General features: G+C 71.8%; 44 protein-coding genes. 21 read left to right on the top strand and 23 right to left on the bottom strand.

The annotated features are described in order from the left end of the window. Window positions 1–92: 92 nt before the first annotated feature. Window positions 93–1,220: a ferritin-like domain-containing protein gene (locus IG54_RS0128465; RefSeq protein WP_030790647.1), complete on the bottom strand. Its 1,128-nt coding sequence runs from the start codon at window positions 1,218–1,220 to the stop codon at window positions 93–95. 169 nt (window positions 1,221–1,389) lie between these two features. On the opposite strand from IG54_RS0128465, the gene IG54_RS0128460 reads away from it, so the two are divergent. From IG54_RS0128460 to IG54_RS0128445, 4 genes are all read left to right on the top strand, one after another. Continuing rightward, the gene (locus tag IG54_RS0128460; RefSeq protein WP_030790644.1) at window positions 1,390–2,328 is read left to right on the top strand and encodes an AurF N-oxygenase family protein; all 939 of its coding nucleotides are present in this window, start codon (window positions 1,390–1,392) and stop codon (window positions 2,326–2,328) included. A gap of 64 nt (window positions 2,329–2,392) precedes the next feature. Further along, window positions 2,393–3,118, top strand: coding sequence for a TetR/AcrR family transcriptional regulator (locus tag IG54_RS0128455; RefSeq protein WP_030790642.1), 726 nt, complete (start codon window positions 2,393–2,395; stop codon window positions 3,116–3,118). A gap of 25 nt (window positions 3,119–3,143) precedes the next feature. Then, complete coding sequence (locus IG54_RS0128450) at window positions 3,144–3,416, top strand: hypothetical protein (RefSeq protein ID WP_030790640.1); 273 nt, start codon at window positions 3,144–3,146, stop codon at window positions 3,414–3,416. A gap of 236 nt (window positions 3,417–3,652) precedes the next feature. Further along, window positions 3,653–4,810, top strand: a complete 1,158-nt coding sequence (locus IG54_RS0128445) for a C40 family peptidase (protein WP_030790637.1) — start codon at window positions 3,653–3,655, stop codon at window positions 4,808–4,810. Here the strand turns inward: IG54_RS0128445 and IG54_RS0128440 are convergent. The 5 genes from IG54_RS0128440 to IG54_RS0128420 are packed head-to-tail and all read right to left on the bottom strand — an operon-like array spanning window position 4,780 to window position 10,522. Continuing rightward, entirely contained in the window at window positions 4,780–6,018 is a 1,239-nt protein-coding gene (locus tag IG54_RS0128440; RefSeq protein ID WP_030790634.1) for a styrene monooxygenase/indole monooxygenase family protein, read from the bottom strand. The two genes, IG54_RS0128445 and IG54_RS0128440, sit on opposite strands and share 31 nt — an antisense overlap. Window positions 6,019–6,041: 23 nt before the next feature. Beyond that, window positions 6,042–6,659 carry a GTP-binding protein gene (locus IG54_RS0128435; RefSeq protein WP_030790631.1) on the bottom strand — a complete coding sequence of 206 codons (618 nt, stop codon included), beginning with the start codon at window positions 6,657–6,659 and terminating at the stop codon, window positions 6,042–6,044. Then, entirely contained in the window at window positions 6,640–7,059 is a 420-nt protein-coding gene (locus tag IG54_RS0128430) for a DUF742 domain-containing protein (protein ID WP_030790628.1), read from the bottom strand. The genes IG54_RS0128435 and IG54_RS0128430 overlap by 20 nt, the downstream gene beginning before the upstream one ends. Beyond that, window positions 7,056–7,553 (bottom strand): roadblock/LC7 domain-containing protein, encoded by a 498-nt coding sequence (locus IG54_RS0128425; protein WP_030790625.1) that lies wholly within the window; start codon window positions 7,551–7,553, stop codon window positions 7,056–7,058. The genes IG54_RS0128430 and IG54_RS0128425 overlap by 4 nt, the downstream gene beginning before the upstream one ends. Window positions 7,554–7,561: 8 nt before the next feature. Continuing rightward, complete coding sequence (locus IG54_RS0128420) at window positions 7,562–10,522, bottom strand: nitrate- and nitrite sensing domain-containing protein (RefSeq protein WP_106977112.1); 2,961 nt, start codon at window positions 10,520–10,522, stop codon at window positions 7,562–7,564. Between the two features lie 380 nt (window positions 10,523–10,902). Between IG54_RS0128420 and IG54_RS0128415 the strand changes: the two genes are divergently transcribed. Then, a complete protein-coding gene (locus IG54_RS0128415; RefSeq protein ID WP_030790619.1) occupies window positions 10,903–11,748 on the top strand; it encodes a protein phosphatase 2C domain-containing protein in 846 nt (281 codons plus the stop codon). A 51-nt stretch (window positions 11,749–11,799) separates the two neighbouring features. Here IG54_RS0128415 and IG54_RS0128410 read toward each other — a convergent pair whose 3' ends face one another. Further along, a complete protein-coding gene (locus IG54_RS0128410) occupies window positions 11,800–12,288 on the bottom strand; it encodes a MarR family winged helix-turn-helix transcriptional regulator (RefSeq protein ID WP_030790616.1) in 489 nt (162 codons plus the stop codon). Between the two features lie 256 nt (window positions 12,289–12,544). Between IG54_RS0128410 and IG54_RS0128405 the strand changes: the two genes are divergently transcribed. After that, complete coding sequence (locus IG54_RS0128405) at window positions 12,545–13,378, top strand: lysozyme (protein WP_030790613.1); 834 nt, start codon at window positions 12,545–12,547, stop codon at window positions 13,376–13,378. 51 nt (window positions 13,379–13,429) lie between these two features. Here IG54_RS0128405 and lon read toward each other — a convergent pair whose 3' ends face one another. Next, entirely contained in the window at window positions 13,430–15,853 is a 2,424-nt protein-coding gene (gene lon / locus IG54_RS0128400; protein WP_030790610.1) for an endopeptidase La, read from the bottom strand. 241 nt (window positions 15,854–16,094) lie between these two features. Between lon and IG54_RS0128395 the strand changes: the two genes are divergently transcribed. Further along, on the top strand, window positions 16,095–17,108 hold the full coding sequence (locus IG54_RS0128395; RefSeq protein WP_030790607.1) for a methyltransferase: 1,014 nt from the start codon (window positions 16,095–16,097) through the stop codon (window positions 17,106–17,108). Between the two features lie 45 nt (window positions 17,109–17,153). On the opposite strand, the gene IG54_RS0128390 is transcribed toward IG54_RS0128395, so the two are convergent. Continuing rightward, a complete protein-coding gene (locus tag IG54_RS0128390) occupies window positions 17,154–17,981 on the bottom strand; it encodes a rhomboid-like protein (RefSeq protein WP_078594601.1) in 828 nt (275 codons plus the stop codon). A gap of 153 nt (window positions 17,982–18,134) precedes the next feature. Here IG54_RS0128390 and IG54_RS0128385 point away from each other — a divergent pair, with 153 nt between their 5' ends. From IG54_RS0128385 to IG54_RS0128365, 5 genes are all read left to right on the top strand, one after another. Continuing rightward, complete coding sequence (locus tag IG54_RS0128385) at window positions 18,135–18,812, top strand: spermidine synthase (RefSeq protein ID WP_030790601.1); 678 nt, start codon at window positions 18,135–18,137, stop codon at window positions 18,810–18,812. A gap of 65 nt (window positions 18,813–18,877) precedes the next feature. Next, window positions 18,878–19,618 carry a response regulator transcription factor gene (locus tag IG54_RS0128380; RefSeq protein WP_030790599.1) on the top strand — a complete coding sequence of 247 codons (741 nt, stop codon included), beginning with the start codon at window positions 18,878–18,880 and terminating at the stop codon, window positions 19,616–19,618. Window positions 19,619–19,631: 13 nt separating this feature from the next. Then, on the top strand, window positions 19,632–20,711 hold the full coding sequence (locus IG54_RS0128375) for a sensor histidine kinase (protein WP_030790597.1): 1,080 nt from the start codon (window positions 19,632–19,634) through the stop codon (window positions 20,709–20,711). A 276-nt stretch (window positions 20,712–20,987) separates the two neighbouring features. Next, a complete protein-coding gene (locus IG54_RS0128370) occupies window positions 20,988–24,776 on the top strand; it encodes a multifunctional oxoglutarate decarboxylase/oxoglutarate dehydrogenase thiamine pyrophosphate-binding subunit/dihydrolipoyllysine-residue succinyltransferase subunit (protein ID WP_030790593.1) in 3,789 nt (1,262 codons plus the stop codon). A 132-nt stretch (window positions 24,777–24,908) separates the two neighbouring features. Then, window positions 24,909–25,091, top strand: a complete 183-nt coding sequence (locus IG54_RS0128365; RefSeq protein ID WP_030790590.1) for a DUF6104 family protein — start codon at window positions 24,909–24,911, stop codon at window positions 25,089–25,091. A 78-nt stretch (window positions 25,092–25,169) separates the two neighbouring features. Here IG54_RS0128365 and IG54_RS0128360 read toward each other — a convergent pair whose 3' ends face one another. After that, a complete protein-coding gene (locus IG54_RS0128360; RefSeq protein ID WP_037897889.1) occupies window positions 25,170–26,009 on the bottom strand; it encodes a hypothetical protein in 840 nt (279 codons plus the stop codon). Between the two features lie 151 nt (window positions 26,010–26,160). On the opposite strand from IG54_RS0128360, the gene IG54_RS0128355 reads away from it, so the two are divergent. Both IG54_RS0128355 and IG54_RS0128350 read left to right on the top strand, forming a co-directional pair. Then, complete coding sequence (locus IG54_RS0128355) at window positions 26,161–27,105, top strand: DUF4097 family beta strand repeat-containing protein (RefSeq protein WP_030790583.1); 945 nt, start codon at window positions 26,161–26,163, stop codon at window positions 27,103–27,105. Between the two features lies 1 nt (window position 27,106). Continuing rightward, the gene (locus IG54_RS0128350) at window positions 27,107–28,156 is read left to right on the top strand and encodes a PadR family transcriptional regulator (protein ID WP_030790579.1); all 1,050 of its coding nucleotides are present in this window, start codon (window positions 27,107–27,109) and stop codon (window positions 28,154–28,156) included. 292 nt (window positions 28,157–28,448) lie between these two features. On the opposite strand, the gene IG54_RS0128345 is transcribed toward IG54_RS0128350, so the two are convergent. The 4 genes from IG54_RS0128345 to IG54_RS0128330 form a co-directional block, all read right to left on the bottom strand. Next, window positions 28,449–29,027, bottom strand: coding sequence for a Clp protease N-terminal domain-containing protein (locus tag IG54_RS0128345; RefSeq protein ID WP_030790576.1), 579 nt, complete (start codon window positions 29,025–29,027; stop codon window positions 28,449–28,451). Continuing rightward, a complete protein-coding gene (locus IG54_RS0128340; protein WP_030790573.1) occupies window positions 29,027–29,236 on the bottom strand; it encodes a helix-turn-helix domain-containing protein in 210 nt (69 codons plus the stop codon). The genes IG54_RS0128345 and IG54_RS0128340 overlap by 1 nt, the downstream gene beginning before the upstream one ends. A 58-nt stretch (window positions 29,237–29,294) precedes the next feature. After that, window positions 29,295–30,257 carry a zinc-binding dehydrogenase gene (locus IG54_RS0128335; RefSeq protein ID WP_030790570.1) on the bottom strand — a complete coding sequence of 321 codons (963 nt, stop codon included), beginning with the start codon at window positions 30,255–30,257 and terminating at the stop codon, window positions 29,295–29,297. Between the two features lie 218 nt (window positions 30,258–30,475). Continuing rightward, a complete protein-coding gene (locus IG54_RS0128330; RefSeq protein ID WP_030790567.1) occupies window positions 30,476–31,699 on the bottom strand; it encodes an NAD(P)-dependent malic enzyme in 1,224 nt (407 codons plus the stop codon). Between the two features lie 484 nt (window positions 31,700–32,183). Between IG54_RS0128330 and IG54_RS0128325 the strand changes: the two genes are divergently transcribed. From IG54_RS0128325 to IG54_RS0128315, 3 genes are read left to right on the top strand one after another with little or no spacing between them, the layout of a single operon-like run. Beyond that, window positions 32,184–33,140 carry an ABC transporter substrate-binding protein gene (locus IG54_RS0128325; protein WP_030790562.1) on the top strand — a complete coding sequence of 319 codons (957 nt, stop codon included), beginning with the start codon at window positions 32,184–32,186 and terminating at the stop codon, window positions 33,138–33,140. Between the two features lie 38 nt (window positions 33,141–33,178). Beyond that, window positions 33,179–34,120, top strand: coding sequence for an amino acid ABC transporter permease (locus IG54_RS0128320; protein WP_030790559.1), 942 nt, complete (start codon window positions 33,179–33,181; stop codon window positions 34,118–34,120). Continuing rightward, window positions 34,117–34,878: an amino acid ABC transporter ATP-binding protein gene (locus IG54_RS0128315; protein WP_030790556.1), complete on the top strand. Its 762-nt coding sequence runs from the start codon at window positions 34,117–34,119 to the stop codon at window positions 34,876–34,878. Before IG54_RS0128320 ends, IG54_RS0128315 begins: the two co-directional genes overlap by 4 nt. A 120-nt stretch (window positions 34,879–34,998) precedes the next feature. Here IG54_RS0128315 and IG54_RS0128310 read toward each other — a convergent pair whose 3' ends face one another. Next, window positions 34,999–35,784, bottom strand: coding sequence for a class I SAM-dependent methyltransferase (locus tag IG54_RS0128310; protein WP_030790553.1), 786 nt, complete (start codon window positions 35,782–35,784; stop codon window positions 34,999–35,001). A 91-nt stretch (window positions 35,785–35,875) separates the two neighbouring features. On the opposite strand from IG54_RS0128310, the gene IG54_RS0128305 reads away from it, so the two are divergent. After that, entirely contained in the window at window positions 35,876–36,526 is a 651-nt protein-coding gene (locus tag IG54_RS0128305) for a CGNR zinc finger domain-containing protein (RefSeq protein WP_030790550.1), read from the top strand. On the opposite strand, the gene sodX is transcribed toward IG54_RS0128305, so the two are convergent. Then, window positions 36,409–36,843 carry a nickel-type superoxide dismutase maturation protease gene (gene sodX, locus IG54_RS40625; protein WP_030790547.1) on the bottom strand — a complete coding sequence of 145 codons (435 nt, stop codon included), beginning with the start codon at window positions 36,841–36,843 and terminating at the stop codon, window positions 36,409–36,411. The genes IG54_RS0128305 and sodX overlap by 118 nt on opposite strands. A gap of 145 nt (window positions 36,844–36,988) precedes the next feature. Between sodX and sodN the strand changes: the two genes are divergently transcribed. Further along, window positions 36,989–37,384 carry a superoxide dismutase, Ni gene (sodN, locus tag IG54_RS0128295; protein ID WP_030790542.1) on the top strand — a complete coding sequence of 132 codons (396 nt, stop codon included), beginning with the start codon at window positions 36,989–36,991 and terminating at the stop codon, window positions 37,382–37,384. A 90-nt stretch (window positions 37,385–37,474) separates the two neighbouring features. Here sodN and IG54_RS0128290 read toward each other — a convergent pair whose 3' ends face one another. Both IG54_RS0128290 and IG54_RS38335 read right to left on the bottom strand, forming a co-directional pair. Then, on the bottom strand, window positions 37,475–38,125 hold the full coding sequence (locus IG54_RS0128290; protein WP_030790539.1) for a response regulator: 651 nt from the start codon (window positions 38,123–38,125) through the stop codon (window positions 37,475–37,477). Next, window positions 38,125–40,284: a histidine kinase gene (locus IG54_RS38335; RefSeq protein ID WP_051820081.1), complete on the bottom strand. Its 2,160-nt coding sequence runs from the start codon at window positions 40,282–40,284 to the stop codon at window positions 38,125–38,127. The genes IG54_RS0128290 and IG54_RS38335 overlap by 1 nt, the downstream gene beginning before the upstream one ends. A 153-nt stretch (window positions 40,285–40,437) precedes the next feature. Between IG54_RS38335 and IG54_RS0128280 the strand changes: the two genes are divergently transcribed. Further along, window positions 40,438–41,469, top strand: a complete 1,032-nt coding sequence (locus IG54_RS0128280; RefSeq protein WP_078594603.1) for a CPBP family intramembrane glutamic endopeptidase — start codon at window positions 40,438–40,440, stop codon at window positions 41,467–41,469. A gap of 224 nt (window positions 41,470–41,693) precedes the next feature. Then, a complete protein-coding gene (locus IG54_RS0128275; RefSeq protein WP_037897888.1) occupies window positions 41,694–43,766 on the top strand; it encodes an elongation factor G in 2,073 nt (690 codons plus the stop codon). 46 nt (window positions 43,767–43,812) lie between these two features. On the opposite strand, the gene IG54_RS0128270 is transcribed toward IG54_RS0128275, so the two are convergent. The 5 genes from IG54_RS0128270 to IG54_RS0128250 all read right to left on the bottom strand — a co-directional run bounded on the left by IG54_RS0128270 (window position 43,813) and on the right by IG54_RS0128250 (window position 48,013). After that, window positions 43,813–44,793, bottom strand: a complete 981-nt coding sequence (locus tag IG54_RS0128270; protein ID WP_030790527.1) for a sigma-70 family RNA polymerase sigma factor — start codon at window positions 44,791–44,793, stop codon at window positions 43,813–43,815. Window positions 44,794–44,956: 163 nt separating this feature from the next. Next, window positions 44,957–45,586 carry an HAD family hydrolase gene (locus tag IG54_RS0128265; protein ID WP_030790524.1) on the bottom strand — a complete coding sequence of 210 codons (630 nt, stop codon included), beginning with the start codon at window positions 45,584–45,586 and terminating at the stop codon, window positions 44,957–44,959. Between the two features lie 56 nt (window positions 45,587–45,642). Continuing rightward, complete coding sequence (locus IG54_RS0128260) at window positions 45,643–46,500, bottom strand: hypothetical protein (protein ID WP_199809603.1); 858 nt, start codon at window positions 46,498–46,500, stop codon at window positions 45,643–45,645. Between the two features lie 343 nt (window positions 46,501–46,843). Further along, window positions 46,844–47,245: a hypothetical protein gene (locus IG54_RS42610; RefSeq protein WP_063756273.1), complete on the bottom strand. Its 402-nt coding sequence runs from the start codon at window positions 47,243–47,245 to the stop codon at window positions 46,844–46,846. Window positions 47,246–47,299: 54 nt separating this feature from the next. Further along, window positions 47,300–48,013: a GNAT family N-acetyltransferase gene (locus IG54_RS0128250; protein ID WP_030790515.1), complete on the bottom strand. Its 714-nt coding sequence runs from the start codon at window positions 48,011–48,013 to the stop codon at window positions 47,300–47,302. Window positions 48,014–48,253 lie beyond the last annotated feature (240 nt).

Raw genomic sequence — 48,253 nt, 5'->3', positions numbered from 1 at the left:
AGCTTGGATGGGGTCTCCCCTGCTCGAGCGAAGCCGAGAGCTTGGGGAAGTGCCAGACCCCGCGGCCCGCGGCATGATCCGCCGGACAGGCCCTAGGCCTCCTCGCCTGCCGGCCCGGTCCTCCCGCCCGCGGCGATCGCGTCCCGCACCTCCGTCACGCGTGCGCGCTCCTCGGCGGCGAAGCGCTCCGCGTCCAGTTTCTCGGCGATCTCCTCGTCCTGGGTCATGAGCTGGTCGAGGCTGGCGTCGCCCAGTTCGAGGACGCCCATGTCCACATACGCCTGCTGGAGGCGCTTGCCCCACAGGCCGATGTCCTTGACGCACGGCACGATGCGGCTGAACAGCAACTGCCGGAACAGGGCGAGGAATTCGGACTGCTCGCTGTACTCCTCGGCCTGCGCCTTGGGTATCCCGAAGTTCTCCAGGACCTCCACCCCGCGCAGCCGGTCGCGCATCAGGTAGCAGCCCTCGATGACGAACTCCTCGCGCTCGCGCAGCTCCGCGTCCGTGAGCTGCTTGTAGTAGTCGCGCAGCGCCATCCGCCCGAAGGCGACGTGCCGGGCCTCGTCCTGCATGACGTACGCCAGGATCTGCTGGGGCAGCGGCTTGTCCGTGGTGTCGCGGATCATGCCGAACGCGGCGAGCGCGAGGCCCTCGATGAGGACCTGCATGCCGAGGTAGGGCATGTCCCAGCGGGAGTCGCGCAGGGTGTCGCCGAGGAGCGACTGGAGGTTGTCGTTGACGGGGTAGAGCATCCCCATCTTCTCGTGCAGGAAGCGGGCGTAGATCTCGGCGTGCCGCGCCTCGTCCATGGTCTGGGTCGCGGAGTAGAACTTCGCGTCCAGGTCGGGGGCGGACTCCACGATGCGGGCCGCGCACACCATCGCGCCCTGCTCGCCGTGCAGGAACTGGCTGAACTGCCAGGAGGCGTAGTGCTTGCGCAGCTCGCCCTTGTCCCGCTCGGTCATCTTCGCCCAGTGGGGGGTGCCGTAGAGCGACAGCGACTCGTCCGGGGTGCCTAGGGGGTCGAGCGGGTCGACCTCCAGGTCCCAGTCGATGCGCTTGGCGCCGTCCCACTGCTTGTCCTTGCCCTTCTGGTAGAGGGCGAGGAGACGGTCGCGCCCTTCGTCGTACTCCCAGCTGAAGCGGGCCGAACCGGCCGACGGGACCTGCCAGTCGGGCGCTTTGGGCGGCCCGGTATATAGCTCATGCGTCGACATACGGGCAGGCTCACACGCTCCTGGACGCAGGGTCAACAAGTCACGCACAGGGGATTGACGGCCTTACTGACGGGGAGTCTCATAAGAGGTGACCGCCGGTAACCCGCAACGGGCCCGCTTCGCAGGCATACCCCCACGCGCACCTCCCACGACAAGGCAGGGACAAGTCATGACGACCGTGACGGAAGACGTTTCGCTCCAGGGTCTGCGAGACGCGCTCGGCCTGCTCAAGGACCGGGAACAAGTAGCCGTCCGGCTTCTGGAGTCCTCCGCCAAGCACTCCTTCGATCCCGACAGGGAACTCGACTGGGAGGCCCCGGTCGAGGAGGGCAAGTGGTTCTGGCCGCCGGAGCTGGTCTCCCTCTACGACACCCCGCTGTGGCGGCGGATGTCCGAGGAGCAGCGGATGGACCTGGCCCGCCACGAGGCCGCGTCGCTCGCCTCGCTCGGCATCTGGTTCGAGATCATCCTCATGCAGCTCCTCGTCCGGCACATCTACGACAAGTCGGTGACCAGCGCGCATGTGCGGTACGCGCTGACGGAGATCGCCGACGAGTGCCGGCACTCGATGATGTTCGCGCGCATGATCGAGAAGGGCGGCGCGCCGACGTACCCCGTCACGCGCCTCAACCACAACCTCGCGCGCGTCCTGAAGACCGTCTCCACCACGCCCGGCTCCTTCGCCTGCACACTGCTCGGCGAGGAGATCCTCGACTGGATGCAGCGGCTGACGTTCCCGGACGAGCGCGTCCAGACCCTCGTCCGGGGCGTGACCCGTATCCACGTGGTGGAGGAGGCGCGCCATGTCCGTTACGCGCGCGAGGAGTTGCGCCGCCAGATGGTGACCGCTCCGCGCTGGGAACGGGAGCTGACCCGCCTCAGCTGCGGCGAGGCGGCCCGCGTCTTCTCCATCGCGTTCGTGAACCCGGCCGTCTATACGAACGTCGGGCTCGACCGGCGCGAGGCGGTGGCGCAGGTGAGGGCGAGCGGGCACCGGCGGGAGGTCATGCAGACCGGCGCGAAGCGGCTGACCGACTTCTTGGACGACATAGGCGTGATGCGGGGGGCGGGGCGGCGGCTGTGGAGGTCTTCGGGGTTGCTGGCGTAGCGCTTGACCGCGGGCCGTATGTGGCCGCCCCGGAAAGGGCGCGGGGCGAGTTACGCTGCGAGGCATGACCTCGCCTGCCAGCACGCGCGCGTACCGCCGCCTGAGCGTCGAGGCGCGGCGGCGGCAGCTCCTGGAGTCCGCCCTGACCCTCTTCGCGCACCGCGCGCCCGAGGAGGTCAACCTCGACGACGTGGCGGAGGCGGCCGGCGTCTCGCGGCCGCTCGTGTACCGCTACTTCCCCGGCGGCAAGCAGCAGTTGTACGAGGCCGCGCTGCGGTCCGCCGCCGAGGAACTGGAGCAGTGCTTCGCCGAGCCCCCGGACGGCCCGCTCACCCGGCGGCTCTCCCGGGCGCTCGACCGGTACCTGGCCTTCGTCGACGAGCACGACACCGGATTCAGCGCGCTGCTCCAGGGCGGCAGCGTGGTGGAGACCTCACGGACCACCGCGATAGTCGACGGCGTGCGCAGAGCCGCCGCCGAGCACATCCTCGCCCACCTGGACGTACCGGAACCGGGCCCGCGGCTGCGGATGACGGTACGGATGTGGATCACCGCGGTGGAGGCCGCCTCGCTGATCTGGCTCGACGAGGAGAAGCAGCCGCCGCTGGACGACCTGCGGGACATGCTCGTGGAACAGTTCATGGCAGTCCTGGTGACGACGGCGGGGCGCGACCCGCAGACGGCGGCGGTCGTGCGGTGGGCGCTGGCCCTGGAACGGCGGGAGGGCCCGGTGGGCGGCCTCGCGCGGCGCGTGCTGCCCGTGCTGGCCGACGCGGCCCACCTGCTGTGACGCCGCGTGGTGTGACACTGGTGGCGTGAAGAGCGAAGAGACCCCCTTCGTGGGTGGCCCCCTGGACGGCCGCGTCCTCCCGGTCCTGCTGGGCCCGACCGGCCACCCCCCGAAGACCTACCGCGTCCCGGTACCGGACGACGCGGGCGGCCCCCCGACGGTCCTGGTCTACCGCCGCGTACCAGCGACCCCAGGCAAGCGCCGCACGCTCACCCCGAGATGGCAGTACGAGTACGCCCCGGAGGGCGACAAGGACACGGGCTTGAAGTGGCCCTGGTCAAAGCCGACAAGATCCTGAGCGCCCCGCCAGGAGCGCCCCGAAGGGGCGCGGGGCTGTGACATTTGCGGCTCCGCCGCGCGAGCGCGACCAGCCACGAAGCACCCGCAGCGATACAACGCAACCCCCCACGCCGCCACCCCCTGGACGAGTGACCCCATTCCACCGCCCGCCCCCCGCCGGGAGGCGAACCCCGCACCGGCCCCCGATGCTCGGGGTGCGCGGAGGAAGCGCCTCCGCGCCCCGGAGGTGATGACGTGTCAAAACGGCTGCTCCGCTGGGCCTGCACAGGCGCAGCCCTAGGCACCCTGTGCACGACCGCACCCCCCGCCCTAGCGGCCCCGGGGCCAGGAGAACGCCCCGTAGCCGACCTGCTGACGGACCTTCAGCGCCTGTATCGCTCCGCCGAAGAGGCAACGGAGACGTACAACGCGACGGAGGAGAAGCTGAAGGAGCAGCGCGCGAGGTCCAAGGACCTCGCCGGAAAGCTGGCGAAGGCCCGCGCCTCCGTGCGTGACGGCCGAGGCGACGCGGCCCGCCTCGCCCGCCAGCAGTACCAGAACGCCACCGGCCTCTCCCCCTACGTACGCCTGCTCCTGGCCCGCGACCCCCAGCGCGCCCTCGACCAGGGCCACGTCATCCAGCGGGTGGCCGCGGGCCGCGCCGCCACCGTGGAGCGCCTGGCCGAAGGTGAGCGGCGGGCGGACGCGCTGGCGAGGGCGGCACAGAGGGCGCTGGCCACGCAGACCACCCTCGCCGCCCGGCAGAAGAAGCAGCGGGACCAGGTCGGCGGGCAGCTCAAGGAGGTCCAGGAGCTGCTCTCCGCGCTCACCCCGGACCAGCTGGACGCCCTGCGGGAGGCGGAGGACGCGGGGACGGCGCGGGCGCAGCGCGCGTTCATGGCGTCCGGCGCGCTCAGCGGCAGCCCGGCCACGGCCACGCGGGCGCCCTCGCGGCAGGGCGACAGGGCCCTCGACTTCGCGGTGCGGCAGATCGGGCGGCCCTACGAGTGGGGCGCCGAGGGCCCGGACGCGTACGACTGTTCGGGGCTGACCTCCCGGGCCTGGGCGTACGCGGGCCGCGAGATCCCCCGCACCAGCCAGGAGCAGTGGGCCGAGCTGCGGCGCGTTCCGCTGTCGCGGCTGCGCCCCGGCGACCTCGTCGTCTACTTCCCGAGGGCCACGCACGTGGCGCTGTACCTGGGCGACGGGAAGGTCGTCCACGCGCCACGCCCCGGCGCCCGCGTCAAGGTGTCGCCGATCGCGGCCAACCCGGTCCTCGGCGCGGTGCGGCCCGACCCCCGGGGCCGGTCGATGCGGGGGTACATCCCGCCGAGGCTGCCCGAGGGGGCGACCTCGGGCAGCGACCTGGGCTACAGCGGCGATCAGGACCCGGCGGCGACCGAGTCCAGGTAGGCGGCGGCCTTCTCCGGGTCGTAGAAGAAGTTCTCGAAGTCGGACGGGTCGTTGAAGCCGTTCGCGAACCGGTCGGCGACCGGCTGGAGCTGACCCGCCGCGCCGAGGATGTTCAGGACGTGCTCCGGCGGGGCGCCCAGCATCGCGTTGGTCCACTTGGTGACCCACTGCGCGGTGTCCCAGTACCGGTCGAACGCCGACTGCATCCACGCCTCGTCGAACGGCTTGTCGCCGTGCTCGACGATGGAGGAGATGTACGAGGCGGCGCACTTGGACGCCGAGTTGGAGCCCTGCCCGGTGATCGGGTCGTTGGCGACGACGACGTCCGCGACGCCGAGGACAACACCCCCGCCGGGCAGCCGGCCGACGGGCTTGCGGACCGTGGGGGCGTACCGCCCGGCGAGTGTGCCGCCCGCGTCGGTCAGCTCGACCTTCGTGGCGCGCGCGTACTCCCACGGCAGGAACTTCTCCAGGAGTTCCAGCGTCAGCGCCAGGTGCTCGCTCGGGTCCTTGACGCCCTGGAAGACGTCCAGGGGGCCGCCGGGGATGCCCTCCCAGAAGAGGATGTCCGCGCGGCCGGACGTGGTGAGGGTCGGCATGACGAACAGCTCGCCGACGCCGGGTACGAGGTTGCAGCGCACCGCGTCGAACTCGGGGTGCTCGGGGCGCGGGCCGAGCCCGTGGACGTAGGCGACCGAGAGGGCCCGCTGGGGCTCGGTGAACGGCGAGCGGGACGCGTCGCGCTCGAACATCGAGACGAGTTCGCCCTTGCCCGCCGAGACGAGCACCAGGTCGTAGGCGCGCGAGAAGTAGTCGAGGTCGGAGACCGCCGCGCCGTGGATGACCAGCTGGCCGCCGCGCTGGGCGAACGTCTCCATCCAGCCCGCCATCTTCACGCGCTGGTCGACGGACTGGGCGTATCCGTCGAGCTTGCCGACCCAGTCGATGACGCGGGAGGAGTCCGGGCCGGCGACCGAGACGCCGAGGCCCTCGATCCTCGGGGCCTGGGACTCCCAGAAGTTCGCCTTGATGTCGCGCTCGTGCTGGAGCGCCGTGTCGAACATGCACTGGGTGGACATGACCCGCCCGGACCGGATCTCGTCCGCCGTGCGGTTGGACATCAGGGTGACCTCGTATCCCTGTGCCTGGAGCCCGAGAGCGATCTGGAGCCCGGACTGTCCGGCTCCGACGACAAGTATCTTCCGCATGGGGTCCTTCTCTTACTCAGGTCTTACTCAGGGGTGACGTCGAGCGCGTGGCCGACCAGGGCGAGCAGCGATTCGATGACCGAGATGCGCTGCCGCGCGTCCATGATCAGCACGGGTATGTGCGGCGGCACCGTCAGCGCCTCGCGCACATCGGGGACCTCGAACTTCTCGCTGCCGTCGAAGTGGTTGACGGCCACGATGTACGGCAGGCCGCAGCTCTCGAAGTAGTCGAGCGCCGGGAAGCAGTCGGAGAGGCGGCGGGTGTCGGCGAGCACGACAGCGCCGATCGCGCCGCGCACCAGGTCGTCCCACATGAACCAGAAGCGCTGTTGACCGGGCGTGCCGAAGAGGTAGAGCACCAGGTCGTCGTCGAGCGTGATGCGGCCGAAGTCCATGGCGACCGTGGTGGTCGTCTTGCCGGGCGTCCCGCTCAGGTCGTCGGTGTCGGCGCTCGCCTGTGTCATCAGCGCCTCCGTCTGGAGGGGCGTGATCTCGGAGACGGCGGTCACCAGCGTCGTCTTGCCGACGCCGAAGCCACCGGCCACCACGATCTTCGTGGCGATCGGGGCCCGTGACCTGTCCGTCTGCCAGGCCTGCAACTGACCCTCGTTCGCGAGGAGTTCAGAGACGGCGGAGTCCACTCAGCACCCTTTCCAGCAGTGCGCGGTCGGGCTGACCCGGGCCGTGGCCCGTTCCGTACACGCGGATCTTTCCCTGGTCGGCGAGGTCGCTGAGCAGGACGCGGACCACGCCGAGCGGGATCTTGAGGAGGGCCGCGATCTCCGCCACCGTGCGCATGCGCCGGCAGATCTCGACGATCGCCCGCATCTCCGGCATGACCCGCGCCAGGGTGCCCTTGGGCAGTTCGCGGCGCTCCTCGGCGGCCTCCAGCTCGGGGTGGCTCGCCACGAACGTCTCGACGAGCAGGACGTGACCGAACCTGGTCCGGCCGCCGGTCAGCGAGTAGGGGCGTACGCGAGCGGGCTTCCGGTCGCCGCCCCGCTGCGGGAGCCTCGGGGCCTTACGGCTGCTGCCGCTCATCGGGCGCTCTCCCTCGACTTGCGCAGCTCGCTGCGGAGTTCGGGGGTGAGGACGTGTCCGGCGCGGCCGACGAAGAGCGCCATGTGGTACGCGACGACGCTCATGTCGCAGTCGGGGGTGGCGTGCACGCCGAGCAGCGAGCCGTCGCTGACCGTCATGACGAAGAGGCTGCCCTCCTCCATCGCGACCACGGTCTGCTTGACCCCGCCGCCGTCCATCAGCCGGGCGGCGCCGATGGTCAGGGAGCCCAGTCCGGAGACGATGGTGGCGAGGTCGGCGCTGGAGCCCCGGGGGCCCTTGGGGTTCGCGGCGGGGCGCTCGGCGTTGCGCCCGGGATCGGAGGAGAGCAGCAGCAGTCCGTCGGAGGAGACCACCGCGACGGAGAGGATCCCTGGCACCTCCTCCACGAGGTTCGTCAGCAGCCAGTGCAGATTGCGGGCTTCACTGCTCAGGCCGTATGCGGCGGGTCCGGCGGAAGAACTGGGCGTGCGCATGGGCGCAGTCAACTGCTTGCCTCCTCGACTGAGTCCCCCATTACGTCTGCGTCTTTTGCGTTCTTTGCGTTACCTTGCTGCGTTTCCCTCGGGTCCGCCGTTTCCGTTTCGGCGGCGAGTTCCGCTTCCACGTCCCGTCGGCCGCTCTGGGCGCCCTGGTGGAAGCCGCCGAGGCGGCGGCGGAGCGTTTCGGCATCCACGGAACCGCTGCGCTGCTGGGGCGCGGCGGCCACGGGCGGTGTGATCTTCGGGGTGCGCTTGGGCAGCCCCTTGTCGGTGACGCGCTCCCACTTGGGGGGCGCGGGGGCCGCGTCGGGCTCGGGCTCCGGTTCCGCTTGGGCTTCCGCTTCCGCTTCCGGGGCGGCGGGCGCGGTCAGCTCCATGGTCGTCTCGGCGGAGGGCGCGGGCTCCTCCTCCGCCGGTGTCGGCAGGGCCGTCTCCAGCGTCCGTTCCGCCGCCGCGATCAGCGGGTCCTGGTCGTCACCGGGCGCACCGGTCAACCGCCCCGGGATGACGTTGGAGTTGGCCTCCGCCTCCGACCCGGGCAGGTGGACCAGGGTTTCCCCCGCCCGCGGCGGGGTGAGCGCCGTGGCCGACGCGGGAGCCTCCGCCAGGATCGGCTTGGGCAGCACCACGACCGCCGCGACACCGCCCTGCTTCTGCTCCCGCAGCCGCACCCGCGCCCCGTGCCGCGCCGCGAGCCGCGCGACGACGTAGAGGCCGAGCCCGAGGCCCTCCCCGCTCTCCTGGTCGTACGCGTCGTCGGGGTCGAAGTTGGTGAGCCGGGCGTTCAGCTCGCGCATACGGTCCCGGGTGACGCCGATGCCCTCGTCCTGGACGGAGAGCATGACCTCGCCGCTCTCCAGGAGCCATCCGGAGACCTCCACGGAGGCGTCGGGCGGGGAGAACGAGGTGGCGTTCTCCAGGAGTTCGGCGGTGAGGTGGCTGATGTCGTCCGCGGCGAAGCCCGCGATGTGCGCGTGCGGCGGCAGCGTGGCGATGCGTACGCGCTCGTACCGCTCGATCTCCGAGACGGCGGCGCGTACGACGTCCACGAGCGGGACCGGGCCGGGGTGCTGGTGGCCGTGCTCTGCCCCCGCGAGGACCAGGAGGTTCTCGCTGTGGCGGCGCATGACCGTGGCGAGGTGGTCGAGCTTGAAGAGCGTGGCGAGCCGGTCGGGGTCCTGCTCGCGGTCCTCCAGGTTCTCGATCACGGCGAGCTGGCGCTCGACCAGGCCGAGGGTGCGCAGGGCCAGATTGACGAAGGTGCCGTGGATGGACTGGCGTACGCGCTCCAGGTGCACGGACGCCTCGGCGAGTTCGGCGCGCAGGGCGTCGCGCTCGTCGGCCATGGTCCGGCGCTTGCCGATGAGGTGCTTGCGGTCCGTTTCGAGCGTGGCCAGGCGCTCGGTGAGGGCGGCGGCGTGGCCGTGCAGGGCGTTGACGGAGCGGACGACCTGGGCGAACTCGTCGTCGCGGCCCGTGAAGCGGATCGGCTCCTGGGGCGCGGGCTCGGTCGCCAGACGGGCGGAGCCCAGGCGCAGAACGGCGAGCGGGCGGGTCAGCGAGCGGGCCATCCCCATGGTGACGCCGACCGCGACGAGCAGCAGCACGCCGACGAGCGCGACGCGGATCTCCAGCGCCGTGACGTCGTCGTCTCGCAGCTGGGCGAGCCGCTTGGTGCGCTCGACGCCGAGCGCGGACTCGGCGCCGCGCATCGTCTCGATGCGGGCGGAGAGGGCGGCGTCGAGCTTCTTGCGGTCGTAGCCCAGCTCGGCGCCGGAGAGCGTGGGCTGGTCGGTGAGCCGGGAGAGGTACTTCTCGGCGGCGGTGACCTCGGCGCCCGTGACGGTCGAGTCGTACGTGGTGCGGTCGGACTCGCCCGCGGCGTCCCGGAAGTCGGCGAGCGCGGCCAGCTCGCGGATGTGGGCCCGCTGGGCGGCCGCGCTGAGGCCGTCGCGGCGCTTGCCCGCGGCCGGGGGCTCGTCCACGCCGGTGGCCGGGAGGCCGGTGACGGGGTCGGTCCCGGGGGCGGTGGAGCGGGGCACGGCGAGAGCGGCGAGGAGGAGCCCGCGGGCGGCGGCGGCCTGCTCGACGGCGTGGTCGAGGTCGGCGAGGGCGAGGGCGCCCCTGTTGACCTCGGGCGGCAGCTGCTCGGCCAGGTCACGGGTGAGGCCGTGGAGTTCGGTGATGACCTTCGTATACGCCTCGTGCGCTTCGAGGGCGGTGGTCTTGCCGGTGAGCGCGGAGCGGCGGACGGCGGCGATGTCGGCCAGCTCGCCGCGGAGCCCGGCGGGGGCGTCGGCGCCGCGCAGCTCGTCGATCTGGCGGTCCACGCGGGCGCTGCGGCTCTGGGAGAGGCCCTTGCCCTGGGGGCGTCCCGCGGCGATGAAGGAGGTGACCTCGTCGCGCTCGTCGGCCAGCGAGTGCCCGAGGGAGACCGCCTGCTGGGTGTGCTCGGCGAGGGTCACCAGGCTCTGGGTGTCGTTGAGCCGGCCGGACGCGGCGACGATGGCGGGCGCGCCCGCTCCCGCGATCGCGGCGGCCACGACCGCGACGGCGACGATCAGCCGGTTGCGTACGCGGGCGGTGGGCTTCTTGTTGACGCCCGCGGCGGCCGCTGCGGCCGCCTTGGCGGAGTCCCCGGCCGGGGGTGCGGGCGTCACGTCGGGCTCGTCCGGCCCCGCCGCGGCGGACGGCTCGGGTGTGCCGGGTGTGGCGGAGGCGCCGGGTGTGGCGGAGGCGTCCGGACCGAAGGCCGCGTCCCGCCCGGAAACCGCGTCCACTCCTCCCGAGGTCACCGGGGAAGCCGGGGACACTGCGGACTCCGGAGCCGCCGGGGCCGCGGAGCCCACGGGTCCCGCCGCAGGGTCCGTGGCCGTGCGCCCGGGCGCACGGTCGGTCGGGGTGGTCGCGCCCGGCGTGGCCCCTTCCGGGGCCGTCTGCTTGCCTTTACGCCGAGGCCGCATCTTCTGCACCGGTGCTCGCATTCCTGTTTTTCGTCTGCCCTTGGGCCCGGGTGACGATCCGTCAACACGAGCGCGCCCCCGGTTACGGCACCTGACACTTCCAGCGCCGGTGAGTGGTGGTCGCGCATCGCCTGCCTGGCCACCCGAAGGAGTGAACATCGGTGGGGAGTTGGCGGGCAAGTCCCAAGGCTATCGGCGTCCGGCATATGCGGTGCGCCGGTTGGACGTCGCCGACCGGCTTTGGCAGGATGCGCCGCCACACACCACCGGAGTTGATCATTCCGGTCGAATTCCGGCGCGCGTTTCGCCACCCCGGGCCGATCCGCCGCCCCCGCGCCCTTTCCGGCCGCCCCCTTGAGGGCCTCGGGCAGACTGGCCGGATGCGTATCGAACTCGCCACTGAGCCCGGAGACCCCGCACGCCCCAACGAGGACTACGCCTCCGTCGCGCTTCCCGCGTCCGGGCAGGGCGGATCGCTCATCCTCCTGGACGGCGTGACGCCGCCCGAGGGATCGGTGGGCTGTCTGCATTCCGTCCCCTGGTTCACCGCGCGCCTCGGCGGCGCTCTGGGCGAACTGTCCGTTTCGCGGCGGGATATGACGCTCCCTGAGGTCTTGGCGGGCGCCATTGCGCGTACCGCCGACGCGCATGGTTCAACCTGTGACCTTTCTCACCCTCGCACCCCTCAGGCAACAGTGGTGCTCGTGCGGTGGGACGCCGAACGCGTCGAGCATCTGGTCCTGTCCGACTCGGCGCTCCTCGTCGCGAGCGTCGGCGGCGGGGTGAGCGCCGTCCTCGACCGGCGCCTGGCCGAACTGCCGCCCGCCGTGCAGGCCCTGCGTGACCAGGTGCGCGCCCTGCCGCGCGGCTCGGCCGAGCGGGAGGTGGCGGGCCGGGCGTACGGAGCGGCGGTCGAGGCGCTGCGCAACGCCGAGAACGGCTTCTTCACGGCCGCGGCGGACCCCTCCGCCGCCCTGCGCGCGATCACCGGTGAGCTGCCGCGCGCGGACGTGACGGCGGTGGCGGCGCTCACCGACGGGGCATCGCGCTGGGTCGAGACCTTCCGCGAGGGCGACTGGCCCGAGTGCCTCGCGCTGCTGCGCAAGGAAGGCCCGCAGCATCTGCTGGACCGCGTAAGGGAGTTGGAGCACGCCGACCCCGACCGCCTCGCCTTCCCGCGCGGCAAGCGGCATGACGACGCGGCGGTGGTGTACGTGGAGCTGTAGCCCCTCCAGGGACGGGCCCCGAGGCTCACCAGGCGGAACGCGCCCCGTCGCTCATGACTCGGCGCTCGCGTTGAGCTGCCCGAGCAGCCGCGCCAGCTCGGCGACCTCCGCCCGGTCCCAGCCCTGGAGTTGACGCACGTAGCGGGCGCGGCGGGCGGCGCGGACCGTGCGGAAGCGGGTGCGGCCGTCGGGCGTGAGCCGGATCAGCCAGGCGCGCCCGTCGGCGGGGTCGGGCTCGCGGGAGACCAGGCCCAGCTCCTCCATGGCCCGCAGCTGGCGGCTCATCGTCGCCTTGCCGACCCCGATGTACGCGGCGAGGTCGGTGGCGCGCTGCGGACCCGAGTCGTCCAGGCAGACGAGCAGGCCGTACGCGGCGGGCTCCAGGTCGGGGTGGACCTGGCGTGCCATCTCGCCGGACCTGGCCCGCGCGCGGCGCATCAGGAGCGACAACTCCCGCTCCAGGGAGAGGAACTCGCGGTCCTCCCCCGGTCCGGCGTCACCGTGCGCCCCGACCGTCACACCCTCTTCTGTAGCAGCCATGTCCCGCTTTCCCGATTCTGAAAGTTATCGCCGCGAGGCTCTCGCGCCGTGGCCGTGGCGCCAGCGGCCTGACCAGTATTTCGCAAGGTCGCGGCGGTGCCGATCCGGTGGCACCGCCACAGGAGTGGACCAACGGCACCACTCTGCCCCCCTTCCCCGCCGTGGTCTACGTGCGTAGCTTTTCAAGTGACATGTTCACACCATGAACCTGTCGACAGGTCCCCCCAGAGCACCCCCGAGGCCTTCGGAGGCACGCATGCCTGTGCACAGACCCGGACCTGCCCGCCCCTCGCGCTTGTCGCCGGCGGGTGTCCTCCTCGCAGCCCTGTCCGCTCTCTCCCTCCTCCTGACGCTCCCCACGGCGGCCCGGGCGGACGACATCCCCCCGCGCGGCTCCGCGCGCCTCGGGCAGGGCGTCATCGAACACGACGGCCAGGGCGGGCTGCCCACCGGCGGCGGCGCCGTCCAGACCGAGGGCGTCGACGTCAGCAGCCACCAGGGCAACGTCGCCTGGTCGACCCTGTGGAACAGCGGGGTGAAGTGGGCCTACGTGAAGGCCACCGAGGGCACGTACTACAAGAACCCCTACTTCGCCCAGCAGTACAACGGGTCGTACAACGTGGGCATGATCCGCGGGGCCTACCACTTCGCCACGCCCGACACCGCGAGCGGCGCCGCCCAGGCCAACTACTTCGTGGACAACGGCGGGGGCTGGTCGCGCGACGGCAGGACGCTGCCGGGCGCGCTGGACATCGAGTGGAACCCTTACGGGGCGGCCTGCTTCGGCAAGACGCAGTCCGGGATGGTCAGCTGGATCCGTGACTTCCTGAACACGTACAAGGCGCGCACCGGCCGCGACGCCGTGATCTACACCGCCACCAGCTGGTGGAAGCAGTGCACCGGCAACTACAGCGGCTTCGGCGCGAGCAACCCGCTGTGGATCGCCCGCTACGACACCACCCCGGGCGAGCTGCCGGCCGGCTGGGGCTTCCACACCATGTGGCAGTACACCTCCTCCGGGCCGACGGTCGGTGACCACAACAAGTTCAACGGCGCCTACGACAGGGTGCAGGCGCTCGCGAACGGCTGAGGGCGCGGACGGCGGCCGCCCCGTGCGAGGCGGCCGCCGTTCCCCCACCCGTCACGCCGCGACCGGCACCCGCACCTCGCCCACCGTGGCTTCTGCGAGCGCCAGTTCGAGCACCTGGCGCACATCGGTGACCGCGTGCACGTCCAGCTTCTCCAGCACCTCGACCGGGACGTCGTCGAGGTCCGCCTCGTTCCGCTTCGGGATGATCACCGTCGTGATCCCGGCGCGGTGCGCGGCGAGCAGCTTCTGCTTGACACCGCCGATCGGCAGCACCCGGCCGGTCAGCGAGACCTCACCGGTCATCGCCACGTCGGTGCGGACAAGGCGCCCGCTGAGCAGCGAGGCGAGGGCGGTCGTCATCGTGACGCCCGCGCTCGGGCCGTCCTTCGGCACCGCGCCCGCCGGGAAGTGGATGTGCACGCCCCGGTCCTTCAGGTCGGCCACAGGCAGCTCCAGTTCGGCGCCGTGCGAGCGCAGGAACGACAGGGCGATCTGCGCCGACTCCTTCATGACGTCGCCGAGCTGACCGGTGAGCGTGAGCCCCGACGCGCCCGTCTCCGGGTCGGCGAGCGACGCCTCGACGAACAGCACGTCGCCGCCCGCCCCGGTGACCGCGAGCCCGGTCGCCACGCCCGGCACCGCGGTGCGCCGCTCGGCCGGGTCCTGGGCGGACTCGGGCACGTGGTGCGGCCGCCCGATCAGGTCGCGCAGGTCCGCGTCGGTGACGGTGAGGGGCAGCTCGCGCTCGCCCAGTTCGTGCTGGGCCGCGACCTTGCGCAGCAGCCGCGCCACGGACCGCTCCAGGTTGCGTACGCCCGCTTCGCGCGTGTACTCCCCCGCCAGCTTGCGCAGGGCGCTCTCGTCGAGGGTGACCTCGTCCTTCTCCAGGCCCGCGCGGTCCAGCTGGCGCGGGAGCAGGTGGTCGCGGGCGATGACGATCTTCTCGTCCTCGGTGTAGCCGTCGAGCCGGACCAGCTCCATGCGGTCGAGCAGGGCCTCGGGGATGGCTTCGAGGACGTTCGCCGTCGCCAGGAAGACGACGTCGCTCAGGTCCAGCTCCACCTCCAGGTAGTGGTCCCGGAAGGTGTGGTTCTGCGCCGGGTCGAGGACTTCGAGGAGGGCGGCGGCCGGGTCGCCGCGGAAGTCCGAGCCCACCTTGTCGATCTCGTCCAGGAGCACGACCGGGTTCATGGACCCGGCCTCCTTGATGGCCCGCACGATCCGCCCGGGCAGCGCCCCCACGTACGTACGGCGGTGTCCGCGGATCTCCGCCTCGTCGCGTACGCCACCGAGCGCGACCCGCACGAACTTGCGGCCCATGGCGTGCGCGACGGACTCGCCGAGCGAGGTCTTGCCGACGCCGGGCGGGCCGACGAGGGCGAGTACGGCGCCGCCGCGGCGCCCGCCGACGACCCCGAGGCCGCGGTCGGAGCGGCGCTTGCGGACCGCGAGGTACTCGGTGATGCGCTCCTTCACGTCCTGGAGCCCGGCGTGCTCGGCGTCGAGGATCTCCTGGGCGCCCTTGATGTCGTACTCGTCCTCGGTGCGTTCGTTCCAGGGCAGTTCGAGGACGGTGTCCAGCCAGGTGCGGATCCACGAGCCCTCGGGCGACTGGTCGCTGGCGCGCGCCAGCTTGTCGACCTCCTTGAGGGCGGCCTCGCGGACCTTCTCCGGCAGGTCGGCGGCCTCGACGCGGGCGCGGTAGTCGTCGGACTCCTCGCCCTCCTTCTCGCCGTTGATCTCGCGCAGCTCCTTGCGTACGGCGTCCAGCTGGCGGCGCAGCAGGAACTCGCGCTGCTGCTTGTCCACGCCCTCCTGCACGTCCTTGGCGATGGACTCGGCGACGTCCTGCTCGGCGAGGTGCTCGCGCAGCTGCTCGGTGGCGAGCTTGAGGCGGGCGACCGGGTCCTCGGTCTCCAGCAGCTCGATCTTCTGCTGGGTGGTCAGGAAGGGCGAGTAGCCGGAGTTGTCGGCGAGGGCGGAGACGTCGTCGATCTGCGTGACGCGGTCGACGACCTGCCAGGCGCCGCGCTTCTTCAGCCAGCTGGTGGCGAGCGCCTTGTACTCCTTGACCAGCTCGGCGACGGCGCCCGGCAGCGGCTCGGGGGCGGCGTCCTCGACCTGCTGCCCCTCGACCCACAGGGCGGCGCCGGGCCCGGTCGTACCGGCGCCGATGCGCACGCGCCCCCGGCCGCGGATGAGGGCACCGGGGTCGCCGTCGGAGAGTCGTCCGACCTGCTCGACGGTGCCGAGGACGCCGGTCGCCGCGTACGTCCCGTCGATGCGCGGAACAAGCAGCACCTTCGGCTTGCTGTCGCCCTCGGAGCGGGCCGCGGCCTGCGCGGCCTCCACCGCGGCGCGCACCTCCGCGTCGGAGAGGTCGAAGGGGACCACCATGCCGGGCAGGACCACCTCGTCGTCGAGCGGCAGCACAGGCAGAGTGAGCGATGTGTACGAGGTGGACTCAGTAGCCATGATCTCCCTTTCGGCATTCAAGTTGAGCTGTATCGACTCAATGCTTATGAGCGCCTCAATGTTCCCCAAGGGCTGTTCGCTCTGAGCGATCACCGGTCACCCGCCCGTGGCGGTGGCGACGCCCCCTGTACGGACCGGCGTTCGGTGAGGAACGTGGACGCTCCGACTCTCACGGAGGAGACCCACGGTGGACACACCCGAGAACAGCGACGGCCCGGTGGACCCGGCAGCGGCGGACGCGATGGCGGACCAGGTGGCCGGCGCCGCCGGTCAGCTCATGGAGATCGCGCTGGGGCACCTCCTCTCGGCGGCGCTGCGCACGGCCGCACGCTGCCGGATCGCCGACCATCTGGCACCGGGCCCCCGCACCGCCGAGGAGCTGGCGGAGCTGACCGGCACGCACGCCGGGCACCTGCGACGCGTCCTGCGCTATCTCGCCACGCGCGGCGTCTTCCGCGAGGACGAGGCAGGCGCGTTCCACCTCACTCCCCTCGGGGACGCGCTGCGCACGGACGCCCCCTATTCGCAGCACGGCGCGGTCGTGATGCTGACCGACGCGGCGTTCCGGCGGACCTCCGCGGGTCTGGAGGAGGCCGTGCGCGAGGAGGGCGCCTCCTTCGAGCGGGTCTTCGGGCAGCCGTTCTTCGCGTATCTGGCCGGGGACCCCGCGCTGCGGGAACTGTTCGACGCCGGCATGACCTCGCTCTCGGCCCCCGTCGACGCGGTGGTGGCCGGGACGTACCCGTTCCCCGCGAAGGGCACGGTGGTGGACGTCGGCGGCGGGCGCGGCGGCCTCCTGCGGGCGGTCCTGCGCGGGCGGCCGGGCCTGACCGGGGTCCTCTTCGACCAGACCCCGGCGGTCAGTACGCACGTCCTGAGCGGGGACGAGGCGGTGCGGGGCCGCTGGAGCGCCGAGTCGGGCGACTTCTTCACGGGCGTCCCCAAGGGCGGCGACCTGTACGTCCTCAAGCACGTCCTGCACGACTGGCCGGACGAGGCCTGCCTGCGGATCCTGCGCAACTGCCGTACGGCGATGGCGCCGGACGGCCGCCTCCTGATCGTCGAGTCCGTCCTGCCCGCGGGCAACGACCCGCACCCCGGCAAGGCGATGGACGTCGCGATGGCGGCGATCGTGGACGGTCAGGAGCGTACGGAGGCGGAGTTCGCCGCGCTGCTCTCCCGGGCCGGGTTCGAGCTGACGCGGGTTTTGCCGACGGCGGCGTTCCCGTCGGTGGTGGAGGCGGTGCCCGCGTGACGAGCCCGGTCGCAGTACGGAGGCGCCCTCAGTGCCGAGGCGCTTTCAGGGGCGGCCCGCCAAGGACCGGCGTCCGCGGCGGATCAGCGGCCAGCTGGAGACGCCGATCACGAGCGCCAGGAGGTGGCCCCAGTTCGTCATCGGGTCGGTGAACGCGATCAGCTCCTCGACCAGCATCCAGCCGAAGCCCGCCAGCACCGCCCACCGCAGACACGGCGTGAGCAGTCCCGCGAGCGCGCCGACGCTGGCGGCCACCCCGAAGCTGATGCCGTAGTCGAGGCGGTGCAGCGAGCTGTCGGGCAGATGGCCCGCGAGGACGGAGAGCCCGACCGGGACCTCCGTGGCGAGGGTCGCGACGACGTGACCGAGCAGGAACACCCCGGCCGTGCGCAGACCCCCGATGCGGCGCTCCAGCGCGGTGAGGACCAGCAGGAAGCCGACGGCGTACGGCGATGTGATGCCGCCCGCGATCCACAGGGCGCTGGCGACGAGGACGAGGACGGGGCTGTGCGCGAGGTGGGCGACGTCGGTGCTGGACCCCCGGAGCAGCGCGTCGACGACCTCCGGATCGGCGTACTGGCTGAGGAGCGAGGTGGCGGCGAGGATGAGCGCGTAGCCGAAGGTGAAGGGCGTGCCCTTGGGGTCGGGCAGCAGACGCCAGGGGCGGACCCTTGGACGCCGGGCGGGTACGGCGGAGGCCTCGGGGTTCGCGGGAACGGCGGCTTCGCGGTCCACGGGAGCGGCGGCCGCCGCGCGGGCTTCAGGCGGTGAACGGCGGTCCGGCTGGCGCGGGAGCGCGCTCAGGGTGGGCGGCTCACGGTCCCCGGACGCGGGGGCGGTGGCGGTGTCCGAGGGCTCGACGCTCTGGTCCACGGGTGAGGCGCTCCTTCCGTCCCGGCCTACCCTTGGCCCTCTTTTCGGGCGCTGTCTATGACCGACGCCACGTGGGACGCGATTCACAGCAACCCCGGGGCCATTTTCCGCGTTGCCCCCGGCCGCCGCGCCACCCGCTCATACGCTGAGGCCATGCACACCCACACCACCGCCCCCGTCGTCCTCGACCGGCGCGAGGGGCCGTACGGCGAGGTCGTACTGCGGCGCCACGGTGAGTTGCTCCAGATCATCGCGAACGGCTGCTTCCTCATGGACACCTCCGACGGCCGCTCCGAGCGGCTGCTCGTCGACGCGGCACGGGACGCCCTCGACGACCGCCCGCGGCCCGCCGTCCTGATCGGCGGGCTCGGCGTCGGCTTCTCCCTCGCGCACGCCGCCGCCGACCCCCGCTGGGGGCGGATCGCCGTCGTCGAGCGCGAGCGGGCCATCATCGACTGGCACCGCGAGGGACCGCTCGCCGAGCTGTCGCAGACCGCGCTCGCCGACCCACGTACGCAGATTCTTCACACCGACCTCGTCACCTACATATCCGAGGCCCCGGAGACGTACGACGCGCTCTGTCTGGACATCGACAACGGCCCCGACTGGACGGTGACGGAGGGCAACAACTCCCTTTACTCGCCTGCCGGTCTGGCCGCCTGCAAAGCCCGGCTCACCCCCGGCGGAGTGCTCGCCGTGTGGTCCGCCAAGCCCTCGTCCACTTTCGACGACGCTCTACGGAATGCCGGATTCCAGAGGGTACGAACCGAAGAGATCCCCGTTGCCCGAGGCGTCCCGGACGTGGTGCACCTCGGCGTCCGGGCTGCGTAGCCGAGGTGCCTTCGCGCCCCGTACCCTGCTGACCGAACACAAGCGATCAGTGTCAGGGGCGGGCGATGGAGCAGACACACACCTCCCACAGCGGCGCGACAGCCGCGACACCCGGCGCCCAGCGCCGGGTCCTGGTGGTCGAGGACGACCCGACGATCGTCGACGCCATCGCCGCCCGGCTGCGTGCCGAGGGTTTTGTTGTGCAAACGGCCGGGGACGGCCCCTCGGCGGTCGACACCGCGCAGGCCTGGCAGCCCGACCTGCTGATTCTCGACATCATGCTGCCGGGCTTCGACGGCTTGGAGGTGTGCCGCCGGGTCCAGGCCCAGCGCCCCGTCCCGGTCCTCATGCTCACCGCGCGTGACGACGAGACGGACATGCTGGTCGGCCTCGGCGTCGGCGCGGACGACTACATGACCAAGCCGTTCTCCATGCGCGAGCTGGCGGCCCGGGTGCACGTCCTGCTGCGCAGGGTCGAACGGGCCGCGCTCGCCGCGACCACCCCCCGCAGCGGCATCCTGCGCCTGGGCGAACTGGAGATCGACCACGCGCAGCGGCGTGTGCGCGTGCGCAGCGAGGACGTCCACCTGACGCCCACGGAGTTCGACCTGCTGGTCTGCCTGGCCAACACCCCGCGCGCCGTCCTCTCCCGCGAACAGCTGCTCGCCGAGGTGTGGGACTGGGCCGACGCGTCCGGCACCCGGACCGTCGACAGCCACATCAAGGCGCTGCGCCGGAAGATCGGCGCCGAGCGGATCCGGACCGTGCACGGCGTGGGCTACGCCCTAGAGACCCCGGCGCCATGAGGCCGGTCCTGCCATGAGCGGACCTTTCGGAGAGCTGCGGCCGTTCTCCATCAAGACCAAGCTCGGCGCCCTGGTGGTCGTCTCCGTGTTCATCACCACGGGACTGCTCCTGGTCGCGATGAAGACCGAGACCGAGCTGCGCTTCATCACCGTCTTCTCGGTGATCGCCACCCTGCTCATCACGCAGTTCGTGGCACACAGCCTCACCGCGCCGCTCGACGAGATGAACGCGGTGGCCCGCGCCGTCAGCCACGGCGACTACACGCGCCGGGTGCGCGGCGCCGACCGGCGCGACGAGCTGGGCGACGTGGCCTCCACCATCAACGCGATGGCGGACGACCTGGAGGCCCAGGACACCCAGCGCAAGGAACTCGTCGCGAACGTCAGCCACGAGCTGCGCACCCCCATCGCCGCCCTGCGCGCGGTCCTGGAGAACGTCGTCGACGGTGTCTCGGCCGCCGACCCCGAGACGATGCGCACCGCCCTGAAGCAGACCGAGCGCCTGGGCCGGCTCGTCGAGACCCTTTTGGACCTGTCCCGCCTCGACAACGGCGTCGTACCGCTCAGGGCCCGCCGCTTCGAGGTGTGGCCCTATCTGTCGGGCGTGCTGAAGGAGGCCAACATGGTGGCCTCCGCGCGCGCGGGCATCGCCTCCGGCTCCGGCAGCCACACCCGTACGGACGTCCATCTGCACCTCGACGTCTCGCCCCCGGAGCTGACGGCCCACGCGGACGCCGAGCGCCTGCACCAGGTCGTGGCCAACCTCATCGACAACGCGGTCAAGCACAGCCCGCCGCACGGCCGCGTGACGGTACGGGCCCGGCGCGGCCCCTACCCCGAGTCGCTGGACCTGGAGGTGCTCGACGAGGGCCCCGGCATCCCGGAGTCCGAGTGGCACCGCGTCTTCGAGCGCTTCAACCGGGGCAGCCACGCGGGCAGCCCCGCCAAGAACTCCGCCAACGACGGCGGCACGGGCCTCGGCCTCGCCATCGCGCGCTGGGCGGTCGATCTGCACGGCGGCCACATCGGGGTGGCCGAATCCCCTCGCGGCTGCCGGATCCAGGTCACCCTTCCGGGCCTGCCCGAAGCGTGAAGTTGACGTAGGGTTCGAACCGGAAGCGATTCACCGGGCGCTCTTGTGGGCACTCGGGGAGCGCCGCCGCGCGTAGACGTCCCTCCGACGTACCCGCGCGGCCATCTCGCGTTGCGGAACCTCGCTTGTTTCCCGCCATTTACAGCGCCGAAACCCTTGCTCCAGTGTGACTTACGCGACGGATGACGGGCCCGGCCTGCACCTCGCGCCGATGGAGGCGTAGCCTTTATTTCCGCTGTCCATCACCTTGTGAAGCGGAAGAGGGCGGTTACCGCCGTGTCGTCACAGTCCCCCAGTAGCTCGAGCACTTCGACCGACCAAGACGCGCAGGGCAAGGACCCTGCCGCCGCCTTCGGTCCCAATGAGTGGCTCGTAGACGAGATCTATCAGCAGTACCTCCAGGACCCGAATTCGGTCGACCGAGCCTGGTGGGACTTCTTCGCCGACTACAAGCCGGGGGTGAGCGCTTCCGTAGCCGCCGCCCCGGCGCAGCCGGCGGGTGACGCGGCCGCGGGGGCCGCGTCCACCACTGCTCCCGCCGCACCGGCCGCGAAGCCCGCGCCCGCCGCACCGGCTCCCGCGGCGCCCGCGGCTCAGCCCGCGAAGCCCGCCGCCGCTGCCCCCGCGGCCCCTGCCGCCAAGCCCGCCGTCGCGAAGCCCGCCGCCAAGGCGGAGCCCGCGAAGGAGGCCCCGGCAGGACCCGAGTACACGACGCTGCGCGGCCCGGCCGCCGCGGTCGCGAAGAACATGAACGCCTCGATCGAGGTCCCGACGGCCACGTCGGTCCGCGCGGTCCCGGTGAAGCTGCTCTTCGACAACCGCATCGTCATCAACAACCACCTCAAGCGCGCCCGCGGCGGGAAGATCTCCTTCACGCACCTCATCGGGTACGCGATGGTGCAGGCCATCAAGGCCATGCCGTCGATGAACTACTCCTTCGTGGAGAAGGACGGCAAGCCGACCCTGGTCAAGCCGGAGCACATCAACTTCGGCCTCGCCATCGACCTGGTGAAGCCCAACGGCGACCGCCAGCTCGTGGTCGCGGGCATCAAGAAGGCCGAGACCATGAACTTCTTCGAGTTCTGGCAGGCCTACGAGGACATCGTCCGCCGCGCCCGCGACGGCAAGCTCGGCATGGACGACTTCACCGGCGTCACGGTCTCCCTGACCAACCCCGGCGGCCTCGGCACCGTCCACTCGGTCCCGCGTCTGATGCCCGGCCAGTCGGTCATCATGGGCGTCGGCTCGATGGACTACCCCGCGGAGTTCCAGGGCACCTCCCAGGACACCCTGAACAAGCTCGGCATCTCGAAGGTCATGACGCTCACGTCGACCTACGACCACCGGGTCATCCAGGGCGCCGCCTCCGGCGAGTTCCTGCGCATCGTCGCGAACCTCCTCCTCGGCGAGCAGGACTTCTACGACGAGATCTTCGAGGCGCTGCGGATCCCCTACGAGCCGGTCCGCTGGCTCAAGGACATCGACGCCTCGCACGACGACGACGTCACGAAGGCCGCCCGCGTCTTCGAGCTGATCCACTCCTACCGGGTGCGCGGCCACGTCATGGCCGACACGGACCCGCTGGAGTACAAGCAGCGCAAGCACCCCGACCTGGACATCACCGAGCACGGCCTCACCCTGTGGGACCTGGAGCGGGAGTTCGCGGTCGGCGGCTTCGCCGGCAAGTCGATGATGAAGCTGCGCGACGTCCTCGGCGTGCTGCGCGACTCGTACTGCCGCACCACCGGCGTCGAGTTCATGCACATCCAGGACCCGAAGCAGCGCAAGTGGCTCCAGGACCGCATCGAGCGCCAGCACGCCACGAAGCCGGAGCGCGAGGAGCAGCTGCGCATCCTGCGCCGTCTGAACGCCGCGGAGGCGTTCGAGACCTTCCTCCAGACCAAGTACGTCGGTCAGAAGCGCTTCTCGCTGGAGGGCGGCGAGTCCGTCATCCCGCTGCTCGACGCGGTCATCGACTCGGCGGCCGAGTCGCGCCTGGACGAGGTCGTCATCGGCATGGCCCACCGCGGCCGCCTGAACGTCCTGGCGAACATCGTCGGCAAGTCGTACGCCCAGATCTTCCGCGAGTTCGAGGGCAACCTCGACCCGAAGTCGATGCACGGCTCCGGCGACGTGAAGTACCACCTGGGCGCCGAGGGCACCTTCACGGGCCTGGACGGCGAGCAGATCAAGGTCTCCCTGGCCGCCAACCCCTCCCACCTGGAGGCGGTCGACCCGGTCCTGGAAGGCATCGTCCGCGCCAAGCAGGACATCATCAACAAGGGCGGCACGGACTTCACGGTCCTGCCCGTCGCCCTGCACGGTGACGCGGCCTTCGCGGGCCAGGGCGTGGTCGCCGAGACCCTGAACATGTCGCAGCTGCGCGGCTACCGCACGGGCGGCACGGTCCACGTCGTCATCAACAACCAGGTCGGCTTCACCGCCGCCCCGGAGTCGTCCCGCTCGTCGATGTACTCGACGGACGTGGCGCGGATGATCGAGGCGCCGATCTTCCACGTGAACGGCGACGACCCGGAGGCCGTGGTCCGCGTGGCCCGCCTGGCCTTCGAGTTCCGTCAGGCGTTCAACAAGGACGTCGTGATCGACCTCATCTGCTACCGCCGCCGCGGTCACAACGAGTCGGACAACCCGGCGTTCACCCAGCCGCTGATGTACGACCTGATCGACAAGAAGCGCTCGGTGCGCAAGCTCTACACCGAGTCCCTCATCGGTCGCGGCGACATCACCCTGGAAGAGGCCGAGCAGGCGCTCCAGGACTACCAGGGCCAGCTGGAGAAGGTCTTCACCGAGGTCCGCGAGGCCACCTCGCAGTCCGCGCCGGTGGAGGTCCCCGGCCCCGAGGCCGAGTTCCCTGTCGCGGTGAACACGGCGATCTCCCAGGAGGTCGTCAAGCGCATCGCCGAGTCCCAGGTCAACATCCCCGACCGCGTCACCGTGCACCCGCGCCTGCTGCCGCAGCTCCAGCGCCGCGCGGCCATGGTCGAGGACGGCACGATCGACTGGGGCATGGGCGAGACCCTCGCCATCGGCTCGCTGCTCATGGAGGGCACCCCGGTGCGCCTCGCGGGCCAGGACTCGCGCCGCGGCACGTTCGGCCAGCGCCACGCGGTCCTCATCGACCGCGAGACGGGCGACGACTACACCCCGCTGCTGTACCTCTCCGAGGAGCAGGCGCGCTTCAACGCCTACGACTCGCTCCTGTCCGAGTACGCGGCGATGGGCTTCGAGTACGGCTACTCCCTGGCCCGTCCCGAGTCCCTCGTGATGTGGGAGGCCCAGTTCGGTGACTTCGTCAACGGCGCGCAGACCGTCGTCGACGAGTTCATCTCCTCGGCCGAGCAGAAGTGGGGCCAGACGTCCGGCGTCACCCTGCTCCTCCCGCACGGCTACGAGGGCCAGGGCCCGGACCACTCGTCCGCCCGCCCGGAGCGCTTCCTCCAGCTGTGCGCGCAGAACAACATGACGGTCGCGATGCCGACCCTCCCGTCGAACTACTTCCACCTCCTGCGGTGGCAGGTGCACAACCCGCACCACAAGCCGCTGGTGGTCTTCACCCCGAAGTGGATGCTGCGCCTGAAGGCCGCCGCGTCCAAGACGGAGGAGTTCACCTCGGGCAGCTTCCGCCCGGTCATCGGCGACGCGTCCGTGGACCCGAAGGCGGTCCGCAAGGTCGTCTTCTGCGCGGGCAAGCTCTACTACGAGCTGGAGGCCGAGCGGCAGAAGCGCGGTGTCACGGACACGGCGATCATCCGCATCGAGCGTCTGTACCCGCTGCCGGGCGCGGAGCTCCAGGAGGAGATCTCCAAGTACCCGAACGCCGAGAAATACCTGTGGGCGCAGGAGGAGCCGGCGAACCAGGGCGCGTGGCCCTTCATCGCCCTCAACCTCATCGACCACCTGGACCTGGCGGTCGGCGCCGACATCCCGCACGGCGAGCGTCTGCGCCGCATCTCGCGGCCGCACGGCTCGTCCCCGGCGGTCGGCTCGAAGAAGCGCCACGAGCAGGAGCAGGCGCAGCTCCTGAGCGAGGTCTTCGAGGCCTAGGCCTCGACGGTCGCGCGTCCGGTGGGCCCGGCCCCGAGTTCTTTCCGACTCGGGGCCGGGCCCACCGGCGTATGCGGGGGCCCGAGCCGCCTACCATGAGGCGGAAGAGACCGTACGCATCAGGAGCTTGAGTTGTACTTCACCGACCGTGGCATCGAGGAGCTGGAGAAGCGGCGCGGCGAGGAGGAGGTCACCTTCGAGTGGCTCGCCGAGCAGCTCCGCGCCTTCGTGGACCTCAACCCCGACTTCGAGGTGCCGGTCGAGCGCCTGGCGACGTGGCTGGCCAGGCTGGACGACGAGGACGACGAGGAGTAGCGGCCTCGCGGTCGCTAGTAGCGGCCTCGCGTTCGCTCAGGGCGTGTCAGCGGCTCAGGGCGTGCCCGCGAAGCAATCTCAGGGCGTGCCCGCGAAGTCCCGCGCCCGCATCCGGTCGTACGTGAGTCCGAGCGCCCCCTGCGCCATCAGCACCGCGGCCGCCACGGCCCAGCCGCCGCTGCGCCGCCGTACCGCCCATGCCGCGAGCGGCAGCCCGGCCGCCACCTGGGCCGCGGCCAGGGCCCGCGCCTTGGGGCCGCGCACCCAGGGGCCGAGCGGCCCGCTCTCGACCACGTCGAACTCCGCCCGCACCGCGTCACGCCACCCCGCCCACTCGACCTTGCGCAGATCCCGCTGGACCCGCGCCGCCTCGCGCAGCCGGTCGGCCGGTTCGCCGGGGCCGAGGCCGGCCGGGAGGGCGAGGCCCGTGCGGGTGAGGACGGCGAGGAGGCCGAGCATCCTGGCGCGCGCGTCGGCCTCCGTGTCGGGCCGGGTCAGCGCCTCCAGGGACTGCATGTCCAGGACGGGATCGAGGCCCAGCCGGGCGGCGAACGTCCGCATGGCCTCGTCCTCCCCGACCGGCATGCCGTTCGCCAGCCACTCGTAGCCGACGGTGCGCCGGAACCCGGCGGCGAGGGTGTAGCCGCAGCGGTCGGTGTCCCACCACAGGGCCAGTACGGGCCTGCCGGAGCCCACGGCGAGGGCGGTGGCCCACCCGGTGAGCACCCGGTCGACCGGTTCCTCGCCGTGCAGCCAGGGCTTGCCCTCGGGCACCAGTACGCTCCAGCCGCCGCCGGCCGGTACCAGGAGCATCCGCTCGCGGAGCAGGTGGGCGACGGGCTCCGTGGCCTCGGGGTCGGCCCGGCAGAGCAGCAGTGCGCCGACGCCCAGGGCGCGCGCGGAAGCTTCTGACGACATGGCCCCACGCTAGGACAGATCGTGGTTGTCGGCGCAGTCTTGACTTTCGGAATCCGCGATATATCGTGATTGATGGAGACGCGATATGGCGCGTCATATTGGGCCGGTCCAGGTCCGGGGTGTGCGCCGAGGTCCACCAAGGAGGTCGTCCATGTCAGAGTGGTCCGTCGCCGAGCCCCGGAAGCTCGCGTTCGACGCCCCGGTGGCGACCCTCCGGGTCCGCGTAACCAACGGAACGGTGAACGTGGTGGGCACGGAAGAAGGCTCCGCCGCCCGCCTGGAGGTCACCGAGATCGAAGGCCCTCCCCTGACCGTCACCCACGAGGACGGCGTCCTGTCCGTCGCCTACGCCGACCTGTCCTGGAAGAACTTCCTCACGTGGTTCGACCCCGGGCACTGGCACCGCAGCGCGGTCGTCTCGCTGGCCGTACCGGCGGGCACACGCGTGGAAGTCGGCGTGGTCGGCGCGGCCGCCATGATCTCCGGGATCGAGGGGCCCGTGGAGGTGAAGGGCGTCACCGGCGACACCACCCTGGTCGGCCTGTCGGGCCCGGTCCGCGCCGACACGGTCTCCGGGAGCGTGGAGGCCCAGGGTGTCACCGGCGACCTGGGGTTCAGCTCCGCGGCAGGCGACCTGACCGTGGTCGAGGCCGCGGGCTCCGCCGTCCGGGCGGATTCGGTGAGCGGCTCGATGATCGTGGATCTCGACCCGGCGGGCGGCCCGACGGACATCGCCCTGACGAGCGTCTCGGGCGAGATCGCGATACGGCTTCCGCATCCGGCGGACGCGGAGGTCGAGGTGGACACCACGAGCGGATCCGTGTCGAACGCCTTCGAGGACCTCAGGGTCAGCGGCCAGTGGGGCGCCAAGCGGCTCACGGGCCGACTCGGCTCGGGCGCGGGAAGGCTCAGGGCGACGACGGTCTCCGGATCGATCGCGCTGCTGCGCAGGCCACCGGCGGAGGAGGATCCGTACGACGATGTCCCCCTGGACGTCGCCCAGGCGGACGCCACCGCGCCGAGCGCCGACGACCGAACCGACACCACACCCAACGGCCCGACCGACGACGGCCCGACCGACAAGAAGGTGCTCTGAAATGCCCCCCGTGTTCGCCCACGGCCGTCTGCGCCTGTACCTGCTCAAGCTGCTGGACGAGGCCCCGCGCCACGGCTATGAGGTGATCCGCCTCCTCGAAGAGCGCTTCCAGGGCCTGTACGCGCCCTCGGCGGGCACGGTCTATCCCCGCCTCGCCAAGCTGGAGGCCGAGGGCCTGGTCACGCACACCACCGAGGGCGGCCGGAAGGTCTACGCCATCACGGAGGCGGGCCGCGCCGAGCTGGCCGGGCGCGGCGGTGAGCTGGCCGACCTGGAGCTGGAGATCCGCGAGTCCGTCGCCGAGCTGGCGGCCGAGATCCGCGACGGCGTCCAGGGAGCGGCGGGCGACCTGCGCCGCGAGATGAGGGCGGCCGCCGATGAGGCGCGCGCCTCGGGAGGCGCGGACACCGGCAGGACCTCCGCCGACCCGTCCGACGCCTTCGAGGGCGCGTGGGGCGACAAGGACGGCTGGCGCAAGGCGAAGGAGGAGTTCAACCGCGCCAAGCAGGAGTGGAAGGAGCAGGCGCGCCGCGCGAAGGACGAGAGCCGCCGGGCCCGCGAGGAGGCCCAGCGGGCGCGCCGCCAGGCCAAGGACGCCCAGGAGAAGGCGCGGATCCAGACCCACGAAGAGGCCCAGCGCATCGCCCGGCTCCTCCGGGAACAGGTCCAGGACCACTTCACGCAGGGCGACTGGCCGGCGGGCGTCCGGGAAAGCCTGACGGAGCTGGCCAAGGGGTTGGGCGCGTACGGCATGGACTTCGGCAAGCACTTCACCGACGCACCTCAGAAGGACCCCGCGCCGACCGGCGGACCGGAGCCGACCCCTGCCCCCGATGACCTGAACGTGAAGTACGTCCCCGAGTGGGCCCACGAGGAGCCGAGCGGCGATCCGGCCCGCGACCTGGACCGCCTGCTCGACCGCTTCAGGGACGACATCCGCGACGCGGCCCGCGACCACGGCGTAACGGAAACGCAACTCCGCGAGGCCCGAAGCCACTTGTCAACAGCGGCGGCCCGCATCGGGGCGACCCTGCACCCGAGGAAGCCCTGACGGGGGTCTCAGCGCCGCACCCCCAAGCCGGGGGCTCGGCCAGGCCCGCGCCCGCTTGCCGTCAGGGCACCCTGCACCGGGACGCCCCCTACGCCCGACCGTGGATGACTGACCACCAGCGCCCCGAGCCGAGGGCCAGCCGACCCCGCGCCCACGTGCCCGTCAGCGCGCCCCACACCGGGACGCCCCCCACACCCGCCCGAGGCCGACTAACGACAAGCGCGGGGGCGCCTCAGCACCGCACCCCCAAGCCGAGGACCAGCCGACCCCGCCCGCGGCGTCGGCCTCGGCCTCAGCCCGCGGCCGCCGCCGAGCCCGCGCCGAGGGCTCGGTCCACCGACGTGTGCGTCACCCCGTGATCCGCGAGGACCTCGGCGACGAAGCCGGGGCGGACCGTCAGGGCGAGCAGGATGTGCTCGTCGCCGATGCGGCGGTCGCGGCGGGCGGTGGCGACGCGCAGGGACTTCACCAGGACGTCCTTGCCCTCGCGGGAGAAGGGCACCCGGCCGAGCCGGCCCCGCCCCGCCTTGCCGGCCCCCGGCTTCCCGCCGTCCGCCAACGCGCCCTCGCCATGGGCCTCCTCGACCCGGGAGACGATCGCGGCGACGTCGATGCCGAGCCCGGCCAGCGCGTCCGTGTCGGCCTGCGAGAGGCCGCCGCGCCGTCGCGCCCCGCTCAGCGCCTCCTCGATCGCGGCACGGCGGCCCGCGACCCCGAGCGCCGCGAGAGCGAACGACCCCCGGCTCGCCTCCCGGTCGAGCAGCGCGAGCAACAGGTGCCCGTCGTCGACCGAGTCCGCGCCCCCTCGCTCCGCGTGCTCGACCGCGCCGAGCACCACGGCCCGGGCATCCTTGGTGAACCGCTCGAACATCACTGCCTCCCGTACTTCTTGTGCACGGCCTGCCTGCTCACTCCGAGTTCCGCGGCGATCTCCTGCCACGACCAGCCCTGCCGGCGCGCGCTGCGCACCTGCACGGCCTCGAGCCGCTCCACCAGCTTCCGCAGCGCGGCGACGGCACGCAGCCCGACCCGGGGATCCTGATCACCCGCCCGCTCGGCGAGATCCGTAGCTTCGGTCATACACGTCAACCTACGTTGACAAGAGGCAGCCGTCAACCACAGTTGACAGATGCGCGGCTCAGACCTCCAGCACGATCTTGCCGAACTGCTCCCCGGACTCCAGCCGTTCGAAGCCCTCCCGCGCCCGGTCGAGCGGCAGTACCTCGTCGATGACGGGGCGCACGCCCGTGGCGGCGCAGAAGGAGAGCAGGTCCTCCAGCTCGTCCTTGGTGCCCATGGTCGAGCCGACGACCTTCAGCTCCAGGAAGAAGATCCGGGTGAGTTCGGCGTGCGCGGGGCGATCGCCACTGGTCGCCCCGGAGATGACCAACGTGCCACCCGGCTTCAGCGACTTCACCGAGTGCGACCAGGTCGCCGCACCCACCGTCTCGATGACGGCGTCGACCCGCTGCGGCAGCCGCGCGCCCGACTCGACCGCCTCCACCGCCCCCAGCTCCAGCGCCCGCTTGCGCTTGGCCTCGTCCCGGCTGGTGGCGAAGACCCGCAGGCCCGCCGCCTTGCCGAGCATGATCGCGGCCGTGGCGACGCCGCCGCCGGCGCCCTGCACGAGGACGGAATCCCCGGGCCGCACACCGGCGTTGGTGAAGAGCATGCGGTACGCGGTCAGCCACGCGGTCGGCAGACAGGCCGCCTCGGCGAAGGACAGCTCCTTCGGCTTGGGCAGCACGTTCCAGGTGGGGACGGCGACCTGCTCGGCGAAGGCGCCCTGATACTTCTCGGTGAGGATGGAGCGGCCCTCGCGGGGCCCGACGCCGTGCCCCGACTGTCCGATGACGGAGTGGAGTACGACCTCGTTCCCGTCCTCGTCGGTCCCGGCGGCGTCACAGCCGAGGATCATCGGCAGCTTGTCCTCGGCCAGACCGACCCCGCGCAGCGACCACAGGTCGTGATGGTTCAGGGAAGCGGCCTTGACATTCACGGTCGACCAGCCGGGGCGCGCCTCGGGGGCCGGGCGCTCCCCCAACTCAAGGCCGCTGAGCGGCTGGTCACGGTCGATACGAGCGGCGTAAGCAGCGAACATGACGCCGACGATAGGCAGGCGGAGCGGCCGACGGAACCACGTACGACTGTGACACGCGTCCCGCGGCCGCCGTCGGCGAGCCGCCCGGCCGGCGGCACTCCATGACAAACGCCCACCTGCCGTCCGAACGGAGACATCCGAACGGAGACAGATGGGCGATCGAGGCAAGGCCCCGCCGCGACGGGCGGGGCCACGACATCAGCCGCGGGGCCACGGCGTCAGCCGCGGGCGACGCCCTCCGCCCGCGCGGCGGCGGCGACCGCGGCGGTCACGGCCGGGGCGACGCGCTCGTCGAACGGCGAGGGGATCACGTAATCGGCGGACAGCTCGTCCCCGACGACGTCCGCGAGGGCGTCGGCGGCGGCGATCTTCATGCCCTCGGTGATCCGCGAGGCCCGCACCTGAAGCGCTCCCGCGAAGATGCCGGGGAAGGCCAGCACGTTGTTGATCTGGTTCGGGTAGTCCGAACGCCCGGTCGCCACCACGGCCGCGTACTTGTGCGCGACGTCCGGGTGGACCTCCGGGTTCGGGTTGGCCATGGCGAACACGAAGGAGTTGGGCGCCATGGAGGCGACGGCCGGCTCCGGCACGGTCCCGCCCGAGACGCCGATGAAGACGTCGGCACCGGCGAGCGCGGACTCCAGGGACCCGCTCAGCCCCGCCTTGTTGGTGAGTTCGGCCAGCTCCCGCTTGACCGGCGTCAGGTCGTCCCGGTCCCGGCTCACGACGCCCTTGCGGTCCGCGACCGCCACGTCCCCGAGCCCCGCCTCCAGCAGGAATTTGGCGATGGCGACACCGGCGGCACCGGCACCGGAGATGACGGCACGCAGCTCACCGAGGGTGCGCCCGGTCAGCTTCGCCGCGTTCCGCAGCGCCGCCAGCGTCACGACGGCCGTGCCGTGCTGGTCGTCGTGGAAGACCGGAATGTCGAGCCGCTCCTGGAGCTTGCGCTCGATCTCGAAGCACCGGGGCGCCGAGATGTCCTCCAGGTTGACGCCGCCGAAGGACGGGGCGAGCCGCACCACGGTCTCGACGATCTCGTCGGCATCGGTCGTCGCGAGCGCGATCGGCACCGCGTCCACGCCGCCGAACTGCTTGAAGAGAATGGCCTTGCCCTCCATGACGGGGAGCGAGGCCTCGGCGCCGATGTCTCCGAGACCGAGCACGGCGGTGCCGTCGGTCACGACGGCGACGACGTTCGACTTCCACGTGTAGTCATGGACGAGTTCCGGACGCTCGGCGATCGCGCTGCACACTTTCGCGACGCCGGGCGTGTATGCGAGGGACAGGTCGTCCTTGTCGCGGATCGGCACGGTGGCCTGCACGGCCATCTTGCCGCCACGGTGCAGCGCGAAGGCCGGATCGAAGGGCTCGGCTGCACCCGCAGGGCCCTCGTGATCCGTACTGCTGTCGCTGCGAGGATTGACGATCTCCGCTGCCACTTGTCTGACCCCTTAAGTCTTAATCATTCGTTGAGGGTGTCCACTCCCGGTTGAGAAGTGGGCGGGCACCGCGTCCGTTCCCCGTCTGTCGACGGAGGGAGGTACGGACACGCGGGCGCGCCGCACACGCGCCCTGAGCCCCGGATGAGGGGTGTAGCCAACCTTTGTACCCGACAGGGAGGGGGCCGGGCGAGTGACATTGGTTGCAGCGCACACCTGGACCGCCCCCGGGAGTCCACATAGCGAGATTCGCGGTATATCGGATGGTTAACGGCGGTTTGCTCCCGGACCCATGCATCCGGGCCGCGTCCGGGCCCTACCGGGCCGTAGGCATTCCCAGATCGCCCGTTATCCGATTTTGACATCTCCAGCACCCAGAATCGGACGGTCCGAATGGCAAGATGCCGTCATCACACGAGGTCGCGACACCCGAAGGTGTGTGCCCGACCCATCGGCAACTCCCTCATCCGCCGGAGGACCCACCATGACCGCACGCCCCCTTTGCCGTACGACCGCAGCCAAGTCCGCGAAGTCCCGGATTGCCGCGGTCGGCGCGGTCGCGGTCGCCGGTGCGCTGCTGCTGTCCGGCTGTGGCGACCAGACCAACGACAAGGAGAGCAACGCGGTCGTCGACGCGCCGCTCGCCGACAAGCTGCCCAAGGACATCCGCGCCAAGGGCGTCATCAAGGTCGGTTCGGACATCGCCTACCCGCCGGTGGAGTTCAAGGACAAGTCCGGCAACACCGTGGGTATCGACCCGGACCTGGGCGAGGCCATGGGCAAGCAGCTCGGCGTGCGGTTCGAGTTCGAGAACGGCACCTTCGACACCCTCCTCGGCGGTCTGCGCTCCAAGCGCTACCAGATCGCGATGTCGGCCATGACCGACACCAAGAACCGCCAGGAGGGCATCGACGAGGAGACCGGCAAGAAGGTCGGCGACGGCGTCGACTTCGTCGACTACTTCACGGCGGGTGTCTCCATCTACACCAAGAAGGGCGACGACCAGGGCATCAAGACCTGGTCGGACCTCTGCGGCAAGAAGATCGTCGTCCAGCGCGGCACCGTCTCGCACGACCTGGCCAAGGCCGAGTCCAAGAAGTGCAAGGGCGGCAAGAAGATCGCGATCGAGCAGTTCGACAACGACCAGCAGGCCCAGACCCGACTGCGCTCCGGCGGCGCCGACGCGGGTTCGTCCGACTTCCCCGTGGCCGCGTACGCGGTGAAGACGTCGGGCGGCGGCAAGGACTTCCAGCTGGTCGGCGAGCAGGTCGAGGCGGCGCCGTACGGCATCGCCGTCTCCAAGAAGAACCCCGAGCTGCGCGACGCGATCAAGGCCGCGCTCGACGCGATCATCGCCAACGGCGACTACGAAAAGATCATCAAGAAGTGGGGCGTCGAGGACGGCGCGGTCAAGGAAGCCAAGATCAACGGCGGCAAGTGACCGCGTCCCTCTCCCCGAGTCGCTGAAAGGCCACGCACGTGACCACCGACATCTCCAAGAAGGGCCCCGAGGACGACGTCCCGAAGGCGCGGCAGGCGGAGGCCATCAAGGCCATCCCCGTGCGGCACTTCGGCCGGTACGTCGCGGCGGTCCTGGCGATCGGCGTCCTCGCCGCGATCGTCTACGCCTTCTCGCAGGGTGACATCAACTGGGGCGCGATCCCCGACAACTTCTTCGACGAGCGCATCCTCAAGGGTGTCCGCGAGACGCTGATCCTCACCTTCCTCTCGATGCTCATCGGCGTCGTCGGCGGTGTGATCCTCTCCGTGATGCGCCTGTCGAAGAACCCGGTGACCTCATCGATCGCCTGGTTCTACATCTGGTTCTTCCGCGGTACGCCGGTCCTGGTCCAGCTCTTCGTCTGGTTCAACCTCGGCTTCGTCTTCGACTACATCAACCTCGGTCCGGTCTACAAGGACGAGTGGTCGGACTTCATGACGCCGTTCCTGACGGCGCTGCTCGGCCTCGGCCTCAACGAAGCCGCGTACATGGCGGAGATCTGCCGCGCCGGTCTGCTCTCGGTCGACGAGGGCCAGACCGAGGCCTCGCACGCGCTCGGCATGAGCCACAACAAGACGCTGCGCCGCGTGGTGCTGCCGCAGGCGATGCGCGTGGTCGTGCCGCCGACGGGCAACGAGTTCATCAACATGCTGAAGACGACGTCGCTGGTCGCCGCCGTCCAGTACTACGAACTCCTCAAGTACGCCCAGGACATCGGCACCTCGTCCGGCGCCACGGTGGAGACGCTGCTGCTCGCCGCCTGCTGGTACCTGATCATGACGTCGATCCTCAGCGTCGGACAGTTCTACCTGGAGCGTTACTACGCGCGCGGTTCGTCGCGCTCGCTGCCCGCCACGCCGTGGCAGAAGATCAAGGCCAACATGCTGTCCCTCAACAGCCCGCGGGGAGGCACCGCATGACCGCCATGGTGAAGTCCGAAGGCGTCCACAAGTCCTTCGGCAACGTCGAGGTCCTCAAGGGCATCGACCTGGAGGTCAAGTCGGGTGAGGTCTTCTGCCTGATCGGCCCGTCCGGTTCCGGCAAGTCGACGTTCCTGCGCTGCATCAACCACCTGGAGAAGATCAACGCCGGTCGGCTGTACGTCGACGGTGAGCTGGTCGGCTACCGGCAGAAGGGGGACAAGCTGTACGAGCTGAAGGACAGCGAGGTCGCCCTGAAGCGCCGGGACATCGGCATGGTCTTCCAGCGCTTCAACCTCTTCCCGCACATGACGGCGCTGGAGAACATCATGGAGGCGCCGGTCCAGGTCAAGGGCGTCGCCAAGAGCCAGGCACGGGAGCGGGCCGGCCAGCTGCTCGAACGGGTGGGCCTCGCCGACAAGGCGGGCAACTACCCCTCGCAGCTCTCCGGCGGCCAGCAGCAGCGGGTGGCGATCGCCCGGGCGCTGGCGATGGACCCGAAGCTGATGCTGTTCGACGAGCCGACGTCGGCGCTCGACCCCGAGCTGGTCGGCGACGTCCTCGACGTGATGCGCGACCTCGCGGAGTCCGGCATGACGATGATCGTCGTCACGCACGAGATGGGCTTCGCACGGGAGGTCGGCGACAACCTCGTCTTCATGGACGGCGGAGTGGTGGTCGAATCGGGCCACCCCCGAGACGTCCTGACCAACCCCCGACAGGAACGCACACAGTCGTTCCTGTCGAAGGTGCTCTGACCAGAGCCCCGTAAGGGGCGCGGGGAACTGCGCGAGCAACCACGACGGACCCGCACCTGAGAACGCACGGGAGGGGCGGTACGGATCAGTGATCCGTACCGCCCCTCGTTTAATGGGGGCCTACTTCAGACCCACGACGACCGAGTCGGACGGCGAGGCCCACACGGCCCGCGCCTCGGCGAAGCCGGCCTCCCGCAGCGTCCGCGCGTGCCACTCGGCCGAAGGCATGTCACCGTCCGCATGATCGCCGTAGATCTCGAACCGCTTGGCGGTGGGGGCGGCGAGGACCGGGTCCTGCGCGGCCAGCTGCCACCACTCCTTCCAGTCCAGCACGCCCTCGGCCTTGGCGCGGTCCATCTGCCGATGGCGGAAGGCACTCTCGGCGGCGTTGAGCCGCGGGGTCGCCGGGTCGGGCATGTGGTCGGCGTTCATGAAGACGCCACCGTCGCGCACGAGCCCGGCGACCTGGCCGTAAAGGACAGCGAGCGGCTCGCTGTAGAGCCAGTGCAACGCCGTCGCGGTGAGCACGGCGTCGTACGAGTCGTGCGGCAGCGCGGCGGCCCAGCCGGGGTCCGTCAGGTCGGCGGTGACGAAGGTGACGCGGTCGTCCCCGGCGAAGGTGCCCTCGGCGATGGTGAGCAGCGCGGGGTCGAGATCGACGCCGACACTGGTGGCCTCCGGGAACCTCTTGAGCAGCCGGTCCGTAATACTTCCCGTACCGCAGGCCAGATCGAGCACGCGCGGCGCGGGGCCGACCACGGCCTCGACCATGTCGAGCATGATCCGGAACCGCTCCTCGCGGTCCGGCAGGTACCACTGCTGCTGCCGGTCCCAACTGTCCTGCCAGGCACGCCAGTCGGTGCCGAGCCCGGACCCGGTCTCGGCACCGGTCCCCGTTTCCGTCATCAGAACCCCTCCAGTCCGTAATACCCTGGTACCGCAATCGGCTATTACTTGCCGACGTGCCGACCATAGCCCGCCCCCGTAAGGACTACAAGTGGAACTGGCCTATTACTCGGACTACGCCGTACGTCTGGTCAACAGCGAGGAGCCGGGCCGCAACAAGGACGCGCTGACCTCGGTCGAGGCGATCCGCGAGCTGTTCGGGACGAGCACGCAGATGGCCCGCCGCGCGACGGACTCCGACGTCACGCGCTTCCGGTCCGTACGCGGCAGGCTCCGCGCGGTCTTCGAGGCGGCGGACGGCGGCGACGAGACGCTCGCGGTCGACCTGCTGAACTCCCTGCTCCTGGAGTTCCCCGTGAGCCCGCAGATCTCGGGCCACGACCACCGGGACGACGACGGCCGCCCGCTGTGGCACATGCACCTGGCGGACCACCCCTCGAACGCCACCGCCGGGTACGCGGCGATCGCCGCGATGGGCCTCGCCTTCCACCTCACCGAGCACGGCGTGGACCGCCTCGGCCTGTGCGAGGCGGCGCCGTGCCGCAACGCCTACCTCGATACGTCGACCAACCGCTCCCGGCGCTACTGCTCGGACCGCTGCGCGACCCGCGCCAACGTGGCCGCCTACCGCGCCCGCAAGCGCCTGGAGACCGAGCGCTCCGCGAGCACCGGCCGCACGGCGGACACCGCCCAGCGCAGCACGGCGAGCGGCGAGCGACGCCCGGACGCGGGCGGCCGGTAACGCAACCGCACCCTCCCGAGGACGAGGTCCTCGGGGACGACCCCGTAGTCCGTGCTGTCCCCGCCCGCGAACGCGTTGTCGCCCAGCACCCACCAGCCGCCCGCGCGGCGCTCCTTGGCGCGCTTGACGACCAGCAGGTCCTGCTGGAACGGATGGCGCAGGACCACCACGTCACCCGGGCGGACGCGCGCGCCCCAGCGCACGAGCAGCCGGTCCCCGTGGTACAGCGTGGGCACCATCGAAGGACCCGTCACCTCGGCCGCGCCCCACGGCAGGGCGGCCCTTCCCCGCTCGCTCTCCTGCGACAGCTCCGGCATCCCCGGCACCTCCCCGGTCCTATCCTCCACCGGTCCCAGTCTGACCCTGGACTTTTGTCCTAAGCCCATGGGGGCACTCGCGAAAACCGGTCTCTCACGGAGTAATGTCCCACCTGAGAAGACGATCACGAGGAAGGACAGCTACATGCTTTCCCGCCTGTTCGCCCCCAAGGTGAAGGTCAGCGCCCACTGCGACCTCCCCTGCGGCGTGTACGACCCGGCCCAGGCCCGCATCGAGGCGGAGTCCGTCAAGGCCGTGCAGGAGAAGATGGCCGCCAACGACGACGCGCACTTCCAGGCGCGCGCCACGGTCATCAAGGAGCAGCGCGCCGAGCTCGCCAAGCACCACGTGTCGGTGCTCTGGAGCGACTACTTCAAGCCCCCGCACTTCGAGAAGTACCCGGAGCTGCACCAGTTGGTCAACGACGCCCTCAAGGCCCTCTCGGCCGCCAAGGCCTCGACGGACCCGGCCACGGGCCAGAAGGCGCTGGACTACATCGCCCAGATCGACAAGATCTTCTGGGAGACCAAGAAGGCCTGACCCGCGCAGGCATCCCGTCGGGGCCCGTCCAGCACTTGGGCGGGCCCCTTCGGCGTTTTCCCGCCCACCCGGCTAGCGCGTCCCGCCCGGCTAGCGCGTCCCGCGGGGTCGGGCCAGGCCCAGGTCGTACGCGAGGATCGTGGCCTGGACGCGGTCGCGCAGGCCCAGTTTGCCGAGCACCGCGTTGACGTGGGACTTCACCGTGCCGGTCGTCACGCCCAGGGTGTCGGCGATCTCCGCGTTCGTGTGGCCCGCCGCCACCAGGGTCAGGACCTCGCGCTCGCGGGGCGTCAGGGGGTCCAGGAGCGCGGGGTCCGGGGCGGGGGCCGTGTCGGCGAAGGCGTCGATCAGGCGGCGGGTGACGGTGGGGGCGAGCATGGCCTCGCCCGAGGCCACCACGCGGATGCCGGCGAGGAGTTCCTCGGGCGTCGCGTCCTTGAGCAGGAACCCGGAGGCCCCGGCGCGCAGGGCGTCATGGACGTACGCGTCCTGGTCGAAGGTGGTCAGGACCAGGACGCGCGGCGCCTGCGCCTGGGGGCCGGCGGTGAGCAGGCGGGTCGCGGTGAGGCCGTCCATGCCCGGCATCCGGATGTCCATCAGGACGACGTCCGGGGAGAGTTCGCGGGCCAGCTGGACGGCCCGCGCGCCGTCCCCCGCCTCCGCGACCACATGGAGGTCGGGCTCCGCGTCGACGATCGCCGCGAATCCGGCGCGGACCACGGCCTGGTCGTCGACGACCATCACTCGGACGGTTCCAGCGCCGGGTGCCGCGTCGGTGCCGGTGCCGGTGCCGGTCTCCCCGTGCGCGGCGGCGGTGCTCCGAGCGTTGTCGGTGCTGATACGGATCCCTCCTTCGGGCTCTCTGACGTCGGACTCCGGGGCGTGGCGGGGGCCTCGGGCGTGGCGGGGGTGTGGGGCCGCGAGCGCTTCGGTCGTGGCTCGCGTACGTTACCCGGCCCCGGGTCCGTCACCTCCCGCAGCGCCGCCAGCAGGTCCCGCATGGACGACAGGCCCGCCCGCGCCTGTTCCGCCACGCCCCCGAGGTCGCCCGCCTCGGCCCTGGCGACCACCTCGCCCGCGTGCCGCAGGACCTCGCCGCGCAGTTCCTCGGCGATGCGGCGGCGCTCCTCGTACGCCTCGGTGACCGCCGCGCGGACCGTCTCCGCGAGGGTGTGGTCCTCGCGGGCCCTGATCCGTTCGTGCCGTGCGCCTGCCCCCCAGGGCACCGCCAAGGGGACCAGGAGCACCGCTCCGAACACGCAGGCCAAGAAGGCGATGAGGGCGACGCCGCCGTCCTTCTCGACGTCCGCGATGCCGTTGACCGCCGCCAGCGCGATCGAGGACAGGGAGAGTCCGGCCGCCGCCGCCACCGGGGCGGGCCAGGTGACGCCCGCCCGGCCCGCGTACGCGCCCACCGCGTACACGGCCACGCACTCCGCGCCGACCCCGGCCACCGCCAGACACACCGCCGCCGCGGACGAGAGCACCCCGAAGGCGAGCCCGAGCGGCACCAGCCAGGCCGTGGCGAGCACCGCCGCCAGGACCGCCCACGGCGCCCGGCGCCGCCACAGCAGCGGCAGCGCGTGCGCGAGGGCGGGCCCGCAGGCCAGGGCGGTCTCGCCGGGGCTGTCCGCGAGGACCGCGAAGAGCGGGAGCGCGGCCACCGAGAGCACGGTCGCCCCGTCGGCGGGGTCCAGGCCGCGCAGGGTCCGGTGGCGTGCGGCGCGGTGGCGCAGCGTGGCCGTGGTGCGCGGCAGCCGCGCCCGTACCGCCCAGCCGGGGCCGTCCTTGCGCGGCCCCGCCGCCAGGGTGCCGTCGAGCGCGGCGGCGCGCTCCCGCATGCCCGCGGTGCCCCGCCCCGAACCGAGCCGCTGCCGGGCCCCGGAGGTGTCCGCGTCGAGCGGCGCCTCCGCCGCACCGTCGTCCTCGACCACCAGTTCCACCGCGCCGTCGCGTTCGCAGGCGCGGATCCGTACGCGTACGGTCGCCCCGGGGGCGTAGCGCAGCGCGTTGGTGAGGGCTTCGCGGACGATGCCGAACGCCGCGTCGGCGGCCGGGCCCGTCAAGGCCGTGAGGTCCGGCGTCACGGCCACGGCCGGGCGCAGGCCGAGGCGCGCGAAACCGGCGGCCAGTTCGCCCACCCGCTCCTCGATGCCGCTCTCCTCGTCCGCCTCCGAGGTCCGCATCATCACGACCAGACGATGCAGCGCCGCCAGGGTCTCGCGGCCGCTGTGCGCCGCGAACTCAAGTGCCTGCGGTGTCAGTTCCGGCTTGCGGTCGCCGAGCCGCAGCGCGGTGTCCGCGGTGACGACGACGGAGGTGAGGTGGTGGGCGCTGACGTCGTGGAGTTCGCGGGCGAGGCGTTGGCGCTCGGTGGTCGCGGCGCGGCCCCGCTCGGCCTCCGCACGCGCCAGGTCCCGCGCGGCGGCCCGGCGTCCGGCGAGCCAGCGACGGCGGCCCCGGCCGAGGCCCGCGACGGACAGGTAGAGCGCGCAGTTCACCAGGATCTCAGCGCCGATCTCGGTCACGGAGTCCAACTGCACCACCGCGCGAACCGCCGACGAGACGGTCAGCGCGACCCCCACCAGGGTGGCTGTCCGCACCGGGGAGCGCACCACGACCGAGTACAGGGCCACCAGCACGCTCAGCCCGTGCAGCAGCGTCGCGTCCCCGGGGAGGAGCAGCCCGCAGACCAGGGCGGCCTCCACGGTGAGCGCCGCCGCGGCCGGCCGGTGGCGGCGCAGGCCGAGCGCCGCGGTGATCACGACCGCGGTGATCAGTGCTGCCCCCAGCTGGGCGGCGCCGACCGGATCACCGTCCAGCAGCGCGCGGCCGGGCCAGTAGGCCAGCTGCTGGACCGCCAGCAGTACAGGCAGCAGCCAGTTGCGTATCCCCTCCATAGAGGCCCGATGATACGGAGGGGGCATCGTCGGCCGAGGCGCCGATGGCCAAGGCACCGTCGAACCAGGGCGCCCGGCTCTATCCCAGGTTGGAGAGCACGATCGTACGGACGGCCGACGCCACGGCCCGCCGCGGCCGCGATGCTGATGCACATGACGCCGAAGCCCTCCCCGCCGTACGCCTGCGCCACCCGCTCCCCGTCCCCGTACGGGGAGTGGGGGGCGTACGGGGCGTACCCCCAGCACGCCCCGGAGCCCCCGCCTCCGCTGCCCCTCCCCTACCACCGTCTCGCCCGGATCACCGGACATCACCGCTGGTGGCGGCCACTGGCGGGGACCTCGCTGGTGCTGGCCGGTGCCATGGCCGCCGTACTGCTGGTGATGCTCGGCGCGGAGATAGCGGGCGCGCTGCTGGACCGGCCGGTCGACGCCGACGGGTTCCGGGTGTGGGGCGGTGTCGCGGAGACGGGCCTGGCACTGCTCTCACTCGCCGTGCTGACACCCGTGGTCTTCCTCGCCGCCCGCTGGACCCAGCGGCGCCCACCCGGGACGCTGTCCTCGGTCGCCGGGCGCCTGCGCTGGCGCTGGCTCGGGCGGTGCCTGGCGATGGGGCTGCCCCTGGTCGCGGGGTCGTTCGGAATCATGACGCTGCTGCCGGATCCCGGCGGCACGGACGAGGTGGCGTGGGCCGGGCTCCAGGAGTTCCTGCTGGGCCTCGCGATGGTGTGCGTGCTCGTGCCGTTCCAGGCGGCGGCCGAGGAGTACGCCTTCCGGGGCTGGCTCACCCAGGCGGTCGGTGCCTGGTTCCGCTCGCCGTGGGTGGCGATCGCGCCGCAGGCACTGCTGTTCGCCGCGGCGCACGGGTGGGGAACTCCCTGGGGCTTCGCGGACCTGGTGGTGTTCGGCGTGGTCGCGGGCGTGCTGACCGTACGTACGGGAGGCCTAGAGGCCGCCATCGGCCTGCACGTGCTCAACAACCTGCTGTCCATGGGCGTTTCCGCCGCGATCGCGGGTGCTCTCGCCTCCGATGAGACGGCCGCCGACATGCCCTGGACGTCGGTCGGCGTCGACCTCGTGATGCTCTGCGGGTACACGGTTCTGATCCTGCGGGTGGCGGGCCGCCGGGGGATCGAGGCGGTGGGCGTGGGGGCGGCGGGCGTCGGGGCGCCGCGCATCCGTACATGACCAGTGGCCACGTCACGCAACCAGTGGCCACGTCACTCAACCAATTACCACCTCGCTCTACCGCTTGCCCCGCCACTTAATCGGTTGCCGCGTCCACCGGCCCCCTGCTGCACTGGCGGGAGCCGGCGAGAGCCCGGCGGAGTCCACGAAGGAGAAGGAAATGCGGCGTTCGTCCATGTCCCGCCCCGAAGGAAGTCACCTCTCCTCAAAGGACATGACGGTACGTGCACTCACCCCCTCCGCACACGCTGAACCTGGGCATCCTGGCCCACATCGACGCCGGTAAGACGAGCCTGACCGAGCGGCTGCTGCACGCCGCCGGCGTCATCGACGAGGTCGGCCGCGTCGATGACGGAAACACCCTGACCGACTCGCTCGCGCTGGAACGGCAGCGCGGCATCACGATCAAGTCCGCGGTCGTCTCCTTCGTCATCGACGCCCCCAAGGGCGCCGGCACGGGCGACGGCGTCACGGTCAACCTCATCGACACCCCCGGCCACCCGGACTTCATCGCCGAGGTGGAGCGGGTCCTGAGCGTGCTCGACGGCGCCGTGCTCGTGATCTCCGCCGTGGAGGGCGTACAGGCGCAGACCCGCGTCCTGCTGCGCACCCTGCGCAGACTGCGCATCCCCACGCTGATCTTCGTGAACAAGGCGGACCGCGCCGGCGCCCGCTACGAGAGCGTCCTGACGCAGATCGCGGAACGCCTCACCCCGGACATCGTCCCGATGGGCTCGGTCCCCGGCCTCGGCACACGCGCGGCCCGCTGCACGCCGTTCACGGCCGAGAACGCCGAGGAAAGCGGCTTCACCGCCCGTCTGACCGAGCTGCTCGCCGGGCACGACGACGCGCTGCTGTCCGCGTACGCCGAGGGCGGCGCACCCCTCTCGTACGACCGTCTGCGCCGTGAGCTGGCCCATCAGACGGGCCGCGCCCTGGTGCACCCCGTCTACTTCGGCTCGGCCGTCACGGGCGCCGGCATTCCCGAACTCACCGACGGCATCCGCGCGTTGCTGCCTGCCTCGGCCGGGGACGCCGAAGGCCCGGTCTCCGGGAGCGTGTTCAAGGTCGAGCGCGGCCCCGCCGGGGAGAAGATCGCGTACGTACGTCTGTTCTCGGGCACGATCCGCACGCGTGACCGCCTCGACATCCTCGACGGCGCGGACCCGGCGGCCGAGGCGCGCCGGGAGGGCAAGGTCACCGCCGTCACCGTCTTCGACCAGGGCACGGACGTGCGCCGCCCGGAGGTCCGGGCGGGGCGGATCGGCAGGCTCTGGGGGCTCGGCGACGTCAGGATCGGCGACGTGATCGGCGTACCGCCGAAGGGGGCCGGCCCGGGCGCGCGCTTCTTCGCGCCGCCCACCCTGGAGACGGTCGTCTCGCCGGTGCGCCCCGCCGACCGGGGCGCCCTGCACACCGCGCTCACCCAACTCGCCGAGCAGGACCCGCTGATCGCCCTGCGGCAGGACGCCGCCCGCCGCGAGGTCTCGGTCTCGCTCTACGGCGAGGTCCAGAAGGAGGTCATCCAGGCGACGCTCGCCGAGGACTTCGGGCTCGACGTCACCTTCCGCGAGACCACGACGATCTGCGTGGAGCGGGTCGTCGGCACGGGTCAGGCGTTCGAGATCGGCGAGAAGGAACCCAACCCGTTCCTCGCCACGGTCGGGCTGCGGGTCGAGCCCGCGCCGGTCGGCGCCGGGGTGGAGTTCCGGCTGGGGGTCGAACTGGGCTCGATGCCGTACGCGTTCTTCCGGGCCGTCGAGGAGACGGTCAGGGAGACCCTCCAACAGGGGCTGTACGGCTGGCGCGTCCCGGACTGCGCGGTCACGATGACGCACGCCGGCTACTGGCCCCGGCAGAGCCACGCGCACGGCACGTTCGACAAGAGCATGTCGAGCACCGCCGGTGACTTCCGGCACCTGACGCCGCTGGTCCTGATGGACGCGCTGCGCGAGGCGGGCACGGCGGTGTACGAGCCGATGCACCGCTTCCGGCTCGACGTGCCCGCCGACACGCTCGGGGCGGTGCTGCCCGCCCTCGCGCGGCTGCGGGCCGTGCCGCACACACCGACGACGAGCGGAACCTCCTACCGCCTGGAAGGGGACATCCCCGCACAGCGGGTGCACGCGCTGGAAAAGCTGCTTCCCGGACTCACGCGCGGCGAGGGCGAGTTGGAGTCCGCTTTCGACCACTACGAGCCGGTGCGCGGCGCTCCTCCGAAGCGTGCGCGGACGGACCACGATCCGCTCAACCGCAAGGACTATCTGCTGCGGGTGGTGCGCAGGACGAGCGCGTGAGACCCCGCCCGGGGGCGGGGCCGTGCCCTTGGGCGGGCCCCGCGTCTTAGGCGCCAACCTCCGGAATTGGCAGATTCCGCAGCCTCTCGGGGTCCGCGATGATGTTGATCTCCACGATCCTGCCGTCCACGACGGTGAAGGAGCCGAGCGAGAACACCTTGCCGCCCGGCGTCGCGACCAGCCCCGGCAGGCCGTTGACAAGCACGAGGTGCTGTTCGGCGGCGAGCCGCGCGAACATCGTCGCCTGCCCGGCCACCGCCGCCGCGCCCCGCACCAGCTTCGACAGGCCCGACGACAGCTCGCCCGTATCCGCGCGCAACACGACGTCCGGGTCGAGGAGTTCGAGCAAAGCGTCGAAGTCACCGGCCCTCGTGGCGGCCATCCAGGCCTCGACGACCTCCCGCTGCTTGGCGACATCCGTCTCCTGGACCGGGGCCGAGCCCCGCACGCGGCGCCGGGCCCGGCTGGCCAGCTGCCGGGTCGCGGCGGCCGAGCGCTCCACGATGGGCGCGATCTCCTCGAAGGGCACGGCGAACATGTCGTGCAGCACGAACGCCAGGCGCTCGGCGGGCGCGAGGGTTTCGAGTACGACGAGCAGGGCGAGGCCCACCGAGTCGGCGAGCAGCATCTCCTGCTCGGGGTCGACCACGTCCACGCGGCTCACGATCGGGTCCGGCACGTGCGTCTCCAGGGAGACGTCGAGGGAGTCCTCGCGCCGGGACTGCCGCGAGCGCAGCATGTCCAGGCAGATCCGGCCGACGACTGTCGTGAGCCAGCCGCCGAGGTTGCGCACCTCACCCGCCTCGCCGGCCTCTCCCGCGCCGTCCACCCCGTCCGCGCCGCCCGCGCTTGATCCCGGCTTACCGGCGGCCTCGGTGCGGCTGAGCCGGAACCATGCCTCCTGCACGGCGTCCTCGGACTCGCCGACCGAGCCGAGCATGCGGTAGGCGACCGCGTTCAGACGGGGCCTGTGCTCCTCGAACCGGGCCGCCAGGCCGGCCTGCGCCGATGCGTTGTCGTCGTCCATCTGTCATTCTCCCGTCGCGATCCGCCATGGCTGTGACGGAGCTTCCCCACCCGCATGACACCTGCGGAGAACAGTAATCGTGATCTTCACAGGGGTCGCGGGCGCGGGTGCGAGCACGAGCGCGCGGGACGCTGAACGCGGGGCCCGGGTCAGAGGGGCGGAGTCAGAGGAGCGGGGTCAACGCCTCACGCAGGTCGGCCGGTTCGCGGTACAGCAGGCCCGTCATCCCGAGCGCCTCGGCCGCGTCCACGTTCTCCTGACGGTCGTCGACGAAGAGGCAGCGACCGGGGGCGGTCCCGGCCCGCTCGGCCGCCGTCTCGTAGATGCGGCGGTCCGGCTTGGTGATGCCGAGGTCCGCGCTGCTGATCACGTCGTCGAAGAGCCCGCCGGGCCCGGTGAGGCCGAGCAGTGCCAGGTCGTCGGCCAGCCACGGCGTCGCGTTCGTCACCAGCAGGACCGGCAGCCCGGCCGCGCGGACCTGCCGGAGCAACCCGACCACCGCGTCGTCGGCCCGGAACTTGGTCTCCGCCAGGGTGGTCCCCAGCTCGCGTCCGCGCTCCCACGACACCCGGTCGGCGAGGCCGTGGGCGATCGAGTCGATCCACTGCTCCTTGGTGATCTCGCCGCGCATCAGCGGCAGATCGGTCTCGGGCGCGAAGGCGATCTCGGCGGTGCTGCCCCGCGGCAGCCCGGCGGAGACCTCCAGCTGTTCCAGCTCCGCCATGTCGTAGAAGCGGATCACGCCGTCGAGGTCACTCAGTACGGCGTCGAACGCCCGGCCGGAGATCGTCATCGCATGTGTCTATCACGGGGTGCGACCCGCCCCACGTACGGCCGCCTGCCTCTCTGTCACCGCTCGCCGAGAGCCGTGCCGGCAGGCTCGCCGAGAGCCTTCCCGGCGGCCTTGCCGGCAGATTCGCCGAGGGCCTTACCGACAGCGGCCCGCAGCCGGTCCAGGTCCGCGCGCACGGCCGTGTACCGGGACTTGTTGCGGCGCAGTTCGGCGCGCTGCCGCTCGTTGCTCACGGCCCACCAGACCCCGGCGGTGTTCAGCTGCCGGTTGCAGGTGACATCGGCGACGGCCGTCCCCAACTCCCTTTTCGTACGCGCCGTGTTGCCGTCCCCGCGCCCAGCGCGCCACGCCTCGTCCCGGAAGGCGTCGGCCGGATTCTCGTACTCCTTGAAGCCCTTGCCCTGGACGCAGCGTGACCAGTCCCGGAAGGCCCTGAGTACCCGGGGGTCCTTGGCGACGGCCTTGTCGATCCTCCGGACGCGCCCGGAGACGTACCCCCACATGCGCTCCTCGTCCGCCACCCGCGCCATCAGCCGCCGCGAGCCCTCCGCCGAGCAACCTCCCTCGGGGACCTCGCGGCCGCGCACCACCATGTCGCCGCCGTCATCCGTTGTGGAGCCGTGCAGCACCTCGAACTCCCGCTGCGTAGGCGGCCGCCCCTTCGGCAGGCCCCCCGCCACCCCCTCCTCCACCCGGTCGGGGTCGAAGCCGTAGCCCCAGTGCCGCGCCTGGCCGAGATCGAGCATCCCGTACGGGGAAACCTCCACCAGGGTCATGGTGCTGTTGAACGACTCGCTCAGCTGGCCGCGGGGCCTGGGGGCGAGAGGGAAGTCGGCGAACCCGAAGGACCGCATGCACCGCCGTACGAGATACGCCTGGGCCCGCTGCATGCGCTCGCTGTCGCGGGCGCTCACCTCATAACGGTCCAGAGGCAGTTCGGGAAAGTCGGCCTCGCTCCTCACCCTGGGTACGCCGGGCTCCCGCGCATACCCGGGCGGAGAGTCGTCCGACAAGGAACCGAGCCCGGCGCCGCACCCCACCAGCCCCAACCCCAGCCCCACCAGGGCGAGTCCACCCCATCGCGCCTTCATCGCACCCCTCCCCGGGCGAGCCGCCGACCGGGGGACCTTACCGCCACACCTGCCCCCTTGCGACGCGTCGGCTCCTCGGCCCCTCGGCCCCTCGGTCCAGGCCCCGGCATGACGGGGTGGGTGAGGTGTCATGCCGGTCTCATCCGGCGTCGTCGTCCGCCGGGCCCTACCGCGGGTCCACCGGGTCCACGGTGCCTGCCGGGTCTGCCAGATCGGCCGGGTCCACCGGGTCTGCCGGGCCCACCGGGTCCGCCGCGTCCGCCGCGTCCGCCGCGTCCGCTTGGAAGGCGTCCCGGCCCGCGGGGTCCGGTAACGCCGCCGACGACCTTCGGCGGTGCCGCGACCTGAAATGCCTGCCGCCTACGCGGTCGGCGGACCACGCTTCCTCGGCCTCGGCGTCCACGCAGACCTCGCACCGCGCGTTACGACATGGCCCGGGGCGCCAGACGGGGACGAACACCCCGAGCACCTTGCGCCGCCGGATGACCGTGCCGACCGGCTCTCCGCAGGCGCCGCAGACGGGCTCTTCCCGCGGGCCGGCCCCGGACCGGGGCCCTTCGCTGCCCATATCTAGAGTTTATTCCCGCCCGGCATGGTTGGGCAGCCCCAGGGATCCGCCGCCCTACTCGGAGGGCGGTACGGCCACCCGCGGCTCCCGCCACATCGGCCACATACGGGGGCCGTCCGGCAGATCGAGCGGCGTCCCCGTAAAGGCGAACCCGAGTCGCTCGTACAACGCACGGCTCCGCGCGTTGCTCGCCTCCAGGTAGGCGTGCAGGCCCTCCCGGTCACACCGGTCGAGGACGGCGGTGACCAGCGCCGTCCCGAGCCCCTCCCCCTGCCGGTCCGGCCGCACGGCGATCATGTGCAGATACTGGTGCGCCCGGTCGGTCGGATGGGCCTCGTCCGCCAGCCGCCCCATCAGCTCGACCCGCTCGTTCTCCGGATCGACCGCCTCACGCAACAGAGCGGGGCCGTCCTCCCCAGCACTCCCGGGCGCCCCGGCACTCCCGGGCACCTCAGCACTCCCGTCCGCCCCAGCACTCCCCTGCTCCCCGGCATTCACGCCCTCCCCGCTCCCGGGCGCCACGGAGGGCACCGCCGCGGGCACGGACCACCACAGGGCCGCGGCCGCGCCGTCCTCGGTGATGTCGACGTACCCCTCGTCGAGCGCGAGGTCGAAGAAGGCACCCATCAACGCGCCGTGCCTGCGCCGACGGTGCTCCTCACCCGGAAAGACCCAACTGCTCACCGGGTCCCACATGAACGCCTCGTCGAGCAACCGGACCACGACGTCCCGGTCCCCCTCCCCGGCCCTACGGATCGCCACACCCACAGCCCGCCCCGCCCCTCACCACTCGCCACCACTGCCCCGCCCACGACGGCACGGCTCCTCGCACGCCCAACTCCACGTGAACGCGCGCCTGTTGCAGCCTAAGTGATCACGTCGGGGCACGCGGAAGGCCCCCGCAGCACACCCGGAACCCGGGGACCGCGGGGCCTTACCCTCGTGTCACACCCCTTCCCTCACATCAGCCTCGCCCGCCCCTTCTCTCACCCCGGGCCCCCTCAAGCC

Origin of the sequence: Streptomyces sp. NRRL S-920, from assembly GCF_000717945.1 — a bacterium.
GTDB lineage: Bacteria > Actinomycetota > Actinomycetes > Streptomycetales > Streptomycetaceae > Streptomyces > Streptomyces alboniger.
The sequence above is the reverse complement of the archived record's forward strand: the minus strand, read 5'-3'. Positions and strand labels throughout refer to the sequence as shown.

Coding starts and splice junctions, on each gene's coding strand:
- IG54_RS0128465 (WP_030790647.1), bottom strand. CDS start 1,220: ATGTCGACGCATGAGCTATATACCGGGCCGCCCAAAGCGCCCGACTGG.
- IG54_RS0128460 (WP_030790644.1), top strand. CDS start 1,390: ATGACGACCGTGACGGAAGACGTTTCGCTCCAGGGTCTGCGAGACGCG.
- IG54_RS0128455 (WP_030790642.1), top strand. CDS start 2,393: ATGACCTCGCCTGCCAGCACGCGCGCGTACCGCCGCCTGAGCGTCGAG.
- IG54_RS0128440 (WP_030790634.1), bottom strand. CDS start 6,018: ATGCGGAAGATACTTGTCGTCGGAGCCGGACAGTCCGGGCTCCAGATC.
- IG54_RS0128430 (WP_030790628.1), bottom strand. CDS start 7,059: ATGAGCGGCAGCAGCCGTAAGGCCCCGAGGCTCCCGCAGCGGGGCGGC.
- IG54_RS0128425 (WP_030790625.1), bottom strand. CDS start 7,553: ATGCGCACGCCCAGTTCTTCCGCCGGACCCGCCGCATACGGCCTGAGC.
- IG54_RS0128420 (WP_106977112.1), bottom strand. CDS start 10,522: ATGCGGCCTCGGCGTAAAGGCAAGCAGACGGCCCCGGAAGGGGCCACG.
- IG54_RS0128415 (WP_030790619.1), top strand. CDS start 10,903: ATGCGTATCGAACTCGCCACTGAGCCCGGAGACCCCGCACGCCCCAAC.
- IG54_RS0128410 (WP_030790616.1), bottom strand. CDS start 12,288: ATGGCTGCTACAGAAGAGGGTGTGACGGTCGGGGCGCACGGTGACGCC.
- IG54_RS0128405 (WP_030790613.1), top strand. CDS start 12,545: ATGCCTGTGCACAGACCCGGACCTGCCCGCCCCTCGCGCTTGTCGCCG.
- lon (WP_030790610.1), bottom strand. CDS start 15,853: ATGGCTACTGAGTCCACCTCGTACACATCGCTCACTCTGCCTGTGCTG.
- IG54_RS0128395 (WP_030790607.1), top strand. CDS start 16,095: ATGGCGGACCAGGTGGCCGGCGCCGCCGGTCAGCTCATGGAGATCGCG.
- IG54_RS0128385 (WP_030790601.1), top strand. CDS start 18,135: ATGCACACCCACACCACCGCCCCCGTCGTCCTCGACCGGCGCGAGGGG.
- IG54_RS0128380 (WP_030790599.1), top strand. CDS start 18,878: ATGGAGCAGACACACACCTCCCACAGCGGCGCGACAGCCGCGACACCC.
- IG54_RS0128375 (WP_030790597.1), top strand. CDS start 19,632: ATGAGCGGACCTTTCGGAGAGCTGCGGCCGTTCTCCATCAAGACCAAG.
- IG54_RS0128360 (WP_037897889.1), bottom strand. CDS start 26,009: ATGTCGTCAGAAGCTTCCGCGCGCGCCCTGGGCGTCGGCGCACTGCTG.
- IG54_RS0128355 (WP_030790583.1), top strand. CDS start 26,161: ATGTCAGAGTGGTCCGTCGCCGAGCCCCGGAAGCTCGCGTTCGACGCC.
- IG54_RS0128350 (WP_030790579.1), top strand. CDS start 27,107: ATGCCCCCCGTGTTCGCCCACGGCCGTCTGCGCCTGTACCTGCTCAAG.
- IG54_RS0128345 (WP_030790576.1), bottom strand. CDS start 29,027: ATGTTCGAGCGGTTCACCAAGGATGCCCGGGCCGTGGTGCTCGGCGCG.
- IG54_RS0128340 (WP_030790573.1), bottom strand. CDS start 29,236: ATGACCGAAGCTACGGATCTCGCCGAGCGGGCGGGTGATCAGGATCCC.
- IG54_RS0128335 (WP_030790570.1), bottom strand. CDS start 30,257: ATGTTCGCTGCTTACGCCGCTCGTATCGACCGTGACCAGCCGCTCAGC.
- IG54_RS0128325 (WP_030790562.1), top strand. CDS start 32,184: ATGACCGCACGCCCCCTTTGCCGTACGACCGCAGCCAAGTCCGCGAAG.
- IG54_RS0128315 (WP_030790556.1), top strand. CDS start 34,117: ATGACCGCCATGGTGAAGTCCGAAGGCGTCCACAAGTCCTTCGGCAAC.
- IG54_RS0128310 (WP_030790553.1), bottom strand. CDS start 35,784: ATGACGGAAACGGGGACCGGTGCCGAGACCGGGTCCGGGCTCGGCACC.
- sodX (WP_030790547.1), bottom strand. CDS start 36,843: ATGCCGGAGCTGTCGCAGGAGAGCGAGCGGGGAAGGGCCGCCCTGCCG.
- sodN (WP_030790542.1), top strand. CDS start 36,989: ATGCTTTCCCGCCTGTTCGCCCCCAAGGTGAAGGTCAGCGCCCACTGC.
- IG54_RS0128290 (WP_030790539.1), bottom strand. CDS start 38,125: ATGGTCGTCGACGACCAGGCCGTGGTCCGCGCCGGATTCGCGGCGATC.
- IG54_RS38335 (WP_051820081.1), bottom strand. CDS start 40,284: ATGGAGGGGATACGCAACTGGCTGCTGCCTGTACTGCTGGCGGTCCAG.
- IG54_RS0128280 (WP_078594603.1), top strand. CDS start 40,438: ATGACGCCGAAGCCCTCCCCGCCGTACGCCTGCGCCACCCGCTCCCCG.
- IG54_RS0128270 (WP_030790527.1), bottom strand. CDS start 44,793: ATGGACGACGACAACGCATCGGCGCAGGCCGGCCTGGCGGCCCGGTTC.
- IG54_RS0128265 (WP_030790524.1), bottom strand. CDS start 45,586: ATGACGATCTCCGGCCGGGCGTTCGACGCCGTACTGAGTGACCTCGAC.
- IG54_RS42610 (WP_063756273.1), bottom strand. CDS start 47,245: ATGGGCAGCGAAGGGCCCCGGTCCGGGGCCGGCCCGCGGGAAGAGCCC.